Raw genomic sequence first — 57,671 nt, 5'->3', positions numbered from 1 at the left:
AACCTCGCTTTGAGAACGCCCCTTTAAGTATGTGAATCGTGCGCCAGGCCGTCATGCTATTGCACAACGCCGTAGGCGGTCGCCATTAACGTTCCTCATCTTTGTTGAAAGGGCAGGAAGGTTTTAGTGTTGTTGCTGCGACCGAGTTTTCGCAGCAGATGGCGAACGCTACTTGCGAGGATAAGAGGGACCCTTGGCATGCCGAGACTCGGCTTAATGGATTGGCGAAGGAGCAACGACTTCGCTCCTTCCTTCGCACTTTCATGTCTTCATCGCAAGGGTTCGCTCGGTGCTGCCGAAAGATGCCTAGAGGCATCGCGACGTATCGTCTCTAAACTGTGCGGCAACCTTCTACCGTATTCGACCAGCATGGAACGCCGGCCGGAAGGTCGGCGTAAAGAAGCCCTTGAAGCAGCGCCAGATTTGGGCAATTCGTTTCTTCTTCGATAGGGAGAGGCGCATGAGAGACCGGGCGTTGTTCGATCTCGCAATCGACAGCAAGCTACGAAGGCTTGACTAAGTCCCGCAATTAAAGGGCCGATTGACAGCCCTGAACCAAAAGTGCGACCGATCTTGTAGCCGGTCTTGCGCGAGATGCCGAATTCCCGGCAAACATCGCTCATACCCTCGCCCTCAAGCAGCCGGGCGACAAATCGAAGACGTTCCTCCATGACCGAAGTCTGTCTCCACGGCATCAACACCTCCCGCTCCAAACGGAAAGTGTTACCCATGTCTCCGGTACAAAACGTCACCTACCTCTCAGGTCGGGCATGGTGTCCAGCTCTCGAGGACGCTTGCCTGTCAACGAGAGTCGCACTTGCTCAACCCAGAAGGGGAAGATCAGCTGCGAGGCTGCAGCAGCGCCAAGGCGACCGTCGATGCGGCTAGGACAGCGGTAACGGTCAAAGGACCGACAGCGCCGTAGTGATCGACGACATAGCCGCCGAAAACCGCGCCGATACTGATGGCGACCTGAAAAGAGACGACCATCAGGCTCCCCGCTGCCTCCAGAGCGTCGGGTGCTCCGCGGGACAGATTGGTCGGCAGCACCACCGGCGCCATGCCGAACGCTAGACCCCAAAGCGAAACAAAGGCGAACGCAACGCCGATATAAGCACCCCAAAGCACCAAGGCGAGCGCCGCAATCGCCATCAGTGCGGCGGTAACACCAAGCGCCAGGCGGATACTTGCGTCGGCCATTCGGCCACCGGCGACGTTGCCGATCACGGAGGCGATGCCAAACCCAAGCAGCGCTAAGGCGATCCATTCGGTTTTAAGGAGCGTCACTTGTTCGAGGAAGGGTCGCACATAAACCGAGCCAGCAAAATGCCCCGTCATTAGCAAAAGGATGGCAAGCATTCCCAGTTGAACGCCACGCCGGCCTGTGAGCCGGAACACGTCGGCGAGCCTGTTGCTTGTGCTTGCGGGCAGCGTTGGCAAGCTGAGCGCCTGCAGCACCATGGCAAGTGCGGCAAGCCCGGCGGTCATCGCCATGGCGATGCGCCATCCCAGCCAATCGCTGATCAAAGCGCCCATCGATGGCGCAGCTATGGTGGCGAGCGAGACGCCGAGGGTGACAACAGCCATGCCCCGACCTGTTGCATTGGCGCCAACCAACCGAGCGACGACCGCGACTGAAAGCGCCCAGAAGCCGCTAAGGGCGATGCCTAGCCCAGCCCGTCCCAACAACAATAGCCAAAAATCGGTCGCTAGTGCTGCGAGAATATTGGATGCGATCGCCAACGCGCTAAGACCGACCAGCACCGCCTTGCGGTTCAGTGTGCCGATAAGAACATTGCTCAATAGGGCCGTCACGGCGCCGACGGAAGCGGTCGCGGTGACGACCTGTCCGGCTGTCCCCTCGGTAATCCTGAGATCGCGCGCCATTGGGGTCAACAGGCCCGCCGGCAGGAATTCAGCCGATACCAGCGCAAAGCTGGTTGCGGCCATCGAAAGAACGGCAAACCAAGTCGCGGCACTCCAGGCGGCTGGCTCGCCGGTATCAAACTCTATCGCCGCGTCGTCGAGTTCTGATGTCGTGTCCGTCATTGAATTATCTCCACGTCTGGAGATTTCATAGACGAACTTCTTAAGATGATATGTATCTTAAAATCCGAAATTCATGTCGATTCGTCCAGAACTTGTGCGACGCACAATGCCCGGCGACACGCTGGTGATGCGTTTGAAGGCGCGAGCGAAGGATGCCTCGGATTCATAACCTAAACGGGAAGCAACTTCGGCAACTGACATGCCGCTTTGGCCCAGCAACTCGCTGGCAAGTTGCATCCGCAGACGGCCAAGATAACGTGCCGCGCCTTCTCCTAAGATAGCGCTGAAGCGCTCGGCAAAGATCGAGCGCGACTGGCCTGCCACGGCCGCAAGGCTTTCGAGGGTCCAGTTATGGCCGGGGTCCCGGTGCATCGCTGCCAACACACGACCGATGTGGGGGTCGCGGATGGCGGCGAGCCAGCCGGTGGTCGAGGCTCCGCTGCAATTCACCCAGCAGCGGATAAGCCGCGCTGCAAGCAAGTCTGCCATACGCGATAGGACGGTCGCGCTGCCCATCTGGGGCTGTGAAGCCTCCGCCGTCATCGCGGCCAGCAGGGGACCAACGATCGGGTCATTGCCGGCCACATCGCAGCCCTTGATGATTGGCGGCATCAAAGCGATCAAAGGATTAAGCGCATACGCGCTCAAAGCCATAGAACCGCAGAAGAGGGTACTGGTCGCACCCGTTCCTTCCCGAACCACTTCGCAGACGTTGCTGCCCAGACTTGTTATCTGACAGCTTTTGAGGGAGTCGCCCTCAACATCGGGCGCGCTGGCCAATCGATGCGCGATACCTTGCGGCAGCAGAACGAGATCTCCGTCGTTCAACTCCTGCCACCCTTGAGCTTCGGTATGGATCCAGCACGGACCTTGGCTCACGAAGTGAAAACGAAGCAGCTGTTGTTTCGGAAAGGCGATGCTCCACGGATGTCTGAGTTCGCAGCGCCCATAGTTGACGCCACTCAAGCGAAAGTCTTGTAGTACTTCGCTTAGCGCATCCATGGGGATATTTGGCGGCGACAAAGGTCGAGACGAATGGTCAAGCATTCAGCCAATTTAGGTCTCGACCGTCTGGCATGCAAGTACGATCGTGTCGCAAGGCAATTGTCTTCTGGAAAACTGCACCGCTCCGGTGAAAGGCGCTAATGCCTTCTGGAGCCCGAAGTCGCCAGACGGTTCTCAAAGAGACGCTGCGAGGATTGGGCGGCGCATGATTCCATCACGATCAGGGCTGTTCCCACCTTGATTTTTCAAACCTGTTTCGCCATTTGATCGGCGCTAATTCGCTTTCCTGGAGAACCCGAGCACATGACAAAGACTGCAGAACAGACCGCCGAAAGCCACGTCTTTGAGGCCGACGTTGCCCGCCTTCTGCACATGATGGTCCACTCCGTCTATTCGGATAGGAATGTGTTTCTGCGTGAGCTGATTTCGAACGCAGCCGATGCCTGCGAGAAACTTCGATATGAGGCGATCGAGACACCGTCGCTCCTCGGTGCTGATGCCGAAAACCGGATCACGCTAACGCTGGACGAAGAGAACCGGCAGCTTATCGTCGAGGACAATGGCATCGGCATGGGCCGCGACGAAATGGTCGAGGCGCTGGGAACGATCGCGAGATCGGGGACCCGGGCGTTTATGGAGCGAATCGAAGCAAACAAAGCCGCTGAAGGTGCTCAACTGATCGGGCAGTTCGGCGTCGGCTTCTATTCCTGTTTCATGGTGGCGGAGCGTGTCGATGTGATCTCGCGTCGAGCCGGAACGCAGGAAGCCTGGACATGGACTTCGGACGGCAAGGGAAGTTACAGCGTGAGCTCGGCAACGAGCCTCACTGAAGCTCCATCCCGTGGAACGCGTATCGTCTTGCATCTGATGGAGGACGCTAAGCAATATACCTCCCGCTGGACCATCGAGCGTATCGTCAAGGAACAATCCGGCCACGTGCCAGTTTCGATCCGCCTTATTGAGAAACCGGGCAAAGAGCCAGTCCAAATAACGGACGGCACCGCACTATGGACGAAGTCGAAGAGCGATGTCAGCAAGGAAGAGTATACGGACTTTTATCGTGGCGTCTCCGGGCAGTACGATGAACCGGCGCTGACCGTACATTTCCGTGCTGAAGGCCGGCAGGAATATACGGCTTTGGCGTTCATACCCGGAACACAGCCTTTCGATATGTTCGATCCCGAACGCAAAGGAAGAATGAAGCTATACGTCAAGCGGGTGTTCATAACCGATGATGCGGATCTGCTGCCGAGATACCTGCGCTTCGTTCGTGGGTTGGTCGATACCGCCGATCTGCCGCTCAATGTTTCTCGTGAGATGATCCAGGAAAGCCCTATCCTGGCGGCGATCCGCAAGGGCATCACCAGCAGGATCATCACCGCGATAGAAAAAGTCGCTGAAAGTGACGCCGACGCCTTCCTCAAGTTCTGGGAGAACTTCGGCGCCGTCCTCAAGGAAGGCATTTACGAAGATTTCGAACGACGCGCTCAACTCTTGGCGCTTGCTCGGTTTCGGACGTCCTCATCGAACGAAGGCTATCGTTCACTTGCCGACTACGTCAAAGATGCCAAGGAAGGCCAGAACGCGGTCTATTATGTGGCGGGCGGCAGCCTTGATCAGCTTAAGGCATCACCACAGCTTGAAGGGTTCCGGGCGCGCGGCATCGAAGTGCTGCTTTTGTCGGACTCAATCGACAGCTTCTGGACGATGAATGCTCCAGACTATGAAGGCAAGGCGTTCAAGTCCATCACGCAGGGTGCTGCGGATCTCGCACAGTTTGCGAAGCTTGACGGTCAGACAACGCAGGAAGCGGAAGACAACAGCACGGCGACCTTCCTTGTATTCGCCAAGCAAAAACTTGCCGACCAAATTGCCGATGTCCGGGCTTCGGACCGTCTGACGGAGAGTGCCGTCTGCCTCGTAGCACCCGAAGACGGCTATGACAGGCAGATGGAAAAAATCCTGCGGAACGCCGGTCGCCTTCAAGATGCGTCCAAGCCGATCCTGGAGATCAATTTGCTGCACCCTTTGATCAAAGCGATTGCGAGCGTGGAGGGTGATGCTTCGTACCAGGAGGACGCCGCGTTCTTATTGCTCGACCAGGCCCGTATTCTAGATGGAGATCGGCCAGCGGATCCACGCCGATTTGCCGAGCGGCTTGCACGGGTCTTTCAGAGGTCGGTGCAGTCGTAGCAACAAGCAGAGGGTGGGGTTGGTCTGATCCAGCCTTTCGCGAATATGCGGCGGATGTCGCAAGCGGCGCTTACCCGGCCGAGAAGCATAAGGTTGCGTTAGAGCCACACCAACTGGAGCTTTTTCTGACTAGGCTTGGGGGCGCTGCGGGATAAAAAATGTGGCGTTGCAGGATAAATTTCGATGACATGAACATGGAGATTTGCTGCGGGAGGCGAACCAGCACCCAGACGCCGAGATTGTCGGAATAACCGATACATCCGCAGAACGGGTGCAGCCAGCGCTCGCGGCCTTCAAGAGCTTGCGATCCCTCTCGAAAGTTCTTAGGTCGAGGGTCTCTGCATTGTGCAAACCCGTGCTTAAGAGACCGAGATGATCCTCATCCTTTCAGGTGTTCAAAAAGCGTATTCCACGGCCGAGGGCCTCATCGAAATCCTGAAGGGCATCGACTTGGAAGTCGCTGCTGGCGAAAGCGTCGCGCTCACCGGAGAGTCCGGCAGTGGCAAAAGCACATTGCTGCATCTGGCAGGCGGGCTCGACCGCGCAGACAGCGGCTCGGTCGTGATGAACGGCAACGACCTGGCGCTATTTGGAGAGAACGAACGGGCTCGATACCGGAGAACAAGCGTTGGTCTTGTTTTCCAGCAGTTTAATCTCATCCCATCCCTGAGCGTCGCAGCCAACATTTCGTTCCACGCCAAGCTCGCGAACCGGTACGATCAGGCTTGGGAAGCGCAGTTGATCGAGAAACTGGGACTGCGCGAATACACCGCTCGGTATCCCGAGCAGCTTTCCGGAGGCCAACAGCAGCGCGTTGCAATCGGGCGAACCTTGGCTGCCCGACCACCTCTCATCCTTGCTGACGAGCCAACGGGCAACCTGGATGAGCAAACGGGCGATGCCGTCCTCGATCTGATGCTCAATCTGGCTCGGACGGCCGGATCGGCTCTGCTTCTCGTCACTCACTCCACGAGGCTTGCAGCGCGTTTGGACCGAAAGGTCATCCTTCGCGGTGGGAAGATTGCCGAATGACCTTCGTTGCATTCGCAGCCTTGCTGTCACACTGGTGTCGGAGACCTCTCCAGCTGCTGACGCTGGTCATGGGCATTGCGCTGGCGACAGCTCTCTGGTCCGGCGTTCAAGCTATCAACGCCGAGGCGAGAGCGAGCTATGCCCGGGCGGCATCGGTTCTGGAGCAAGGCAACCTCCGGCAGATCGTCGCCAAGGACGGTGATGGCATAGCGACTGAGGTCTATGGCGGCCTGCGTCGAGCGGGCCTCAATGTTTCGCCCGTAATTGAGGGCAGCTACCGCTTCGGAAGCATAAGGCTCCGTTTGGTCGGGATCGAGCCTCTGACGATGCCAAGGGACTCCCCGAATGCGACGATCGCCAGCGGTTCAGATCTATCCGCCTTCTTTTCAGCCAGCGGACAGTTGCTCGTGTCGAGCGCCACTGCCGAGCGGCTTCGTGGTGCCACAAACATGAGCATCAAAATCGATGGCAACGTTCCCGACGGCGCCGCCTTCGTCGATATAGCGGTCGCCGATCGATTGCTCGAGAAGCATGGAAAAATCGACCGCCTGGTGGTCGCAGGCAATCAAAAGATTTCCGCCGAAGCAATCGACCAGGCGGGATTGACGATCCGCGAACCGCCTGAACAACCAGACGTCGCTCGCCTCACAGACAGCTTCCACCTCAACTTGACTGCCTTCGGCTTCCTTTCGTTCATCGTCGGGCTCTTCATCGTGTATTCGGCCACGGGCCTGAGCTTCGAACAGCGTCGAGGGACTTTTCGGACACTCAGATCGCTTGGTGTCTCGCTTCAAGCATTGACCACGATGCTCCTGATCGAGCTTTCGCTGCTGGCGCTGATGTCGGGCTTGATCGGCGTCATACTCGGCTACGTCATAGCATGGCTCCTCATGCCGGGCGTCGCCGCGACCCTCAGGGGCCTCTACGGCGCGAATGTGTCAGGCTCACTTTCCATTCGGCCGGAATGGTGGTTGGCTGGACTGGCGATTGCTCTCGGAGGAACCGCTGTCTCGTCAGCTCAGAGCCTGTGGCGGGTTTGGAAACTGCCGATTTTGGCTGCCGCACAGCCGCGAGCGTGGGCAAGAGAGTCGGCCAGATCGCTTGCCTTTCAAGCGGGAATAGGTGGATTTCTGCTGATCTTGGCTGCTATCCTGGCGACTACTGTGTCCGGGCTGCTGGCGGGTTTTGCGACACTTGGCTGCCTGCTGCTTGGAACAGCTCTGATGCTACCTGGACTTATTGCGGTCATCTTGACCAGAGCGCAGCAATTGTCGCGAAGTGCCCTCATGGAATGGTTCTGGGCCGACACCCGCATACAGCTTCCCGGCTTGTCGCTGGCTTTGATGGCTCTGCTGCTGGCGTTGTCGGCAAACATCGGCGTCGGCACGATGGTATCGAGCTTCCGGCTGACTTTCACCGGATGGCTGGATCAACGCCTGGCCGCCGAGCTTTACCTGACTGCCAAGGATGAGGAGCAAGCTGTGCGGCTCCGGGCCTGGCTTACCAAACGCTCGAGCGCGGTCTTGCCCATCTGGAGCGTGGACGGCGAGGTGCTTGGCGAACAGATCCAGATCTTTGGCGTCGCGGACGATCCAACTTACCGAGAGCACTGGCCCTTGATTGCTTCCGACAATGACGTTTGGGATAAGGTCGCCGCCGGGCAGGGTGCTCTCATCAACGAGCAGATGTGGCGTCGAGGCGAAGCGAAGATCGGCCAGCCGTTGGCCATGCCCGGAGGTTGGAGCTTAACCGTGGTCGGCGTGTACTCGGACTATGGAAATCCGAATGGGCAAGTGATAATCGGGATCAAAACGCTGGTCGATCATTACCCCGATGTCCCGAAACTTCGCTACGGGGTCCGAGTGGCTCCCGAGCGAGCGCAGGATCTCAAGCGCCAGTTGGTCGAGGAGTTTGGTCTGTCGGATACCGCCATCGTTGATCAGGCTTCGCTCAAGCGACAATCGAGAGCGATTTTCGACCAGACGTTCAAGGTGACGGGCGCGTTGAATGTCCTCACCCTTGCTGTGGCAGGATTTGCCATGTTCTCAAGTCTCCTGACGCTGTCTGCTATTCGGCTTCCGCAGCTCGCGCCGGTGTGGGCAATGGGTGTCCGGCGACGGGATCTGGCGCTCTACGAAGTTGCCCGGACACTTGCTCTTTGGATGGCGACATTTATGGCTGCGATCCCGGTCGGGCTTGCCCTGGCGTGGGTTCTGCTTGCGATCGTGAACGTAGAGGCTTTTGGTTGGCGATTGCCAATGATGGTGTTTCCAATGGACTGGTTTTGGCTGGGAACAATCGCTCTTATTGCTGCATTGGCATCGGTGCTGGTGCCGGTACGGCGTCTGGCCTCGGTAAATCCTGCGGACCTGCTGAGGATTTTCGCCAATGAACGGTAGATTGTCGGCATCTGTCCTGATAGCTGCGGCTGTGATCTGGGCGAACGGTCAGACATTTGCGCAGGGCTTTGCCGGATTGGGATCGGATGCGCAAGGTTTTGCGATCCCCGAGCGGGGCTCTATTCTTTCTTTCCCCGCCGATCATGGTGCTCATCCTGATTATCGCATTGAGTGGTGGTATGTGACCGCCAATCTCGAAGATGAGAATGGCAGGCAATACGGAGCGCAGTGGACGCTGTTTCGCTCTGCGCTGGCTCCGGGAGACAGGGTAGGTTTCGCGGATCCGCAGGTCTGGATCGGGCACGCGGCGATCACCACACAAGGCCATCAGTATGTTGCGGAGCGCTTGGCGCGGGGAGGCGTCGGGCAGGCGGGTGTGGCCGCAACACCATTTCGGGCTTGGATAGACGAGTGGCGGATGGAGGGTAGCGAGCGAACCAGCTTGGACGTCCTTGGCAACGTTTCAGTCTCTGCGGGCGGGCCGGACTTCAGCTACACCCTAGACATCAAGGCCGACGGCCCGCTCGTTCTTCAGGGAGACAACGGCTTTTCCGTGAAGTCGGCGAACGGACAGGCGAGCTACTATTACTCACAGCCCTTCTATGAAGTGGCGGGGACGATCACGACGTCCGGATCGCTGGTTAAGGTCACCGGCAAAGCGTGGCTGGACCGGGAGTGGTCATCGCAACCACTCGCGTCCAATCAGACGGGCTGGGACTGGTTCTCACTGCATCTGAACTCCGGCGAGAAGTTGATGGCTTTTCGGCTTCGTGACGACAAGAACGGGTTCATCTCCGCGAACTGGATATCCGCGGATGGACGAACGACACCTCTGTCGAAAGACGACATCCAACTGGAGCCAATTCGGAACGCAACCGTCGATGGCCGCCAAATGCCGGTAGAGTGGCGTATACTGTTGCCGGGTAAGTCGCTCGATATCACGACCAAACCGTTGAACGACCGGTCTTGGATGGCGACCTCAACGCCCTATTGGGAGGGGCCGATTAACGTCACGGGCTCTACGTCAGGCGTCGGATATCTTGAGATGACCGGGTACTAGCTGTTACCTTTGACAACGGGCAACAGCTCCTTCGTTGAAGGGTGCAAGCTCGCCAGCCCTTCGGTAAATTCCTGCAGGATCGATCGGAGTCTCGCCTATTCAGGAAGCGTCCGGTGATGTGTTGATTAGTGTTTCAGGGGTCGATCCGCCCGAATGGATCGCGCGGCCGAGCGTTGACGAAGGTCCTGAAGCGGTAGCGCGGGCTCAAGCGAGGAGCGGTCAGTGTCCTCACGCCAGGCTCGGTCATACTCGAACATGATCGTCTCGGCACCACGCACGCGATTACTCCGCGCCAGCCCGATTGGACGTGTGCGGCCGTGTCAGTCGAGATGAACTTCGAAATCAGCCATCACGCGACGATCGCTTCGGGTGGGCGTGTTTACGGAACTGCGCGCCGGCGAGCGACTGACCAGCTGTGATTACTAATGTCGGCGACCTGGCTCAGTGCAAGCCGAGTGCCTGTAGAACGCCTGCGTAGATGCCGATGCTGACATTGGTGTCCCCGGCTTCGATCTTTTGTAAGCGGCAAGCCGAGGCCGTTCAGCCTGTGTAGTTCCACGGCATGAGTGCATCGATTTCGCTGCTGGGCCAGCTGTTGGCTATGCGCTCGAGGGTTTGGGTGAGCCAGGCCTGCGGATCGACGTTGTTCATCTTTGCTGTCTGAAGGAGCGTGGCGATTGTCGCCCAGGTCCTGCCCCCGCCGTCGCTGCCGGCGAAGAGGGAGTTCTTTCGCGTAATTGTCTGGGGCCTGATCGCGCGCTCAACGATGTTGGAGTCGAGCTCGATGCGACCGTCGGTGAGGAAGCGTTCGAAGATGGAGCGACGCGAGGTAGCATAGCGGATCGCCTCGGCAAGCTTCGATTTGCCGGAGATCCGCGGCAGGGTTCTTTGCCAAAGGTCGAAGAGCTCATTGACGACGGCAGCAGATGTCTGCTGACGCGCCGCGGCACGAGCGTCAGGGCTTTGCCCGCGGGCAGTTTCTTCGACCTGCCAGAGCTTTGCCATCAGCTCCACCGTTTCGGTGGCGATCTTTGAGCTTTCCGAGGCGTGGAGCTCGTAGAACTTGCGTCTGCTATGGGACCAGCAGCCGGCCAATATCACTCCGTCATTGCCGCCGTCAGATCGGGCAAGCTTGTTGTAGGCGCCATACCCGTCGACCTGAAGGATGCCACGATAGCCATTCAGATGCCGGGCGACACGATCGCCAGCGCGGCTATCTTCGAAGCGATAGGCGACCATCGGCGGGCCACTGCCGCCAAAGGGTCTGTCATCCCTGGCATAGGCCCACAGCCAGGCCGTCTTTGCCGATCCGGATCCCGGCGCGAGCGTTGGCAACGTCGTCTCATCAGCGAAGATACGCTCGGCCTTCTTGACCTCGGCGAGGATGTAATCGGCCAGAATGTCGAGCTCGAAGCCGAGCTTGCCCATCCATTGCGCCATCAGCTTGCGATCGAGATCGACCTTGTCGCGGGCATAGATTGCCTCCTGCCGATAGAGCGGAAGGCCATCGGCATACTTCGAGACCGCGATCTGGGCCAGAAGTGCTTCCGTCGGAATGCCACCCTCGATGATGTGCGCGGGCGCCGATGCCTGGACGACACCGTCTTCGTTTTTGAAGCCATACTTCGGCCGCCGGGTGACGATGACCCGGAACTTCGCCGGCACGACATCTAGCCGTTCAGAGATGTCTTCTCCGATCAGCACCTTCTGCTTGCCGGCATGCTCAGGCAGTTCATCCGGCTCGATCACCACTTCGACCCGCTCCAGATGAGGTGCGAAGCCCTTGCGCGGCCGCGGCTGACGTTTGCCATCCGGATGGGCTGCGCCCTTGGTGACCTGGGCCCGGATCGCGGCGATGCCGGTCTCAATCTCCTCAAAGACAAATGCCTGCTGTTCATCGTCGATGCCTGAAGGTCCAAGCTTTTCCGATCGTCGGCCAAAGCGAGCACGATCGAAGGCTTTCAGGATCTGGGTCAGTCGTTCGATGCGTTCATCAGCATGGGCGTTTCGCGCCTTCAGATCTGCGACCTCGCTCTCAAGAGCATCAGTCCGCGCCGCCTTGTCAGCCATGGCAAGGACCATGGCCTTCAGTGTCTCTACATCATCCGGGAGCTGCAGATCGGGCGGCGTCATGAGGCCTACCAGAGCATATTTTGCTCCGGATTTCCTGCCCTTTCAGGCGGTTGATTCACTTCGCCGCAGGCCTTTACCCAACAATCTCCGGTGGCTTCACCGCCACAGAGCGAACCCGTTTCCAGTCCATGCCGTCAACGAGCGCCGCATGAGCTGGGCATGATTGAGCTGCACCCGGTTGTGGCCGATCCGCGGCCAGCAGAACTGCGCCTTCTCTAGCCGCTTGGAATAGAGGCAGACCCCTGATCCATCCCACCAGACGATCTTGACCCGGTCTGCCCGTTTCGCCCGGAAGACATAAAGCGAGCCGTTGAACGGATCACTGCCGGCGTCGCGCACGAGCGACAGCAAACTGTCCGGCCCTTTGCGGAAGTCGATGGGATGACTGGCGAGGAATACCTTTACACCCGCGGGGATCATGCCGAACGAACCGCCCGGATGACGCGCTGCATATGCGCCTCGTCGACATGCCGGCCCACCCGCACGACGATATTGCCAATGATGATTTCCACGACGGGGTCGGATACAACGCTCTGTGGATCCACTGTCGCTGCAGCTTGCCCAAGCTCATCACTCCCCGACAGTTCTCTGCGCCAGCGATAGAGCTGAGACGGAAGGATCCCGATTTGCCGCGCAATTGCCGAGACGTTCACACCCGGCTGACAGGCTTGCTCGACCGCTGTGGCCTTGAACTCGTCAGACCAGAACCGCCGCAACTGTCGCGGCGAGCCGTCAAGACGATCGGGCACCGCCTCGATCATCCGCATCAATCCAAGGCTAGCCGCAGGCCTAGACATAGATCCTCACATTCAGAGAAGTCGTATGTCCGAAATACCCTGCCCAGCATCAGCAGCGCCAGATGGGGTCTCCTTGCCGCTTACGATCTTTTGAAGCCTTGAGCGCGAGGTAAAGGCACGCTCGGCCACCACAGCCATAGGCAAGCGGCGACACCGGCGAGCGTCGTGTACGTCTGCGCCCTGTTTGCGTAGCGCGCGAAGCACGGCGGCCGGAGGATTATGAGGTGTTGGCGTTTGCCACCTTTTACTCCAGAGGAAGTTTAGGGGCTACGATCAGATCCCTTCGTCGTGCCGAGCCGAAGTCCGAATGTGCGAGACTCCTGGCTCTCAGCAGGCCACTTCGATTTGGTCATCCAGACCTACCAGCGAACGAGGCGCAGGCCGCGGCACCAAGTGCCGCTCGCCGTCAACGGAGACGATGCAAGCTTTTGGAAGGCTATACGAATAGATAGCATGCCTGATTCCAACGCATCTCTTCATTAGCGGGTACAAAAATGCTCTACTATGAGCGCCTGCTTAAAGGCAACGAGCCGCCTAACTCTTTGTGGTGCAACGGTTCCTTTACCACCCGCTGAATGCGGGGCTTCTTCCTCTGCCGAGCTGCCGACTAGCGTCACGAGCCTCGCAGATGTCCAAGAGCAGCCGGGCAGTCATGTCTGATAGTCCGCTCACAATTGACGAAAGTCGTTACCACATGGAAGCCGTTCACAATGCCAGCTCAAAGATATAGCCGTTGCAAGAACCTCAATATTTACTGGACTGTGTTGGACAAAGTCATGGGACAGGCGGTTACCATCGATGGGTTTGTCATGGACATGCTCACCGCCGAGGAGGCCGATAACTTGGTCGATCTATTAAATCGTGGCAACCAAGAGAGCCTCTGGTGTCTTGCCGAACGGTGTTAGAAGCAACGGTCGATACCGGCGTGCTCGTGCGGCACTTTGACAGACTGAAAACCTTAATCTCGACGTCCTTTCGACCACGGCGTTCATTTGGATGCTGGAAAAATGATTCGGTGTGGAGAATGCAGCCGCCATTTGATTGATCATCAATATTGGCGCTGGCGTGAACGAGCACAGTAGACCTAGGATTCCCGGCCCATTTCCTGAGGACCCCATCCACGTCCGAAAGCCGTACTTTTCGCTTTCGGTTGCGGTAGCATCTATTATACAATTCCGGATAGTCCCTGGTCGGATTAGTTCCTTTAGAGATTTGCGAAGCCTGCCATTTTTTTCGGCCGTTGGACATGCATCGATGTGCTTGGACCTCAATTCCCTCGGCGAAGAACATTGAGGGCGTCTTGCAATCTAAGGGCAGCCAGCGCCTTCGTTGCCTCGTCGGCCGGCCATCCGGCTTCCATCGCCGCCGACAGCAGGGTGGCGTCGGTGTGAAGCTCAAGTCTCTCGTAGAGGGGCTCAAGCGCTTCTCGGGCGGTAACAACGTGCTCGTCCGCAGGCGTGATAGGAGTCGGAGATACCGTCGGCATTCTGCGCCCCTTCTTAACGGTTTTGGAACCTGAAAATTGGCCAAGGTTCCAATGTCTAGTCAATGGCTGCCGACGCCCGGTGCGAACATGACCAGCCTAGGGAAGCCTGCACTCATGAGAAAAATCTAAAACAAACCGCGTAGGTCCGCCATCATACTTGTGTATGCGCAACTTATACGGAGGCAGCACCAGGCGGGCTGCTAGAGAGTTATGCTCGGCTCGGCCGCGCGTTTCGAGCATGAAGCGTCTATACATTTCTCGACGAGAGCATCTCATCGGGAAGGAGCGGGTGGTAGTCTATCTGATTTCTGACCGTGGCCCCCGACGGGCGTCTCCTAAACCCCTGTATAAGGCATCCCTTCCCTCTTCGCTACCCGACCCTTCCTCAAGATCAATAGCAGGTCGAACTGCGCCCTGTTACGGTCGTCGTACTTCCTCCCGCGCGGCAATGTCATCAAGGTGCAAAGGAGTTCATCGCCTCGCGATGCCTGCATCAAGAACAGACTTGAGCACAGTTCGCCAGGGGTAGGTGTCCGGCGAGCCGACGGGTCGGACCGTTTGCCTCTTCGCTCCCTAGCGTTCTTTCGAAGGATTGACACCATGATACACGACCTCCACCGCATCCAAATCGAGCTGATTCCATTGACGCTTTTTCCTAGAGCATCGGGGGAAGCTTGGCCGTGGGCTCCAGGCTCTCCGCTCCACAGGCCGCCAGATATTGCATCACGGCCGTCCACGGACTTGGAGGCTCATTTGATGATGTTTTCCGTCATGCCACGCACCACGATGGAGTGTCCCTGGGGACAAGCTTTGCACGCCTGGAGATCTGCCTTCATCCTATACGTTACTGGAACCCAGTTCGATCTTTTTTGCTACTCCGCTGGGCTTGTCCGTCTTCTAGACGACTTCGGAAATCTCACTCCTTCAGCGATTTCCGTGAGCATGCATTAAGCCCGACCGCCTCTTGCGTGCAGAATTGAGGAGCAGCAAGCTTGGCGCCTGGCACCTTTAGCTGGTGCAGACATGTTGATGCTCTCCAACCCCGTCCAGTTTCCGGTTGCGCGATTTCGCACGGTGGTCGATGCGACCGTTGCTTTTCGCCAGTGCCATCGGCCCGATCGCGGCATCGTAGAGGTGAATCCAGCTCCGCTGCACCTCGTCGTCTGGTGATGGCGACGAGGGGCTCTGCCTAAGGCCTAAACACTTCGCAGAGACCTACTTTCTGCGAGAGCTTCAGCCAGTTGTTAGTCCTACGCAGTCTCCCACGCCGCCATTTGGGTCGGCTGGCTTTGCGCCGATGGTTTCGTCTCGTTCGAGAGGCAGGGTGAACAGAAACATTGCCCCACAAGTTCCATTGGCGGTTGCCCACATCCGGCCGCCGTGAGCCTCGATGATCGAGCGGCAGATCGCCAGGCCCATACCCATGCCGCTGGATTTGGTCGTGTAGAAAGCCTCAAATAGACGGTCCATGGTCTGCGGGTCGAGACCTGGACCCGAGTCGCGCACCCCGACGACCACGCCTCCTGAGGACTCTGACTCGGTGCTGATCAGCAGCTCCCGTTCTTCTGCGTCGATGCCGCTCATCGCCTCGATGGCATTCATGATCAGGTTTAGGACCACCTGTTGCACCTGGATGCGATCTCCTTTCACGGACGGAAGGCTGGTCGCGAATTCGGTTTGTAGCGTGACGCCTTGCCGATGCGCTTCACTGCTGGTCAACGCAATGACGTGACGAATGGCTTCATTGAGGTCGAACTGCCCATCGCGAGGCGGCTCTTTCTTGACCAAGGCACGGATCCGGCCAATGACGTCGCCGGCTCGATTGGCGTTCTCGGCGATTCGGCCGAGTGCCTGAGCCACTTCCTCCAGATTCGGCGGATGGGTACATAGCCACCGCAAGCCGGCCTGGGCGTTGGTGAGCGAGGCGGCGAGCGGTTGATTGACTTCATGGGCGATAGAGGCTGTGAGCTGACCCATTGTGGCGACGCGGTTTGCGTGGGCCAGTTGCCCCTGCGCCACGCGCAATGCTTCCTCGCTCTCCCGCAACGCCTCTTCGGCCTGCCTGCGCTCCGTCAAATCGAGGACGAAAGAGACGCCTTCGTCCCTGCTTTCTTCCAATAGAGCACTGCCGATCAGCACGGGCAGACGGCTGCCATCTTTCCGAAAGTATTCCTTTTCGAACGGTTGCACTGACCCGATCTTCTTCAGCTCCGCGACGGTCCGTGCGTCGCGGTCGCGCCATTCGGCCGGCGTCAGCTCCGTCCAGCATAGCCGACCCGAGGCAAGATCGTCTCGGTCGTATCCCACCATGTGGAGAAACGCGTCGTTGGCCTCGAGGATGCGACCTTCGATATCCCAGATGACGATCCCGATGATGTTGGCCTTGACGAGGCGACGGATCTTGGCTTCGCGTTCAGCGAGATCGCGGTACAACCGGGTATTCTCGAGTGAGATCGCTGCCTGAGAGGCGAGCAGCTTCAGCACCGCGATCCTGGCCGGCGCGAAGACCCGAGGGGCGAGGTTGTTTTCGAGATAGAGTACCCCGGCCAGTTGGCCCTGATTGAGCAACGGCACACAAAGAACAGAACGAGCACGGTGTTGACAAATGTAGGGGTCCGCGGAAAACCGATTCTGAGCAATGGCGTCGTCGAGAACGACGCTTTCGCTTGTGCGCAAGACATAATGAAGGAGCGATTGCGGCAGGGTGTCTCCTGTCACGATCTCGTCACGCATCTGCACCAAGACCGTTTCGCCGCCCGTCGTGGCTTCTGCCGTGATCCGTGACTCACCGCCACGCGGCAGGATCAATAAGCCGCGCTCGGCGCCCGCCTGCTCAACGGCGGTGCGCAACACGGTGTCGATCAGCTTTTGAAGCACAATCTCGCCCGACACCGCCTGCGAGATTTTGATAACGGTTGCGAGATCGAGCTGTTCGACCGGTGCACCGATGGTGCTTGTTGGAGAGGAGGCGCGCTCTTCGCCTCTCAGGTCGGGATAGAGTTGGTCAAGTTGCCGCACCTTACCGTCGGCGCCCCAGCGCAGATAGCAGCCACGCGCGTTGCGGAGATAGAGACGAGCGAAATCCTCGAAGCCTCCCAGTTCATAAAAGCGGGCGGCGAGTTCATATGCGAGGGCTTCATGATGAACGAAGCCGTTAGCGCGCGCCGAGCGGATCGCTTGTTCATAAAGACGCACGGCGTCGATTTCGCGGCCTTCGAGGCGTGCTATTTCGGCGCCGACCAGCGCGGCTCGGTTCTCGAAGTTCTCCGGGCAATTCTTCGCATAGATCTGAAGCTGTCGGTGGTGGGCGACGAGAGCCTCGGTATGCCACGCCCGCTGCTCAGAGACAGCATGGTCGCAGCATGCGGCGCGGGCCAACGCACCGTAGAAATGATGCTCCGGCGTTTCCTCGAAATGCGACACCGATGTCCATGGCAGCCTCTGCGCCCGCAATGACGCATCGACGGCCGCCTCGTAGTCGCCGGCAAAAAACCGCGCCTGCAGTTTTCTGACAAAGTAGCAGGTTTCCGCAAGATTCGGATTTTCGGAAAACCGACGTTCGATCTCAAATTCGTCGAATCGCTCGTCGTCGAAGGAGCCGAATTTGCGGGTCAACCCGCGCAGGGTCCGGACGAGTCCGAGCTGCGCACTGGCGAGATCTACAACGAACTGGAACCGCACCTCCTGCGCGAACGTGAGGCCAATCTCCGCTTGGCGCTGCATTTCCATAAGCGGATCTCCCGCCGCCAGCAGGTTCGAATTCAAACTGACATAGCTGTATCCGGCAAACGTGAGGTCGCCGCTCTGGTTGGCGATGTCAAGCGCTCGCCGCAAGATGTCGCGGCCGGTTCTGACATGCCTCGTCCACGGTATGACGTGAGCCCCGAAGTCTTTGTAAGTCCTGGCCTGAAAGCGCTTCAGGTCGTGCTTTTCGACGAGATGGCAGCCTAGCTGACCGAACCTGAATCCGGCCTCATAGTCGCCGAAGCGCGGTCCGGCAATATAGCCAAGCGACACATAATGGTAGCAGGAGCCGTCGCTGTTGCCTCGCTCGAGGCTCAGGTTCACAGCCAGGCAGATTGCCATGCAAGCCAGATTCGCATCCGTATGCCATACCGCCCCAACCAGACGGGTGAGAATATCCAGCGTCGAGGAGGATGCTGGGTCGCTCATCAACGGCAGATCAATGAGTTCCTCGATCGCGCGGCTCCCGAGCTGCGACCATATTCGGCCGTATTCTCGTTGCACCTCCTCGTCGGCCGGATGCGGCGCCCAGTCGATGCCGAGATGTTGCCTCACATGGTCGAGACCGACTGCGGCCGACCGGCCGGTCTGACCGAGCGCAGCATAGAGTTCGATGCGCAGGCAGGCGACAGCAGCCTGATCGTCGGAGCAGACAGCACGATTGGAAAGCTGTGCTAATCGCTCCTCCGCGTCCGGTAACGCGCCAAGGTGGAACTCGCATTCGGCTCGGTTCAGCTCAAGTGCGAAGGCCAGTTGGCGCTGGCGCTCCCAGGCGTCTTGCGGCAGCAGCGTCGTGCCTGCTACAAAATAGTTGAGCGCCGAGGCGTATGCCGTCGACGCCTTTGCGCGCTTGCCGGCCAGCAGATTGAACTCGGCCAATTGCTCGCGCTCCTTAGTTGAGGTGATCAGTGCGGCTCCTCGATTGAGTTGACTGACAATCTCGAAAACATAATCGTCAATCAGCTCCGGCGCGGTGTTCGCAGCAAGCAGCCTCCCAATGCGGAGGTGCAACTCTCCGCGTCGCTCCTTCGGGATCAGCGAATAGGCGGCTTCCTGAACGCGATCGTGGACGAACCGGTATGCGTCTGCCAACCGCTCGAGCAGTTCATGAGCGACGGCAGGCGATAAGGCGCCGGCGACTTGCTCCTCTGATATCCCGAGGACGAGTGAGAGCGTCGCAATATCTGCTATGTTTCCAAGGCAGGCGAACTGCTGCAACGCTTCCCGCGTTTCGGGCGGCTGGCGCTCAAGCTTGCCGACCATGAGGTGCACGACGTTATCGGTGTATCCCTTGGCGTGAATGCGCCCGAGATCCCAGGACCAGCATGCCGTGTCATGATCGAAGGCGAGCATTCCCTCTTCGGTGAGCGAAAATAGGAACTGACGGACGAAGAACGGATTGCCGCCGGTCTTTTCGTGCATCATTTGTGAGAGCGGGGCTGCACGATCGGTCTGACAGTGGAGCGCATCCGCAGTCAACTGCCGGAGATGGTCTTTAGTAAGCGGCGCAAGCGTGATCTCCGCGACCTTGCCACCGGCGGTTTTGATCGCGTCAAGTTTCCGCATGAGCGGGTGGGCGGCGGTGACTTCGTTGTCGCGATAGGCACCAACCAACATCAGGTGTTGCAGATCCGACCGCGTCAAGAGATCTTCCAGCAGATCGAGCGTCGCCGCATCAAGCCACTGCAAGTCATCCAGAAAAAGCGCCAGCGGATGTTCCGGCTGGGCGAAGACACCGATGAACCGCCGGAATACCAGCTCGAATCGCCGTTCCGCATCCTGTGGCGGAAGTTCAGCGACCGGCGGTTGGTCGCCGATGATGAGTTTTAGTTCGGGGACGAGGTCGACCATCAGTCGTCCGTTCGGCCCCAGCGCCTCTCTCAGCGTCTCGCGCCAGAGTGCCAAATCGGCGTCGCTCTTCGCGAGAAGCTCCCGGACAAGGCTCTGAAACGCCTGCGCCAGGGTCGCATATGGAATGTCGCGCTTGTACTGATCGAACTTGCCGGACGCAAAAAGGCCGCGCGGCGGCACCAGAGCTTTGTGGAGTTCATTGACCACCGCCGACTTGCCGATGCCGGAATAGCCAGAGACCAACACCAACTCCGGCGCCCCGCTCGACACCACGCGGTCGAAGGCAGTGAGCAACGTCTCGACCTCGTGCTCCCGCCCGTATAACTTCTCGGGAATCAGCAGGCGGTTCGGGATGTCGCGTTCGCCGAGCGGGAATGCGTCAATCCGGCGCTGCGTTGCCCACTCGCTGAGACAGCGGCTCAGATCGTGCTCGACGCCGCCTGCCGTCTGGTATCGTTCCTCGGCCGTCTTGGAGAGCAGCTTCATGACGATGGCCGAGACTGCCGGTGAAACATCCGCCACCCGCTCGTCGGGCGGTGTCGGCCGTCGTGCAATGTGGCAATGCACCCATTCCATCGGGTCGGAGGCGGAGAACGGCAGGCTGCCGGTCAGCATTTCGTAGAGCGTCACGCCGAGCGCATAAAGGTCGCTGCGGGAATCGACGGAGCGGTTCATGCGCCCGGTCTGCTCGGGGGCCATATAGGCGAGCGTTCCGGCGACCACTTGGGGCGGCTCGTGCGTCTGCCGCTCGCGGGAGAGACGCGAGGCGATCCCGAAGCCTGTTAGCCGCACCTCGGTGCCCGTGCCCGTTACCAGGATATTGGCCGGTTTGATGTCCTTGTGAAGGAGACCGCGCTGGTGGGCCCCACCGAGCGCGGCGGCGATGCCGATCCCAATGCGCAGGAAAAGCTCCGTTTCCATTGCCGTTCCGAGCCGCCCGGCGAGCGGCTCGCTCCCCGGATCTTCAAGCACCAGCATGGTACGCCCGCCTTCGCGTACCAACTCAAGCGGTCGCACCGCCCATGCGCTATCGAGCTCATCCTTCAATCCATATTCATGGTCGAGGCGGCCGAGGCTCGTAGGTGTCGGGTGTTCGAGCGCCGAAAGTACGACCAGTACCTGGTTCCACTTGCCGTCGGCACCCCGGCGCCGTTCACGGTGGAACACGCGATCACCATCCTCCCAAAGAACCTCCAAACTCCTATCTCCACCAACGCAGAAGAAAGAGGATGTGCTTCCGGCACTGCCACTTTCATTTCGGAGATCCGTCCAGTCAAATTGGCAAAAGCGAGCACATATGACGAACCTCGGCCACTTCCCCACCTCTTTAGCACATCTCGCCTGTTCGTCCCAACAACGAGCGGCCATCGCCCACCCGTTCGTGGTGCACCTATACGAAAGACCGCCCAGCGGCTGCTGGGCGGTCAGGCGGGTCATGGCCCCACAGAGCTTCGGAGGGAGGAGCGCCGAAGCTTAGTGGTAGCAACGGGGGGATTCGCTACCTGCCCGAGGCAACGAGTAGACACTAGCGACGGAAGGGACGACGGGAAATTATACTGTGGTTTGGTCTTGCGATACCTTGGGATACCGGCACGGATACCCATCAGCGAACTTCCGCTCGGCGATCGACATGTCGGCGACGTCGTCCGGGTCCGACGACGATCGGGGTGACGGTCTCTCTCCTTCTCTTACCCAGCAGCCGGGCAGGTGGTACGGCCGCGGAGTCGCCTAAGATACAAGGCCAGCACATGGTCAACATCGGCGTGCTTCGGCGTGTCGTGCCAACGGTTGCGATTCGTTGTCGCTGTTGAAGACGAAAGTGTCTTGCCCGCTCTGAGGCCTAAAGGGAGCCAGAGCCTCCCGCCGCGTGGGGAGGCTCAAGGTGGGCCGATCGGGAGCGATACGGCCTGGGAGGAGGAGGTGGAGGACGAAAGAACCGGCATCATAGAGGAGTCCCCGCCGGGGCTATCGGCCACCAGGAAGGATCGATTACCAATGGGAGGGGGTGAGCTATACGCGGAGCCAAGACTTTTACGAGTGCGTTTGTGGCTTTCCCGGCGCGAGCATCAGCTTGTCAGCCATACGCGCGAGTTCGGGCAGGGATCTGGTACCCATCTTTTGCATGACCTGGCTGCGGTGAACCTTCACGGTAATCTCGCTCACGCCTAGATCACTTGCAATTTGCTTGTTGAGTCGTCCGGTCACCACCAAAGCCATCACCTCGCGTTCCCGCGGCGTCAGGCTATCGAAACGCGCTCTGACCGTCGCCAAGGACTTTTCATTTTCAAGCCACGCGCGGTCGCGCGCCAGGCCGACGTGAACGGCATCGAGCAAATCCTGGTCTCGGAACGGTTTCGTTAGGAACTCGACCGCGCCCCCTTTCATCGCCTTGACTGACATGGGAATGTCGCCGTGCCCGGTAATGAAGACGATGGGCAACTGAATATTTTCTCGCGACAGCTCAAGCTGAAAATCAAGACCGCTCTGCCCCGGGAGCCGGACATCGAGCACGAGACAGGTCGGCCCGTTGGGTCGCCCAGATCTGAGGAAGTCGCCGACCGAAGCAAGGAGGTTGACGGCAAAGCCGACGGAACGCAGCAGACTGCCAAGCGCCTCGCGGATTTCCGGGTCATCATCTATGACAATGATGGTGGCTGGCGCCTCGGTCAATCGTCAGAACTCCCAAGGTGAATCGACGTTTTGGGAATATAACTATCTATCCCCATCGCAGCAGCAGCGGGCGAAGCCCAACAAGCATAGCGCCGGTCACGCGATGAGAACACTACTCCTCTCTCCTTCCTAGTGTCGAAACGGGTCTTCTTTCGCACACTAGAATGCGCGATAATTACCTTGGCCACAAGGCTGGATGCGGGCCGCCCCAAAAGCGCTTGCGCGTCCAGCAGTCTGCCGTGTCGTGCCGATGCGCCACATGGCCCGCGATGCCGCGCTGGTCGCGCAAGTCTTAGATCTCTATACGAATGTATAGCTTGCGACGCCTTTGTCGCCGTTCAATATTAATCCATCCAGTCAAGCGCGCCACAACGCTAATTCGGCCCGATGCCGGTCGGCGAAGTTGGGAGGCGGCAGTGCCAATCAAGAGACCTCTGATTGCGATCGTCGACGACGACGAGTCGATGCGGGACGCTATAAAGGGGCTCATGAGGTCGATGGGATTTGACGCCGAGTCTTTTTCATCCGCTGATGATTTCTTGATGTCGCCTCATATCCGCCGCACGGCCTGCCTCGTGACGGACATCAATATGCCCGGAACGAGCGGACTCGATCTGCACCGCCGGCTCGTCGCACTGGGCAAGAGCATTCCGACTATTCTGATCACCGCCTTCCCGGAAAAGAATATGGGCGCGTCAGCATTGGACGCGGATGTCGTCGGCTGCCTGACAAAACCGTTCAACGGACAGTTTTTGCTTGATTACATCCGTTCTGCGCTGGCTCCCAACGGCGAAGGCGAAAGCGGTTCTTGAGGTCGCAAAGATCTGTTGTGGGTTACACCACAAGGCCGACTTTCAGCATCTTGGAAAAAGAGGCGGTAAAGCCCATGGTTCGTATCTCATCAAGAGCCGCAGCAAATGACTTCCGCATCTCTATCGATGCTTCGTTCAAAACCGCTTTACGCGTGCGTGCGTACCGCAGGTGGCCTCGGAACACCAAAGCCGCCGTCCGCTCTTTGACGTATCGAGAAACAACCACCCGCAATTATCGCCTTTGCATTGCCGGATGAGGCGGCGCCCATTGCGCCCGGTGATCAACTCAACTGCCAAAACGGCGAACAGCGCAACGAGGTCGCTCGGGTCCTTAAGCGGCAGCAGCCACCGAAAACCGTCCTCGGCTTTGGATAGCACCTGCCGGGCGCGAGCCCTCGTGGCAATGTCGTGGACGATTTCGAATGCTTGATGCGGGTAAGGCTGGCAGGCGCCTTCCGATAGGAAGAGTGTATAGATTGCTTCACGAAGGATCACCGCTTCTTTCAATGAGGCCTCGGCTCTGCGGGGATGAGCTTTAGCAAACGCACTGAGTCCGGCCATTTGTTCTTCATCTATGAGGCCGGGACGTTGTGCGAGGACGACGACATCATCATACGAGTGCAGGAGATCGGGTCCCCGTCGATCCCCCCGATTGTCGATCGTATTGGCGAAATCCAGGGCGGATGCCCACCGCCGTTCCGGGAAAGGTCGCAAACTGCACCCCTGACGCGCCGAGCCGGGCTCAAGGCTGAACTCAGCTCGGCATCCACCTGTCGCATCAGGTGACGTCGAAATTCCGCAGTCTCGTCCGCGCATTCGACAGACGAAGGGACAAATTGCGGGTCGAATTTCGGCCTATTCAATCGCGGTGGATCTTGACGTTTGCTGTTGCTGCCGGCTCCTCAGCCGGCCCGGCCTCATGGGGCAGCCTCTTTGCCTCCGTCGGCACTGATCAAAAAAGCCGATCCGAGATCATAGAGCGGGCAACATCTGAAATCGCCAGCTTCATCGGAACTGTCCTAGGCCATTAGGAATTACCATGATGGCCGCCTGCCATCACTCAGGAGGTGATGGCGCAGTGCCATGAGGAGCGACATGACAGGGAATGACGCACTCCGCGAGGAAATCTATCGGCTTGCCGCGGTGGCCGAAACCGACCCAGCAACAACGTCGAATTTGAAGTCGCTGGCCGTCCAACTCTGGGCACACTTCGACGAGTTCACTGTCGAGGACCTGGAAGATATACTGAGGGACGAATGGAGGACTCGCGGCCTACCGTTCAACGACAACGCGGAAATATAGTGATCGCTCAACGTCGTTCCCGGCGGCGGTGCCCCACCAGCTCGGTTTATCGCCAGGCGCTCGGAACCATGTGACGCCTTTTGCGGTAGAACACACGGCATCGCCCGGCTATAAAGATATGCTGCGTTGGCTTTTTAGCGGTAACCGATGCCCAATTCTCCCGAATCCTCAGGTGAAAGCGTTAGCAACTCGAGCTCGGCTCGCAATCAGACAGTAAATTCGGCAGCGCAAGCGGCCGCCTCGGATTCGCCTGGAACCTCTCAATCCGACGACCCGCAACCGCCCCAAGAATCCTTCGGCCAAACCCGACGAGCCGTCAGGACGCTGTTCCGTGCGCTGCGCCAAGATTTGCAGGCGAGTTCAGCTTTGACAAAGATCAGCACGGCCGCATTGGCTTGGAAGACGAAGCTAAAGACATCGACGCCGTTCACGTCATCTCCCCAAAAAGGCATTACGACTGCTTTAGTCGAAGCCGGGCGCCGTTTTCGCAATCAGCATTCAAAGCCGCGTGAAAGTCGCCGCAGCGCATCGCTCGTTCCGGGCTGGCGGAAGTTCGCTGTTGGCTTGGCCGTTCTTGGCTGCCTCCTCGCAGGAAGCCTGCTGGTGTGGGCACTCAAAGACGTGCCTTGGAGCGAAATCCGGGATGGAACGTTAAAGCCGGTGGTAGTGCTGGAAACCGCTGACGGGGCGCCGTTGGTGAGACAGGGACCTTATCAAGGGCCATATGCTCGATACGACCAGTTTCCGCCCCATCTGATCGATGCCGTCCTTTCAATTGAAGATCGCCGGTTCATGAATCATTTCGGCATCGATCCGAGGGGCATCGGGAGGGCGCTTCTGCGGAACCTGGAGGCCGGTTCCGTGGTGGAGGGTGGCAGCACGATCACCCAGCAGCTCATCAAGCTGCAATACCTCGACAGCGACCGAACAATAAAACGAAAGGTTCAGGAGGTTGTCATCGCGGTCTGGCTGGAGTGGAAGCTCGGCAAGAGGGAAATCCTGACGCGCTATCTCAATAGCGTCTATCTCGGCGCCGGCGCCACCGGCATGCCTGCGGCCGCTCGGATCTATTTCAACAAGGATGTCGGTGACCTCAACCTGCCGGAGTCGGCGATGCTGGCGGGGTTGCTGCGGGCGCCGAGCCAATGGAATCCTATCGACAATCTCGAAGGCGCCCGGCAGCGCACCATGGTCGTTCTCGATGCGATGACGGCCAATGGCAAGATCACCGCACTACAAGCGGCTCAGGCCAAGACGAGCTTTGCCAGGCTGCAACCTACGACGCCCACGCCGCGCTCCGGAAGCTGGTTTGCCGACTGGATTTCGCCGCAAGCGAGCGAAATCGCCGGCTCCTCACCAGGTTCGACCACGGTGCGCACCACGCTGGTGCCGCAGTTGCAGCTGATCGCCGAAAGGGTCGTGAAAAGTGCTCTCGACAGTCAAGGAAAGACGGTCGGAGCATCGCAGGCCGCGTTAGTTGCGATGATGCCCGATGGCGCGGTCGTTGCCATGGTTGGCGGGCGTGACTACAAGGAAAGCCAGTTCAATCGTGCGGTCTCTGCGATGCGACAGCCCGGTTCTACCTTCAAGCTGTTCGTCTATTACGCAGCATTGAAGGCTGGGCTCACCTTGTCTGACCAGGTTTTGGACGCGCCAATCGACATCAATGGCTGGTCGCCTGAAAATTCCGGCGACAGCTATCGCGGTTGGGTGACGCTTGCTGAGGCGTTCGCGCGATCGCTCAATACCGCGTCAGTGGCGCTTGCCGAAGAGGTAGGTCTGGACAATGTGATTGCCGCGGCGCGCGAACTCGGCATCGATGCGCCGCTGGCCAACACGCCGTCTCTGGCGCTTGGCACATCCGAAGTTAATCTGCTCAACCTCACCAGCGCCTACGCGTCTGTCCAGCTCGGTAGGGCACCCGTGAAGCCCTGGGGCATCATCGACTTTCAAGCGGCAGGGCAGCCTAAGGCCTTTCGAATTGGCTTACAATCAAAGCCGAATGTCGATCTTTCGCCCTACCAATCCGATCTCCTCGGCCTCCTTCAGTTGGTGGTCGAGCGCGGGACTGGACGTGGGGCAGATCCCGGCACGTTTGCGGCCGGCAAGACCGGCACGAGCCAGAACAATCGTGATGCCTGGTTCATCGGCTTCACGGAAGCGCTCGTCGTCGGTGTCTGGGTTGGCAATGATGATGACGCGCCGATGAAGGGAGTGACGGGCGGCGCCCTGCCAGCACATATTTGGCGGGATTTCATGCGCGAGGCGGCGACCGAACCGATGCTGAACGGAGTGCGATCGACAGAAGCGGCGAACGATGGTCAAGGCGCACGGCAATCTTGCAATATAAACGCCTGCTCGCGCAGTTACCGCTCCTTTCGTCCATCCGATTGTACTTATCAGCCATATTCCGGAAGCCGACGGCTTTGCGAAAAGTGATGTGGCCCGGCAGAGATCGAGCACCGGTCGTCCTTGCCTCACGCCTTTAGGCTGAACGTCATTGTTTAATGCGACGACCTCTTGCTGCGAGCGGTCGCGCTGCCCAGTTGCTCTGCATCCATCTGTCAACAACCTACAGCTCACACTCACCATAGACCGCAAAGAGCGTGTCTCGGATCTAGCAGAATCCGTTCAGCTTGAGGATCTTATGGGCGTCGATTGCCGCCCGGAGTTCATCTTCGGAGTTTCGATCTCCTCGGTTAGCGTCCGGATGGTGCATCTTGAGCATCAGTTTGTAGCGTCGCCTAATTTCCACAGGCGTCGCGTCCTGCGAAAGGCCAAGCGTTTCGAAAGCTTTTGCTTCCAATACCTTGAGCTTACGCTGCTGGAGATCGGCTTTCGTGGCCTGATGTCGTGCAGCAATCTTGCGTGCGTTAAGAGTTTTTGCCGTACCGGAGCGAACGGTCGAAGGAAGCGGCGTCTCTGTCGCCGGCTCAACGCGGGTCCCCCACGTCTTTCGGCTGCCGTTTGCTGCTTCCCTCTGATAGCGGGCGGTCACCGGATCAGACAGATTGCTCGCGAAATTATAACCCTTATTGTATTCCCTCGCATGTTGAGGACAGAACATCAGGTACAAACCTTCTGCATCTCGCCCAACGGGCGCACGATTGGTGCCGCCGCTTTCGCAACCGTCCCACTGGCATTTCTGCTGGTAAAGCTCGCTGAGCGGAGCTGATTTTTTGCGCGTTGGCCTCAGGCCTACGAAAATCTTCGAATCAAACGTCATCGCGCGTTATATGGCGATCTGCAGAGAGGCGGCAAGCAACCATGCAGGAGGGGTTCCTGTTTCGGCATCTTGACTTCTTGCTCGTCACCGGCCCTCAGTACCTCGCGCACTATATCCTCGTCCTGGCCCGCCTCGGTGTCTGCAGCGACGGTCGTCTCGATTTCCCGTGTTCTGATGCCTGCGAAGTGTCTCCCAGGTGGCGCCTAGCAGGCTCGAGACACTGGCAGAGGTTCGGGGCGCGATGCACATCTTGACAGCTGCGCGTTCAGGACGGCAATCCAGGCGTTAACGTCCAAGGGGCGAAGTTCTCTTGAAACTTCATCGCGGACATTAAACGTATACACGTTGTGGGAGCGCCGAGCACGCCTCCACGGCGTGCTCGCTTATACTTTTCGCTGAACTCGTCGAGGCGCCGAAACCGGCAGCACAATCCGTCAACCGTTGAGGCTCCGAACAGCCGCGGCGCTAGCTCCGCCGGCAGCCCGGCGCGTAGGAAGCGCCTTGGCCGAAAGGAGTGCGTAAATGATCAGCGGAAGGCAGACCAGATAGGATATCCGGATTCCAGCATGCTCGGCAATAAAACCGAGCAGCGGCGGCGCCAGGAAGAAAACGACAAAGGTCATCTGGCCGAGGGCGGCGACGTTGAGATGCGCCGCTCGATCTATGCGCTGGGCCGCCGCCGAGACGGCGAGGGGATATACCGCACTGCAACCAGCGCCCATCAAGGCAAAGCCCGCCAGCGCGATATAGGGATGCGGCGCTCCCGATACCGCGCAGATGCCAATCGCCGAAAGAATAAGCAGCATCGTGGCAACGGCCCGCGCGCCAAACCGATCGACCAGCGGATCGACGAACAGGCGCGCCAGCGCCATGCAGAAAGTAAAGAGCGTCAATCCCAGTCCGCCAATGAAGGGCTCGACCGAAAAAACGTCGCGCATATAGATCGCCGACCAGTCGATCCCGGCACCTTCGACGAGAAAGGCCGCGATGCCGATCACGCAGAGCGGCATGAGGCCCCAGGTGGGAAGCGCTACCGGCGGTGCCTTGCCTTCATGCAACGCGATCCGCGCCGGCGCATTCCGCATGCCGGCAATCGTCCAGATACCGATGACAAGAACCGCGACAAAGGTCACGGCGAGATGGAGTTGCATCGAAATGCCGGCTTGGCGGACGATTGAGGAGACAAGTGCTGTGACGAAGAAGCCGAGGCTCCAGAAACCATGCGCTCTGTTCATCACGCCGCGTCCTAGCTGCGCTTCGATGCGGTCGATCTCAACGTTGAGATTGATCTCCAGCGCTCCGGCGAGCAGCCCCTCGACGAAAAGCACACAGAATACGACTGGCGCCGCACCGATCCAAGGCACCAGCGACAGCAGCGCAGACGTGCCGAGAACAGTAATGAATGCGGTCGTACGCGCGCCGAGCCGGGCGATCAAGGGCGAAGATAAGGTCAACGAAATTAAGGCGCCGATGGCAGCCCCTATCAGCGTTAACCCAAGCTCGGATTTATTGACGCCAAGTGCAACCTGCAAATCCGGCATCCTCGACAGCAGCGCCCCCAGCGACACAGCGAAGAGAAAGAAGCAGACATAGATCCGCTGCTGCGGCGCGATTATCATGATGCAACTCCGGGGATTGGCGCGTCCAAGCAGAACACGCGCTTATGGCGCCTGTGATGTCTATCTCACGGGGCCGGAGATCGAAACTTGTTTCTCAGTGGAGTATGGTCGAGGAATGATCTCACAACAGGGCGCAATTATTGCAGAGCGGGTTTGAAATGTCTCGAGAAAATAGCCTGAATTCTGCATTGCTTGCCTCGAACCAGAAGCGGTAATGGATCAAATGTTCCGCCTCAACCAGAAACGGTCGGCGGCCGTTCGTGACCGAAGAGCGTCACAATGGGTCTTCATCCCCACTCATTGCCGCGGCCGTTCCAATATCAGCGATGTCGCGAGTGGCGTTCGTACTCAGCGGTCGAGACAATCAGTCAGTGAAGGCCCTGCAACCTATTCCGGCGCTCGCTCAATAACTCCCGTTGAACCAAGGCCTTAGCGTGCTCGCGAAGACCGTTCGGTCCGGACAGGCCGAGTTCAACAAACCTCGTTTCTATTTCTTTGGGCATACTATTCGCTTCGTGCTGGCAAAGCCGCACCAGCCACTTCCATTCATCGTTGGTTAGCTGCGTTCGCGTGATCGTCATCTGTTTCCCCCCGGAAGACGATTATCGCAGGTTCAGAGAGAGCTGCAAGACCGATATGCTTGGAAATGCGGCGAATCCAGATCCGGCGGCACCGCGTTTTCCGTTTCGCCATTGATGAGCCGTGGGTTGGCCGTGTACACGCCTCAGCCGCCAGCCGCTCGACGACGCTAATCTGGGGTGCGTGCCTAAGTATTTCCTACCGGATGCGCGGCATGCCACCCCGACCATCGGAATGTCGGCATGCCTTCGGGACACGCCAGTTCCATAAATCTACTTATGCCTCAGAGACATCCTCGAATCTCGACCAATTTTACAAGTCTCTGTGCGATCAGGCCCCCGCAACCAAATCCCAAATACACTCCTGAGCAATATCGCTGGCGCGAAGACTTCATCTTCGCTGGCGATGGTAGCTCCTCGTCCTGCGGACCATAACCTGAAGACCGCAGGTTCAAATCCTGCCACCGCAACCAAATCCCAAATACACATACGCAAAAGCCCGCCTCCTGCGGGCCTTTTGCGTTTCTGCTTACCGGTGGGTCGAGACCTTGCCCCCAAGTTTTATCCAGTTTTGAGTTCGCTCCAGCGGTTTTTGGTTGCTGTTGTTGGTTCGGTAGCGGCGGGTTGCGGTGCGGAGCCATGGTCGCCATCATCGCGATCTGGATTGGTGTCGGTCTGATCACATGGACAATGATGCTGAAGGTTATCTCAGTTCGAGCCTGAGTGCCAGGCATGCCTAAAGAGGCATGAAACCACCGAGCCACAACCAGAGGCCAGCGAAGACCATGGATAGGAGTGTGATCGGTACGCCAGCTTTCGCGTGATCCCGAAAAGTCAGCCGTACCCCTTGGGCTGAGGCACGCTCGGCCACGATCAGATTTGCAAGGCTTCCGACCAGAAACAGGTTTCCGGCCAGCGTCGAAAGAATGGCGAGGCCGACCAGGACCCCCTCCGGGATCTCTTGCCAGACCTTCAGGATCATCACCACGGCGGGAACATTGCCGATCGTGTTGCTCAGAAAAAGCGAGATCGGCACAAGGAACGAAACTCGATCGGGAAGGAGGCCATGGGCGGCGAGCATCCGCACGGCCTCCTCCGGAATTCCGGTCCGCGCGAAGGCGTCGTTGACGACGAACAAGGCCGCAAACAGGATCAGCAATGGCAGATCGATTTCGCCGAAGAGTTGTCGGGTCGGAAGGGTGCGGCTTACGATCAGGCAGGCGGCGACCAAAAGAGCCGAGATCTCGCGTGGCAGCGGCGTGGCAAACAAGACAAGCAGCGCAAGAAGGGCGACGGTACAGATTCCAACCTGAGCGCGGTCGAAGGCTACAGGCTCGAGGGGTGCGCCGTCGTCTGCCGCTGCGAGACTTGATCGCCAGATGAACGCGATACATCCGAAACTGAGAACAAGACCTGCGATCGCCGGGATGACGGCCTGCGCGAAATAGGGCCAGAACCCCAGCGCGCCGGCCTGACCGATGAGGATGTTTTGTGGATTGCCGATCAAGGTGGCGGCCGAACCCGCATTGCTGGCCGCGGCGAGACCAAGCAGGAATGGCCGTGGGTCGAGTTTCCGCACTTTGAGGCCGGTGCACAGCAGCGGCGTCATGGCGAAAACAACGATATCGTTGACAAGGAAGGCGGAGAGGATGCCGCCGACCGTGATCGTCAAGGCGAGCAGGCGCAGCGGCCTGCCTGCCTGGCCCGCTATCCAAACCGACGCCGCATCGTAGAAGCCGCTTGCACCAACACGCGCGGAAAGGATCATCAAGCCGCCAAGCAAAAGCAAGGTCGGAAAATGGATCGCTTCGCTCATCCCGTCGACGGGAACTGCCCCGAGAGCGACTAGCGCGACTGCGACGATCATTGCGATGCCGGCGCGGTCGATCCTAAGTCCTGGGACGCGTCCCAATGCCATCCCGAGATAGGTGAGCCCGAAGAGAATAACGACGAGATTTGTCATTGTGTGAGGTCGTCCATCGCGTCCGTTTACGATCGCACCATTGTGTCGACAAAGGCCGGCAGCCGGTCAAGCGGCTCCTGACCTGCCCACTTCTTGTTTCGCTAATTTCCAACGCGAGTAGAGACGCTCTCCACTGCAGTTTCTCCGGCCTCGCATCGTCGCCTGTCATCTGATTGTGGTGAAGATCTCCGCTTATGATCTTGTAGAGCGCCGCCGATTTCAGGCGCGTTGCCCATCCCGCCCCAAACCATGCACCGAACAGGCTTCCACCGAGCAGGTTGGAAACGATAAGCCAGTTCTCAGCGAGAGCGGCGAAAGGCACTGTTCCGGCGCGGAACGGCAGGGCGGTTGCGACCCCAACGAGGCTCATGGCCTTGTTAAGGATGGCCACTTCCAGGCCGCGAAACTGAAAAGGCCGATCAGAAGAGGCAAGCGGAACTCCGCGCCGCCAAGGCCAACCAGCCTGCCGAGGGTGCCGATAATTGCACCTCCGCCGAATGCAATGGGTAAGCTTCGAGACTGAGGTGCTGTCGTTGCGTTCATCGGTATTGCGGTCGATAGCGCCTGATGGAAATATCGACTCTGTAGCGGCTTTCGTTGGCCCATGCCAGTCACATACCCGCCAAGTGTAGCTAATGCTTCATCATTATCGGAAGCGTTCTATGTGACAACAGATAGCGAGTGACGCGGCCGAGCAGCAACTCCAAGAAATATCCGTGCTTGTAGGCGCCGATCAGCAGGCAGGTGGCCTTCTCGGTTTTTGCGAAATCGAGGATCGTTTCGCCGACGGAGCGGCCGCCTGAGTTGATCGCGATAACGTCGCCGTCGAGTCCGAGTTGCTTGAGCAGTTCCCGCGCCGTGAACTGATAACTTCCGTCGGGTCTGTCGTTGACGCAGAGAACGGTAATGCGATCGGCCGTCGCCAGCCAGTGTCTCGCCGCGACGACGGCGCGCTGCGCATGATCCTGCGGCTTCCAGCCAATCACGACATGGCCGAGCAGGTTGCCGGCATATTGGCCGGGTGGCGGCACCAGCACCAACTTGCGTTCGTTGAACAGGATGTCGTGGAACGTGTCACGGGCATCCATGTTGCCATGGCACGGGGCAACGACGAGCGCCGTCTCATGGCATTCGGTCGTCACGCAACGATCGAGATCGCCGCGGCAATCGTCGAGAAGGAGCCGGTCTCGACCAGGCTTACCTTGCTTCCAATCCTCGAAAGCGCGTGCGACACGCTCGAACCGCTGCGACGGCGAGCCTTCATCGTGTTCTCTCAGTAGCTGCAGGTCGATCTCCTCGGCCGCAGCGATCATCCTTTCCGGATCCGCACCGACGTGGGCGGCGGCCATGGTGCCATTGATGGCACCTGCGGCATCCTCGGCGATATCAAGGCAAGAGCGCGCTGTTGCCGGATCGGGCAGCAATGCGAGAATATCGGCATGGACGGTGATCTCATGCACATGGTCGGCGAAGATGACACCAGCCGGTTGTGACGGCGGTCTCGACGGGCCGTCACTTGAGAGCACATGGTTCATGTCGGACCTCCTTCCACGATGCTTGCATCGCTCCCAGTCCACAGAACTTCATTTTACGCCCGCGTCGCCTGGCTCGCAACGCCGCCGGCGGTGCAGGATTGTTCAAGGTCACCCGTTCGATTGATGGGCGCCTCCGGCCGACGCTGCGAAAATGTCCCAATATAGAGATCCCCGCCAAAACTCGTGCGCAAAGGCGCCGCCTCGGTAAGCTTGAAACTGCGGGTCCCGGCGTTCGGCGCGCAGGGACGCCACGTCGGACCAGCCTTCCTCCGCGAAGCCGCTGGCGAACTCGAACATGTGGGTGACGAAGAACATGCGCGCACGATCGTCGAGCGAGGTGGCGACGATCTGCCGGGCGATCTCCGTGCCTTCGCGTTCGTTGGTCGCAGCGAAGGACTCGTTGAACGACGAATCCCTCAAACTTTTGCCAGAGCTTCAGGTCCTTGGCGGCGCAGCGTGCTGACGAGCAATTGAACCAGAATATCGTATCACTGTAGCGGCCCGCGCGCGCTTCTTCCCCCAAAAGAGTGAGCAAGAGATCGGCCCACCTTTGGCCCGATATCAAAGACATGGACCTTCCGCTGCCCGCGGCTGCCAATACGTCGATATCTTCTGCGATGGCGGTCGGAACCTTCAATGTCTTCGATCGGTTCGTACGCGTGAAGTGGAGGAACTGATCATGCCCGCAAAAAACGCTGCCCCATCCGAGAAGGGCATTCCTAAAGACCAGCGCGTCAATCGCCCCGACCACAAGGAAGCGCCACCGGACCCTGACGATCGCAAAGATCCGCCCCGAGATACGAGGGAGGCGCCCGTGCCCAACCCAAACAGCGAGCCTGTCGACAAATCTTAGCGCCGCCAGATCGTCGCCAATTGACTTGAGGATTAGCGGAGCATTTGCCGAGGATCAGCAAAAGCAACGGCAATGGAGAGCGTTTGTTGAAGACGTTGCCCATAATCCGGGTGAATCGATGGATGTCATCACAGATATCGCCGCATTTCTGATGCCTCATGCCTCGACAGATGAGGCGTGCATAATCCTCGGATCAACCCATTTATCGGTTCTTAAGCAAAGAATGACAGTTTGGCTCCGACCGGTGGTGGGGGTGCATTCGTGGTAAATGGTTTGATGTCGCAGGTTCGCATTCAGACGAAGGTGCTGGTACTTTTGGCGCCATTCGTCATTAGCCTATGCGCAGTGGGGCTGACGGGCTATTACGCGGCCAGCCTTCTCGAAGGTCGGATGGAGATCTCCAACCATGTTTTGCAGTCCCTGAACGGATTCAAACATGTTTCTTCCAGCATGACCGGCTTTCTGATGAAGCCGTCGCAGGAAGCCCGTGATACCGCGCTTGCGGATGCCCGAGAGCAACTGGGCAACCTGAAGCAGACGATCGAGAGCCTAAGGCCGACGACCGATGTGGGGCTTCTTGACCGGGCACTCGATCAATCGCAAATCATCCCGCAGAAGATCGAAGCGATCTGGCAAATCGAAACGGGGCAGCAGAAAATTCTCAGTGATGTTGACGCTGCTTCCGCGGCACTTCTTGATCTGCAAGGGCAGGTTGGCAAGCGCTCGTTCATGCTGATGGCTAGCGCGAAGAAGACGGAAAATGCCAACAAGGGCGGACTGAACAATTCCGTCTCCGTCAGCGCCGCCGCCAGTGTCGCGACAAAACTGCGTAATGACTATACGAATGCGATGACGCCGGCTGACAAAGTTAGCCTGTTAGCCAAATACGCGCCCGATTTGCAAAAGGCAAAGGAGCAGCTTTCGCCTGCGGTCGCGACCGACAAACAAGCGTTCGCCGCGCAGTATGCCGCTGCTGTGGACGTCATTGCCAACGCTTCGAAGGTGTCGCCTGACACTTTGGATGTCCCAGCAACGGATGCCACCGTTGCCAATCTTGCTGTAACTGGCGACAGTCTCAAGGCGGTTGGCGACGATCTGATGCGAACCTCCGTGGTCGCGCTTGCCGCGTCGGACAAGGATATTTCGCAGGCGACGAATGTCGGCAACGAACTGCGCGCCATCGTTAACAGCAATAACGAGATCCGCGTCGGCTTCGCCGAACTCGCCGGCAATCCAGACGACGCGCGAGTGAAGAAAGTCCAGCAGTCGATCTACATGTATCAGACCGAGCTCGGCCGTCTTGCCGGCGTGGTGAACGACGATCCTGTCTTTGCCGAAATTCCGAAGAAGGCTCAACCCGTCCTCGATCTGCTTGCAGCAAACGCTGCGGCGCTCTCCGAAGGTGCGGCGCGCAAGCTGGCGGAATTCGACAGCGCTGCTGCGCAGATCGACAACACCTGGAACCTGCTTGCTCAATTCGCCGAGACGCAAAGGCAAAATGCTGGGCAGGATCGTCAACAGGCCAATAGGATATCCGGTGGCGCCATTGTGTTCGGCATCCTGATCGCTATGACCGCGGGTGCCGCGCTGGTCGTCACCCTGAAGGGACCGATCACCCAGATTACCGCAGCGATGCGCAAGATCGCAGAGGGAAGGCTCGATACCGCAATCACCGGCGAGGCACGGGGCGACGAAATCGGGGAAATGGCCCGAGCGCTTTCCGTCTTCAAACAAAATGCGCTGTCGAATGTCGATATGGAACATCGGGCCGAGATCGCGCGGAGCGATGCGGAATCCGAGCGCGCCCGTAACGAACTCGAGCGACGTAGCGCCAAGGTCCAGGTTGACGCCGCAATCGAGGCGCTTGCAGAAGGGCTCACGCGGCTGTCGCGGGGAGAGTTGAATTTTTCGATCGATACGCCCTTTGCCGCCGACCTCGACCGGATCCGTACCGATTTCAACATGTCCGTCGCGGGTCTCAGGGAGACGCTTTGCGATATCCGCGAGACGTCTTCCCTCATCAGCGACAATGGCCGACAGATGGCGGAAGCCGTTGATGACCTGGCCAGCCGAACGGAAAAGCAGGCCGCCGCACTTGAGGAAACCGCAGCGGCAGTGGAGGAGATTTCTTCCGCCGTCAACACCTCTTCAGGACGGGCAGCAGCAGCGCTTGCGCTTGTCCAACGCGCCAAACAGGGCGCCGACGCCTCGGCTTCAGTGGTCCAAAACGCGGTTTCGGCCATGGGACGAATTGAGGACGCGTCGGGCAAGATCGTTCAGATTGTCAGCGCCATCGACTCCATCGCTTTCCAGACCAATCTCTTGGCCCTAAATGCAGGAGTCGAAGCGGCAAGAGCGGGTGAGGCCGGCAAGGGCTTTGCAGTCGTGGCGCAGGAAGTGCGAGAGCTGGCGCAGCGGTCGGCTCGCGCAGCCAAGGAAATCGGTGAGCTCATCAACAATTCCGTCCGAGAGGTTGCATCCGGCTCCGAATTCGTCGGTCGCACCGGCGATGCGCTGATGGAGATTTCCAGCGAGATCGTCCATATTGTCGGTCATATCGAGCTCATTGCCTCGTCAAGCCGCGACCAAGCGACGACACTCCATTCGATCAACGCATCGGTGAACGATATTGATCGTATGACGCAGCAAAATGCGGCGATGGTGGAAGAGACGAATGCTGCCACCAGACAGCTATCGTCCGAGGCGCTTGCACTTACCGACATGATTGCGCGCTTTCGGCTTGAAGGCCACGAGCGCGCGGCTTCAAGAGGGTACCAGACTGCGGCGGCATGACGGCAGCATGTATTCGCAGTACCTGTTAACTTGCTTTGAGATGGATGATTTCCGATCATCAGGCTGATGAGTGATACGTTTCCCTTGATCAGTTTTCAGGCGCACGATAGTTGCTAAAATAGCAATCTTCTAATATACGTGGAGCCGCCGTTTTAATATTTCCGCAGCGGCAAGCAACGTCCCTCCAACTGACGGGCGTTTATTATCCTATTCAGCAGGACGTTCGATTTCATGAAGTAGATTAGAGATTTATGGGAGGAGGAATAATGCGAAAATGGGCATCTTCTCTACTGACGGCCCCGCATGGAAGGCGTCTTCTTCTCTTTGCTATCTCGGGATTGCCAACGTTCTGCGCAGTGGTGCTCTTAGCTGGCGCCTCGTCCGCGCAGGCGCCGACCGAAGAGCAGCGCAATGCGATCAAGGCGGAATGTCGCTCCGATTTCATCGCGCAATGTTCAGGGGTGACGCCGGGCGGCATCGAGGCGCTCACTTGTCTGCAACAGCATAATGCCACACTGTCGGCGGGCTGCCGGAAGGCGGTGTCGGCGGTGAGCAAACCCAAGTCGACATCCGCGGAACCGGCCCCGGCTGCGCCCGCAACCACCGGGGCGACCACACCGGCGCCGGCGACGGCCGCACCGACGCAGGCGCAGCGCAATGCCGTCAAATCGGCTTGCCAACGCGATTTTATGGCGCAATGCTCTGGTGTCAAACCGGGCGGTACCGAGGCGCTCAGCTGCTTGCAACAGCACAGTGCCGCTCTATCGGCGCCGTGTCAGCAGGCCGTTGCGGCCTTGGGAGGATCAGCCTTGGGAGGATCAGCCGGATCAACCCCAGCCAGCGGTGCTGCCGCGACGGTTGCGACCACGCCTGTTCCTCGGACCATGATGCCGGCCTTCTCGCCGCGCGAGGAACTGATGATCCTGCGCGAAACCTGCGGATCGGATTTTCAGGCTCTGTGCCGCACGGTGCCTTTGGGCGGAGGACGGGCTATCGCTTGTCTGCGGGACAATTTGCAACGCGTGTCGCCTGCATGCCACCGGGTCCTGACCTCGGGATTATAGTGTCTGTTCGAAACTTGCGCAGTGAAGAGACTCAACAGCAACCTGCCTCCGCGTGAAACCGCTGGTGATTGCGCGACAGGCTGTTGCAACAGCCTTACTGAACCTTCGGCATCTCCGCCCCCGCGACGGCTGCTGTCTTTATGCGCCCTTTCCAATATTCCTCGAGGCGCTGCAGCAGGACGTAGAAGGACGGTACGAAGAGCACGGCGAGGCAGGTCGAGGCGATCATCCCGCTGAAGACCGATATGCCGATCGACTTGCGGGCGGATGCGCCGGCGCCCGTCGCCAGCACCAGCGGCAGGACACCGAGAATGAAGGCGAAGGACGTCATCAGAATCGGCCGGAAACGCAGGCGGGCGGCCTCGACTGCGGCATCCAGAATTTCCATGCCTTCCGCCCGCTTTTCCCGCGCATATTCGACGATGAGAATGGCATTCTTCGATGCCAGCGCAATCAGCAGGATGAGACCGATCTGCGTATAGAGATTGTTGGCAACGCCCGCCGCCGTCAGGGCCGCCACCGTGCCGAGGAGGGCGAGCGGCACGGCCAGAATGACCGCCAGCGGCAAGATCCAGCTTTCATATTGACCGGCGAGCACGAAATAGACGAGGAGGATGACGAGCGCGAAGACGAAATAGATCTGCCCGCCCACGGCCTTCTCCTGGTAGGATAGCGCCGTCCATTCGAAACTGGCGCCCGGCGGCAGCGTTCGATCGGCAATCTGCTCCATGACGTCGAGTGACTGGCCGGAGCTGAAGCCGGCGGCCGGCCCGCCAACGATCGTTGCTGAGGGGTAGAGATTGTAGAGGCTGATCAGGGAGGGGCCTTGAGTCGTCGTGACATCGACGACCGTGCCGAGCGGCACCATTGTCCCGTCACCGGCCTTGACCCTCAGCTTGCGGATATCATCCGCGCTGACCCGGAAATCGGAAGCGGCCTGCGCATAGACCTGGAAGGTGCGGCCGAATTTGTTGAACTGGGTCACATAGCTCGAGCCGACGTAGCCGGAGAGCGCCGAGAAAACCTGACCGACGGTAACCCCCAATGTCTCCGCCTTGATGCGGTCGACGGCGACTGCGAGTTGCGGCACGTTCGAGCGGAAGGGCGTGCTCAGCCTTTGCAGCGACGATTGGGCACTGCCGTTCTTGACGATCGTATCGGCAAGCGATTGCAGCAGCGGGTAGTCGGAAATGCCGTTCTTGATCTCGACCTGCATGGTGAAGCCGCTGGCATTGCCGACGCCCTGGATCGGAGGCGGCACGACCACCAGCGTCTTGGCGGCGAGCACGCTTTGCAGCGCGCCGTTCAGATGCTGGTAGATCGACAGCAGATCCTGCCCCTTCTGCTTGCCGCGCTCGTCCCAATCCTTCAGCACGACATATGCGACGCCGGCATTCTGCAGGCTGGCATTGTTGTCGAGAACGGAAATGCCGCTGATCGTCAGCACCTGATCGACGCCAGGTGTGGCTTCGGCGATCTTGCCGACCTCGTTCATTACGGCATCGGTGCGCTCCTTCGAGGCACCGTCAGGCAGTTGTGCACTGATCAGCACGTAACCTTGATCCTCGATCGGCAGGAACGCGGTCGGCAGGCGGGTGAGACCCCAGACGGCGACCCCGATCAGCACAATTGCCGCTATGGCCATGACACCGGCGTGGCGGGTCATCGATCCGATCAGCCCGGCATAGCCGCGTTCGCCTTTGTCGTAGACCCTGTTGAAGCCGCGATAGAGGGCGTTGCGTTTCTCGGGCGGGACCGGCGGCCGCAGCCAAAGGGCGCATTGCGTCGGTTTCAGCGTGGCGGCATTGATGGCGCTGATCAGCGCCGTGGCGGCGATGACGAGGGCGAATTGCCGATAAAGCTGTCCGGTCAGGCCGGGCAGGAAGGCGGCCGGAATGAAAACGGCCATCAGCACCAGCGTAATGCCGATGACCGGACCGAGGAGTTCCTCCATGGCCTTCTCGGCCGCCTGTCGGCCGGACATGCCCGCCTCGATGTGGCGGGCGACACCCTCGACGATGACGATGGCATCATCGACGACGATGCCGATGGCGAGAACGATGGCAAACAGCGTCGACAGGTTGACCGTGAAGCCCAATGCCGCCATGGCCGCGAAGGCGCCGATAATGGTGACCGGAACGGTGGTCGCCGGAACGAGCATTGCCCGCCAATCCTGCAGGAAAACGAGAATGACGATGAGAACGAGGACGCCCGCCTCGATCAAAGTGACGTAAACCTCGTCGATGGACGCCTTGACGAATTTCGTCGTGTCGAACGGCACATGATATTCGAGGCCCTGCGGGAAGCTCTTCGAGAGCTCCTGCATTTTTGCGCCCACCTCCTGCGCCACCGCAATGGCGTTGGCCTCCGGAAGCTGAAAAATGCCGATGCCGGCCGCCGGTCGGCCGTTCTGCATGAAGGACTGGCTGTAAGTCTGGGCGCCGAGTTCGACGCGACCGATATCGCGGATGCGCGTGACGCGGCCGCCTTCGCCGCTTTCGACCTTGACGACAATATTCTCGTAATCGGCAGCCTCGTTCAGCCGGCCGTTGACATTCAGCGTGTATTGGAAGACCTGCCCGTTCGGGACCGGCGGAATGCCGATCTGGCCGGCGGCGACCTCCTGGCTCTGCTGCTGCACCACGTTGACGATATCCTGCGGCGTCAGACCGCGTGCCTGCAGCAGGTTCGGGTCCATCCAGATACGCATGGCATACTGGCCGGCGCCGAAGACGGTGACGTTGCCGACGCCCGGCAGGCGGGCGAGTTCATTCTGCAGGTTGATGACGGCATAGTTCGACAGGAACAGGCTGTCATAGCGGCTGTCCGGCGAGGTCAGGCTGACGAAGCCGAGGATCGCCGTCGATTTTTTCTGTGTCGTGACGCCTTGAACCTGCACCGCTTCGGGAAGCGATGACATCGCTATGGCGACGCGGTTTTGCACCAGAACCTGCGCTTGATCGGGATCCGTTCCGATGGCGAAGGTCACCGTCAGCGAATAGGTGCCGTCGCTGGCGCTCGTCGACTGCATGTAGAGCATGTCCTGCACGCCGTTGACCTGCTGCTCGATCGGCAGAGCGACGGTGTCGATGAGGGTCTGGGCGCTGGCGCCTGGGAAGCGCGTCGTCACCTGCACCGTCGGCGGGACGACATTCGGATATTGCGCCACGGGCAGTTGGAACAGAGCCACCGCGCCGATGAGCACGAAGACCAACGCCAGAACGTTGGCGAGTACCGGTCGCTCGATGAAGAAGCGCGAGATCATGCTGTTGTCCTTAGACTAGACGGTCAGGTGAAGCATGGTGGCGAATTCATTGCGTGGTGGTGGTCTTTGCCTTGGTATCGCCAGCGGCAGCTGCCGGCGGGTTCATTCCGATCTTCTCGGGCGTGACCTTGCTGCCGGGGATGGCCTGCTGGATCCCTTGGGTTACGACCCAGTCTTCCGGATCGAGGCCGGAGTCGATGACACGAAGTGCACCTTCGCGCTGGCCGGTCTTGACCTGCTTCTGCTCGACGACGTCGTCCTTGCCGAGAACGAGCAGGTAGCTGCCCAGCTGGTTCGTTCCGATGGCATCGTCGCGCACCAGCAGAGCCTTGTCGTTATGGCCGACCGGCACCCGGACGCGCACGAAGAGACCGGGCAGCATGGCGCGGTCCTTGTTGTCGAACAGGGCGCGTACCTGAAGCGTGCCTGTGGAGGCATCGAGCTGCGGCGAGACGTAATCGAGATGTCCCTTGTGTGGGTAACCTTCTTCCGTCTGCAGGCCGAGCTCTGCCGGGATACTCGGAAGATCCGTCTGCTTGAAGGTATGTCCCTGCTTTGCCAGCGTTTCCTTGATCATCAGCACCTGTGTTTCGCTGACGTTGAAATAGGCATAAAGCGGATCCGTCTGGACGATGCTGGCAAGCTTGGTGGGGCCTGATACGCCGACAAGTGCGCCGATATCGACGAGGTGATCGGTGACGGTACCGTCGAAGGGGGCAAGCACTTCGGTATATCCGAGGTTGATCGTCGCGAGATCGAGATTGGCCTGTGCATTGAGGATGGACGCATTCGCCTCGTCGAGTGTCGCCTTGGCGCTGTCGACCGCGGTCTGCGTGGTGACCTGTTGCTTCGATAGATTGAGCTGCCGGTCGTATTCCTGCTTCGCGCCGACCTGAGATGCCTGTTGCGAGGCAAGCGATGCTTTGGCCTGATCCAGTTGGGCCTGGTAGGTGTTACGCTCAATTCCGAAGAGCTTGGTGCCCTTCATCACCATCATGCCGTCCTGGTAGTCGATCGATTGGATGTAGCCTTGGACGCGCGCCTCGATATCGACGGAGTTGAGCGGTGCGGTGTTGCCGGTGAGTTCAAAATAGAGCGTTACCGGTTGCTGGACCGGCTGGGCGACACGAACCGGAGGTGGCGGCGGTGGAACGTAAGCGTTGCCGCTTTCCTGGCATCCACCGAGAATTGCCATGCCGAGCAGCGCCACGGAAAGTTGTAGACTCTGATACAATCTCACACGCATTGCCGCCGCCCCGACATCATGAGCCTACTTAAGAAATGTGCAGTAATTTCAAAGATCCACAGCGTCCTTTTGCGCGTCTGAAAAAGACGCGCGACGCTGTAGTCTCCATGCGTGCTTCGGCGGAGACCACCCTTCTCCGAAAGTTCCGGGCATGCGATATTATGTCGCGGCATTGCTAAAAATTGCAATAGCTGCTGGTGCACAATTAAACTGTGAGCTTGTCCTCGACGGACGCCGTGCTGCGGCTACGGTTTCCCGAGGGCCACGTAGGTCCTGCAGCCACCGCGATTGCGTGCAAGCTGTGCAGTAGATCCCGTCATCATAGCGGAAGACTGACCGAGCGCGGAACTCTTTACTTTCCGGATCTTGTGCGGCGGCAATCGGGCGGGTTTCATTGCTGGAAAATCAGCAGCACGTAAGCCAGGAAAAGCACCAGATGGACAGCGCCTTGCATGAGATGCGTGCGGCCGCTGGCAAAGGTGATGATGCTGACAGCAAGAGTAAGCAGGAGCATCACCAGATCTCCATGCTCCAGGCCGAGTGTCACGGGGTGTCCGTAGAGCTGACTGACAACGAGCATCGCCGGCACCGTCAGCCCGATCGTCGACAGCACCGAACCAAGGAAGATGTTGACGGAGCGCTGGAGATTATTGGCGATGGATGCACGCACGGCGCTGACTGCTTCAGGCGTCGCGACGAGGATGGCCATGACAACACCGCCAAATGCGGTTGGAGCATGCAGGGTTTCGATAATGTAATCGATCGGCCGGGCAAGCTGTTCGACGAGAAAGACGACAGGACCCATATGGGCGAAAAGCAGAATGGCATGAAGCCAGACCCGTCCATGACGAGGGACACGTTCGCTGATGCGCTCGTGACGGTTGCTGTCGTCGGTGAAATAGTCGCGATGGCGGCCGGCCTGAAGGAACAGAAACGTAGCGTAAAGGCCGACCGATATTATACCCAGTATCAGTTGTCTCGGTGCAGATGGATGCTGACCCTCCGGCCCCGCAAGAAATGTCGGCATCACCAGGCTCAGGGTCGCCAGCGGTACGATGACCCCGAGATAGGCGTTGGCGCCCTGCAGGTTATGCTGCTGTTCCGGTCGCCGCCATGCGCCCAGCAGCAAGGACAGGCCAACCATGCCGTTCAGGATGATCATGACGACTGCGAAAAGGGTGTCGCGCGCAAGTGTGGGATTGTTCTCGCCGTGAAGCATGACGGCTGATATTGCCATCACCTCGATTGAGGTGATGGCAAGCGTCAGAATGAGCGTGCCGTAAGGCTCCTTCAGCCGCTCTGCCAAATGATCCGCGTGCCGGACAACCGACAGAGCGGAGCCAAGGACGGCAGCGAACAGCCACGCGAAAACGACAGTGAACCAAAGCGGATCGGAAAGCTGCCCGAAGAGTTGCTCCTGGAAAACAAGAAACGCCAAGCTCGTCGCGACGCTGACACCCAGGAACCATTCCTCGCGTATCAGGCTGCTTGCGCCGACAGCGCGCAATGCCGGACCGTCGGTCATCGAAACCACCCGCCTTCTGGCAAATGCCGCCGCAATGCGATCATCAAAACCATTGTGTCCGCCCACTGTCTCCTGCCCGCCCCATGAGCAGGCGCAGACGAGGCTGCCTCAAGGTGAACCGAAGCTCAAGCCAGATCGTGTGTCACTGACTAAAACTTGCAGGTTCTCTATCTCATCATCCATTGTTCCCGACAAAGGGACTGCCGAAACAGAGGGCAAGCCGAGGCGCCCGGCCAACGCGCGGCGCGGGCGGTTGTAGTGCGTTGCGGCTGCTGCTCGCGCCGCGTCTTCCATTATTCGCGACCGGTCGCCGGGATTGCCGCGCCGGTCACGACAGCTGCGGCCGGCGAAATCAGGAAGGCGATGAGGCGGGCGATCGATTGCGGCGATACCCAGCCGTCCGTCTTCGCATCGGGCATGGCCGCGCGGTTCTCAGGCGTGTCGATCGTCCCAGGCAGGATGCAGTTGGCGGTGATGCGGTCGTCGCGGCATTCGGCAGCGATCGCCTCGGTCAGCCGGATGACGGCGGCTTTCGAGGCGGCGTAAGCGGCCTGCTTGGCGCCGGCCTTCAGGCCGGGTGCGGCGGCGATATGAACGATGCGGCCGTAGCCCGCGGCCTTCATGGTCGGGAGAACCGCGGCGCTGATCGTCAGGGCAGTGCGGGCGTTTGCAGTCATCATCGTCTCCCACTGCGCGGGGGCCTCCGGCCCGATCGGTCCCATCTGGAAACCGCCGACGGTGTTGACCAATGCACTGACGCCGCCGAAGCGCTTGACGGCCCGGGCGACAGCGGCGGCGCAGGAAGCATAATCGGTGAGATCTGTTCCCGCGATCGACAGAAAATCGGTGGAAGCTGGAAGATCGCCGGCCAAGGCTTCCAACTCGTGGCTCGAACGGTTCATGCAGACGAGTTTTGCGCCGGCGCTGGCAAGCTCGCGGACAACGGCGCTGCCGAGGTTGCCGCCGGCTCCCGTCACGATCACGGCTTTCTGTTCGTTCATGGCAATCGATCTCCTGACGTGCCCGCGCTGGACGCTGCCGCACATTGTTGATCCAGGCTGCGCGGCAGCGCAAGCCCGCCGCCCAAGACAAGGTCAGATGTTTGCGGAACGGCCCGCGGAGTTATCCGCGGGCCGTTCGTCTTTGATCGTCTGTCGGACCTGATTTCAGTGATATTTCGCCCGTTCTCGGCCGAGGATGACAGGCGCGTCGAGGCCGGCGATCGGACGGGTGACATCGGCCGGAATGTCGCCGGTGAGCTGCAGGTCGAGATAGCGAGCGCAGCAGACCCGCAGGAAGGACGTGAAGTTGCCGAGATCGTGGCCGGCATCGATCGATTCATGATGCAGCCGGGTGATCAGCTGGACGACATTCATGCCGTCGCGCCGCGCGATTTCCTCCAGCTTCGCCCAGAAGAAGTTCTCCAGCCTGACGCTGGTGACCATGCCGTCGATGCGCAGCGACCGGGTGGTGCTTTCCCAGAGCCGAGCATCCGCCTTGATGAACAGTTCACACATATCATCCTCCCCAGTGCAGCCCTCCTCAGGCGGCGTTGGTTTCGAGCAGTGCTGCGGCATCGAGCACGGCCATGAACTGGCGCAGCCACGACGGATGCGCCGGCCAGGCCGGCGCCGTGACCAGATTGCCGTCCGAGACTGCATCGGTGATTGCGATGTCGGCATAGATGCCGCCGGCAAGTTCGACTTCCGGCCGGCAGGCGGGATAGGCCGAGCAGGTTCGGCCCTTCAGCACACCGGCAGCGGCAAGCAGCTGTGCGCCGTGGCAGATGGCGGCAACCGGTTTTCCGGCATCGAAGAAGTGCCGGACGGATTTGATGACGTCGGCGTTGAGGCGTAGATATTCGGGCGCACGGCCGCCGGGAATGACGAGGGCATCGTAATCTTCGGCGCGCACGCTATCGAAGGTGGCATTCAGCGCGAAATTATGGCCGCGTTTTTCGGAATAAGTCTGGTCGCCTTCGAAATCATGAATGGCGGTCGCGACGGTGTCGCCGGCCTTCTTGCCGGGGCAGACGGCATCGACGGTATAGCCGCAGGCGAGCAGCGTCTGGAACGGCACCATCGTTTCGTAATCTTCGGTGAAGTCACCCGTGATCATCAGGATCTTTGAGGCTGGCATCGTTTCCTCCCTTTGAAACCAACTGGCGGAGATTAGCAAAGAGCTTCTGCGAGCAGGTACTATAGGAATACTACAGGCGAAATTCCCACCCGACGGGCGACGGCATCAGACCGCCCTGACCTTCACATCAGGCACTGCGCAAGCCTCGCCGCCGCCGAAGAGACGGGAACGAGTGAGGAAGCGTTTCTCGCGGCCATTGTCGAGCGAGAACATGCCGCCGCGTCCCGGCACGACGTCGATGATCAGCTGCGTATGTTTCCACGCCTCGAACTGGCCAGCGCCGATATAGACCGGCACGCCGCCGATCTCGCCGAGCTTGACGTCGCTGTCGCCGATCATGAATTCGTTAGCCGGATAACACATCGGCGAGGAGCCGTCGCAGCAGCCGCCGGACTGGTGGAAGAGAATATCGGGATGATCCCGCTTGATTTCCAAGATCAAATCGAGGGCGGCGTCGGTTGCGAGAACACGGGGTTCGCCGTTGACGGTGGGTTCCATGGCTGCTCCTTCAGCGCATAACCCCGAAAATCGGATCGATTTTCGGAAGGATCATACGCAAATTCAAAGCGTTAGAGCGTCATGCGGGATGCGTGGCGCTCTAAAGACAAGGCCTTCTCCCCCGTGTCGGGGAGAAGGCTTTTCATCATAACACCATTGGCTGCCCTCAGAAGAAGCCGAGTGCCTTCGGGCTGTAGCTCACCAGCATGTTCTTGGTCTGCTGGTAGTGGTCGAGCATCATCTTGTGGGTTTCACGGCCGATGCCCGACTGCTTGTAGCCGCCGAAGGCGGCATGGGCTGGGTAGGCGTGATAGCAGTTGGTCCAGACCCGGCCGGCCTGAATCTCCCGGCCGAAGCGGTAGCAGCGATTGGCATCGCGGCTCCAGACACCGGCGCCGAGACCGTAGAGCGTGTCGTTGGCGATTTCGAGCGCTTCCTTCTCGTTCTTGAAGGTCGTGACCGAAACAACCGGTCCGAAGATTTCTTCCTGGAACACACGCATCTTGTTGTGACCCTTGAAGATCGTCGGCTTGACGTAATAGCCATTCGCCAACTCGCCGCCGAGATCGTTGCGCGAGCCGCCGGTCAGCACTTCCGCGCCTTCCTGCTTGCCGATATCGAGATAGGCGAGGATCTTTTCCAGCTGCTCCGTCGAGGCCTGGGCGCCGATCATTGTTGCGGTGTCGAGCGGGTTGCCCTGCTTGATCGCCTCGACGCGTTTGACGGCCTTTTCCATGAAGCGGTCGTAGATCGATTCCTGGACGAGGGCGCGGCTCGGGCAGGTGCAGACTTCGCCCTGGTTGAGGGCAAACATCGCAAAGCCTTCGAGCGCCTTGTCGAGGAAGTCGTCGTCTTCGGCCATCACATCGGCGAAGAAGATGTTCGGCGATTTGCCGCCGAGTTCCAGCGTCACCGGAATGAGGTTCTGGCTGGCATATTGCATGATCAACCGGCCTGTCGTCGTCTCGCCGGTGAAGGCGATCTTGGCGACGCGCTGGCTGGTCGCCAGCGGCTTGCCGGCTTCGAGGCCGAAACCGTTGACGATGTTGAGCACGCCGGGCGGCAGGAGATCGCCGACGAGTTCGGCCCAGAGCAGGATCGAGGCCGGTGTCTGTTCGGCGGGCTTCAGCACGACGCAGTTGCCGGCGGCAAGCGCAGGTGCCAGCTTCCAGGTGGCCATCAGGATCGGGAAGTTCCACGGAATGATCTGGCCGACGACGCCGAGCGGCTCATGGAAGTGATAGGCCACGGTATCGTGGTCGATCTCGCCGATCGAGCCTTCCTGGGCGCGAATGCAGGAGGCGAAGTAGCGGAAGTGGTCGATCGCCAGCGGAATGTCGGCCGCCATGGTTTCGCGGATCGGTTTGCCGTTGTCCCAGGTCTCGGCCTGGGCGAGCAATTCCAGCTTGTCTTCCATGCGCTGGGCGATCTTCATGAGGATATTGGAGCGCTCGGCAGCGGAGGTGCGGCCCCATTTTTCCTTAGCCGCATGGGCGGCGTCGAGCGCGAGATTAATGTCCTTTTCATTGGAGCGGGGAATGTCGCAGAGCTTGCCGCCGGTAACGGGCGTCAGGTTTTCGAAGTATTTCCCCTCGACCGGCTCGCGCCATTCGCCGCCGATATAGTTGCCGTATTTCAGTTTGAACGGCGACTCGACGATTTTCTGATGAAGCATGTCATCCTCCCTTGATGATCCAGGTTCCCAAGCGAACCAGTGGGAGGAAAATGTGCATATTTTGGCGGAGGGAATAGGGCGGGTCTTCCATACCGCACTGCACAGTGTCGCAGACCTGCGACAGCGTCGCGTCAAGATTGCTTCAGGAGCGGAACCTTTACCCTGATCAGTGGAGATCGAGCTTCTTCATCTTCCTGTGCAGCGTGGCGCGGCTGATGCCAAGCGCGATCGCCGCCTGCGAGACATTGCCGCCGGCGCGCGACAGTGCCCGTAGCAGTGCCGCCTTTTCCGCCTCGACGATCTCGTCCTGCTGGGAGACGCCAGCCTCGTGCAGGGCATCGGCGGCAGGAATGCCGGCGGCGATGCGCTTGTCGTCCAACTGCAGTGCGATGCGGGCAGCGCGCGTTGCGCCGAGCACCAGATCATGCCTGTCGACGGCAAGCAGAGCGGCGGCGGAATTGGCGCCTGCCGGGACCATCAGGAAACGCGCGCCGGCAAAGGCCGAGCGGAAAAGGTTGAGCTCGATGCGCATCGCCGCATCGCGCACGGTCTGCGTCAGGATTGCCAGCGTCATCTCGTTGACGTCGTCGCGGCATGTGGAGATGTCGAGGGCTGCTGCCACTCGGCCACGATGATCGCGGATTGGTGCCGTCGTGCAGCTGAGGCTGGTATTCGAGCAGAAAAAATGCTGATCGCGGAAGATGGCGACGGCACGCTCGTCGGCAAGTGCAGTGCCGATGCCGTTGGTGCCGATGCTGGCCTCGGTCCAGACCGAGCCGGTCCACAGGCCGAGTTCACGGAATTCCTTGTCGTCGCCGGCAGCCCCCCGGCGCTCCAGCGCGATGCCGTTCTTGTCGGTCAGAAGCAGGCAGCAGCCCGCCCTGCCAACGGTGGTAAAGAGACGATCGAGCTCTTCCGTCGCGCTGGCGATCAGCTGTTCGGACTGCTCGCGCGCACGGCGGAATTCCTGGTCGGTGAGGCGCAGTGGAGCCCGCTGGTCCTCGGGGGCGAGCTGGTGCATGGTCATGCACCGCCGCCATGAGGCGACTACAGGAGAACTGGCTGCCGCAGAATCGCGCTGGGCAGACGTGTAGACGTGCTCGGCGTGCGCAGAGTGTTCGTGCATCGGCTCCTCCCACCGAAGTTCAGCACATTCTGATGGAAAAGCGGCTGGTTTGCAATCGGCCGGTACTGGCGGTCGTCAGCATGCGGCTCTTCCTGACGAAAGTGGCGGAGATCACATTTCGGTGTTTGGGCGGCCATGGCGTAACAAATGACGCCTCTCTCTCGTAGTTCTGTACGGTAGAAGGTTTGCGAGATGAGGAGATCCGACCATGCTGAATAGACGATTGTTGCTGATGGGCGCCGCTTTTGGGGCGTTTGCGGTTCGCCTGGGCCCGGCCGGCAAGGCGATCGCCGCCGAGACGTTTGCGGTGACGCACACCGACGAGGAATGGCGCAAGCTGCTGACGCCGGATCAATATGTCATCCTGCGCCGGGCGGGGACGGAACAGCCCTTCACCAGTGCCTTGCTGCATGAGGAGCGAAAGGGCAATTTCGCCTGCGCCGGCTGCGACCAGGACCTCTTTTCCTCGACCACCAAATTCGACAGCGGCACCGGCTGGCCGAGCTTCTGGGCGCCGCTCGAAAAAGCCGTCGGCACCACGAGCGACACGACTTTCGGCATGGTGCGCAACGCCGTGCACTGCAGCCGCTGCGGCGGGCATCTCGGCCATGTCTTCGATGACGGCCCGAAGCCAACCGGGCTTCGCTACTGCATGAATGGGCTCGCCATGACATTCCGTCCCGCCTCGGCCTGACCGAGAGATGGCCTTGTCCGATGCAGACGACTGCCTGCGGCTAGAACAGGATGATTTTAGGCCGGGTCGGCCTAAAATCTGAATCCTGTTCTAAATTAAGAGCTGGAGCATGATGTCGTCCGAAAACCGATCACACTTCTCGGCATCATGCTCTGCGCTGCAACCAGGCCTCTATGCCGCGCGCTGCCGCCCGGCCGGTCGCCAGGCAGGCGGTGAGGAGATAGCCGCCGGTCGGCGCTTCCCAGTCGAGCATCTCACCGGCGACGAAGGTGCCCGGCAGCGCCTTCAACATGTAGCTGTCGTCGATGCTGCTCCAGCGGATGCCACCGGCCGAGGAGATCGCCTCGCCGATTGGCCGGGTCTCGATCACCGGCACCGGCAGCGCCTTGATCATGCCGGCGAGACGCTCCGGATCGGCTCGGTCGCGCTCGGGAGCGAGTTCGCGCAGCAGCGCCGCCTTGACGCCGTCGAGGCCGGCACCCTTGCGCAGGCGGTTTGAAAAGCTCGATTTGGCATCCTGCCGCGCAAGGTCGCGGCTCAGCCTCTCGGTGGTGCGGCCGGGTGCGAGGTCGAGGGTCAGGGCAGCGCTGCCGTGGTTCAGCAGCCGGTCGCGGAGGCTGGCGGTGTGGGCATAGATCAGGCTGCCCTCGATGCCGCTCCCGGTGATGACGAATTCGCCGGGAAATGTGCCGGCCTCGGATGTTGCGGTGACCGACTTTACCGGCTCGCCGGCGAAACGCTCGCTGAAGCTACCGCTCCAGCCAACGGCGAAGCCGCAATTGGCGGGTTTAAAGGGTTCGATCTCGACGCCTCTCTCCGATAGCCGAGTCAGCCAGCTTGCATCGGAGCCGAGACGCGGCCAGCTTGCGCCGCCGAGCGCCAACAGGGCTGCGTCGCAATGGACGATGCTGCGCCCTTCGAGCGTTTCGAAAGCATAACCATCTTCGGCAAAACCGGTCCAGCGGTGGCGGGTGCGCAGCGTAGTGCCCTGCGCCTCCAGTCGCCTGAGCCAGGCGCGCAGCAAAGGCGAGGCCTTCATCACCTTCGGGAACACCCGGCCGGACGAGCCGACGAAGGTCTCGGTCCCGAGCCCTGCTGCCCAATCCCTGATATCATCAGGGGTAAAGGCATCAAGAGCGGGGCGCAGATGGGCGGAAGCCGCGCCGAAGCGCGTGGTGAAACGGGCGTAATCCTCGGAATGGGTGATGTTGAGACCCGACTTGCCGGCCAAGAGGAACTTGCGGGCGAAGGTCGGCATGGCGTCGTAGACCGTTACCGCGTGACCGGAACGGGACAACAGTTCGGCAGCCGCGAGACCCGCCGGGCCGCCGCCGATGATCGCAATCCGTTTCTGGTTCATGGATGTCTTCGCCCGATTCTGTCTGCATTCAGTTTTGGCGCGGGCGCGGACCGCCTGCAAGGGCAGCGGTCAGTGGTGCGGATGTGTGCACTGGCCGTGGTCGGCGAGCACCTCGATGACTCGGCATTGGTCGACGCGGCCGTGGCCGCAGCCTTCCACCATGGTTTCCAGCTCGGCCTTCAGCGCCATCAGGCTGCGGATGCGCTGCTCGACTTCGATGAGACGCGCCTTGGCGATGGCGTCGGCCGAGGCGCAGGACTGGTACGGATCATCCTGCAGGGTGAGCAGCGTGCGGATCGCCTCGATCTCGAAGCCGAGTTCGCGGGCGTGGCGGATGAAGGCGAGGCGGCTGATATCGGCGGGCTCGAAGGAGCGCTGGTTGCCCTCGCTGCGGCTCGGCGCCGCGAGCAGGCCGATGCTCTCATAATAACGGACCGTCGGCACCTTGACGCCGCTTTGGCGAGCAGCTTCACCAATGGTGATCTTTTTCATGATTTTCCTCTTGCACCTCTAGTCGCTAGAGGATGTAGGAGGGATGCTTCTGTTTGACAAGGAAGCGGATGATGGCTGAGAGCGAGACACGATACCGGGTTGGCGGCATGGATTGCGCCGGCTGCGCAACCAAGATCGATACGGCGGTCAGACGCGTGGCGGGTGTCGCCGATGTTTCCGTCTCGGTGATGGCGGGCACGATGACCGTCCGGCACGATGGCAGCAGCGATCTCAAGGTGATCGAGAGGAAGGTGACGGGGCTCGGCTATTCCGTCGCGCCGCTTGCTGGAAGCGCTGCGCCTGCGCGCACCCAGGGCTCGCAGCATCGTCACGACCATGGACATGACTGCGGCGATCACGCGGGCCATGACCATGATCATGCAAGTCATGACCACGACCACCCTCACGATCATGGCGAGAAGGAAATCGAGGGGCTGCACGGGAATGACCACGCGCCGATGGCGGGACTCTGGTGGCAGAGCCGGAAGGGCCGGCTGACCATCCTTTCCGGTGCCGCACTCGTTGCCGCCTACACCGTCGGCCATCTTGTGCCGGCGATTGCGTCCTATGCCTTCATCGTCGCCATGCTGGTCGGGCTGGTGCCGATCGCGCGGCGCGCTATCATTGCCGCCCTATCAGGTACACCGTTCTCGATCGAGATGCTGATGACGATTGCCGCCGTCGGCGCCGTCATCATCAATGCCGGCGAAGAGGCGGCAACCGTCGTATTCCTGTTCCTCGTCGGCGAGATGCTGGAAGGGGTGGCGGCCGGCAAGGCGCGCGAAAGCATCCAGTCGTTGGCGGGTCTGGTGCCGAAGAATGCGCTGCTCGAAGACAATGGGCAGACGCGGGAAGTGCCGGCAGAAAGCCTTTCGGTCGGCGCGACTATCATGGTTCGTCCTGGCGACCGTATCTCTGCGGACGGCATCATCATCTCAGGCGAGAGTGCAATCGACGAGGCGCCGGTGACGGGCGAGAGCACGCCGGTGCGCAAGGGCGTCGATGCCGTCGTTTTTGCCGGCACGGTCAATGGCGATGCGGTGCTGAGGGTTCGCGTCACGGCGGCGGCCGCCGACAACACCATCGCCCGTGTCGTCAAGCTGGTGGAGGAAGCGCAGGAATCGAAGGCGCCGACCGAACGCTTCATCGATCGGTTTTCGCGCTATTACACGCCCGGCGTGGTCGTGGTTGCAGCACTGGTCGCGGTCGTTCCGCCGCTGCTGTTTGCCGGCCCGTGGGGCGAATGGGTCTATAAGGGCCTTGCGATCCTCTTGATCGGCTGCCCCTGCGCACTCGTCATTTCGACGCCGGCGGCAATCGCCGCCTCGCTTTCATCAGGTGCGCGGCGCGGGCTGTTGATGAAGGGCGGCGCGGTGCTGGAAACGCTCGGCAAGGTGACGATGGTCGCCTTCGATAAGACAGGCACGCTGACGGATGGCAGGCCTCAGGTCACCGATATCATCTCCTTCGGATTGAGCGAGGCGCAGGTGCTGTCGCGCGCGGCGGTGCTGGAGCAAGGCTCCAGCCATCCGCTGGCGCTGGCGATCCTCAACCGCGCCAAGTCAGTCGGCGTTCCCGTGCCGCCGGCCTTCGAGCTGGAAGCGCTGCCGGGCAAGGGCGTCAGCGGCAAAGTCGGCGGCGAGACGCTGGACCTGCTGTCGCCGCCCGCCGCCCGTGAGCGCGGGGCGCTCAGTGCTGAACAGGATGCACGCATCGCGGCGCTGAACGACGAGGGCAAGAGCCTGTCGGTGCTGCTCGTCAACGGTGTTGCGGCGGGTTTGATCGCCATGCGCGACGAGCCGCGCGAGGATGCCGAGGCCGGGCTCGCTGCCCTCAAATCAGCAGGCGTCAAGGCGATGATGTTGACGGGCGACAACAAGCGGACGGCGGCAGCCGTTGCCGGCATGCTCGGCACAGACTGGCGCGGCGAGATGATGCCTGAGGACAAGCAGCGGGTCGTCGGCGAATTGAAGCACCAGGGCTTCATCGTCGCCAAGGTCGGCGACGGCATCAACGATGCTCCGGCGCTGGCTGCTGCCGATATCGGCATTGCTATGGGCGGCGGCACCGATGTGGCGCTCGAGACGGCGGATGCCGCCGTGCTGCACGGACGCGTCGGCGACGTGGCGCGGATGATCGAACTTTCCAAACGCACGATGCGCAACATCCTGCAGAATATCACCATCGCACTCGCGCTGAAGGCGGTGTTCCTGGTGACGACGATCGCCGGTATCACCGGGCTCTGGCCGGCGATCCTCGCCGATACCGGCGCCACCGTGCTGGTGACGATCAACGCGTTGCGGCTGCTTCGGATAAAGATGTGAACCTTCGGGGAGCCGGCTTCTGCCGGCTCTTTTCTGACGGGTTCTAAACAGCGCTTTTCCGTTAACGCTTCGTTATCCACATCATACACAGGCGCGGCGATTCATTGCCGCCATTGCTGCGTCGCCACAACAACTTGTTGACGTCATCAGCGATTCGAGTACCATATCTAGTGTTCGAGGTTCCGTCGATTCGTGAGGATCGGCGGCTAAGACGGGAATACGGTGCGCTTCGCCATCATGGCGCGGCAATGCCGGAGCTGCCCCCGCAACTGTAAGCGGCGAGCAACTGTCCGATTTCAGGTCACTGGAGCATGATGCTCCGGGAAGGCTGGGGCAGGCGCTTTGACCCGTGAGCCAGGAGACCTGCCTCGAACGAAACGTCCACGGGCGGGGTGTCCGGAAGGTCGCGTTGCGTTGCTGCGGGGAATCTCCGCATCGCGTTTCGCAGGCCCGAGCCTCCGCCCCCGAAACCTTCGTATTGAGCCACTTCGGGGTGAAGTCATGTCAGTATCTCAGTTCAGACCGCCACCCGCTAGAGGTAGAGGGCGGAGTATGCCCAGCGGCTAAACAGCCGCATAGCTCAAATCACCAGAGATTTTTCGACGGATATCGGCAGATTTCCGATCAATGTCCTGCGTCCCAATCGCGTCTTCACGAGGAATATCATGACCATCACCGTCTACAGCAGGCCTGCCTGCGTCCAGTGCACCGCCACCTACCGTGCCCTCGACCGCCTGGGCGTCGATTATGACATCGTCGATATCTCGCGGGATGCCGAAGCGCTCGATCGGGTCCGCAGCCTTGGCTACATGCAGGCGCCTGTCGTCATCGCCGGTGAGCAGCATTGGGCCGGCTTCCGCCCCGACATGATCAGCGCGCTCTCCTGATCGAGAAAAGCGATGGGCCTGATCGTTTATTATTCCAGCCGATCCGAGAACACCCATCGGTTCGTCGCCAAGCTCGGACTACGCGCGGCGCGCATTCCGTCAGGTGGCGCTGAGGCGTTCCATATCCGCGAACCTTTCGTGCTTGTCGTGCCGACCTATAGCGGCGGCGGCAAGGGTGCCGTTCCCAAGCAGGTGATCCGTTTCCTCAACGATGCGGAAAACCGAGGACACATCCGCGGTGTGATTGCCGCGGGCAACAGCAATTTCGGCGAGACATACGGGCTCGCCGGCGACGTGGTCTCGCATAAATGCCAGGTGCCGTATCTCTACAGGTTCGAGCTCATGGGCACCGAAGACGACGTCGCCAAGGTCAAACACGGAATGGAACGATTTTGGATACGGGAACAACCCTGACGCGGGATGCGGGCGCAAAACCGCATCACACTGTTGCTCATCCTGCCGGGGAAAGGCCGATGAAGGCAGCCGAAACGCTCGACTATCACGCGCTGAATGCGATGCTGAACCTCTATGACGATGAGGGGCGGATCCAGCTCGACAAGGATCGAATGGCGGCCAAGCAGTATTTCCTGCAGCATGTGAACCAGAACACGGTGTTCTTTCACAATTTCCGGGAAAAGCTCGATTACCTCGTGACCGAGGACTATTACGAGCAGGAGGTTCTCGACCAGTATTCCTTCAATTTCGTGCGGGATCTGTTCGATCAGGCCTATGCCAAGAAGTTCCGTTTCCCGACCTTCCTCGGCGCCTTCAAATACTACACCAGCTATACGCTGAAGACCTTCGACGGAAAGCGCTATCTCGAGCGCTACGAGGATCGCATCTGCATGGTGGCGCTGGCCTTGGCGCGCGGCGACGAGGGGCTTGCCCGCGACATGGTCGAGGAGATCATCTCCGGCCGTTTCCAGCCGGCGACGCCGACCTTCCTCAATGCCGGCAAGAAGCAGCGCGGCGAACTGGTTTCCTGCTTCCTGCTGCGCGTCGAGGACAATATGGAATCGATCGGCCGGTCGATCAATTCGGCGCTGCAGCTGTCGAAGCGCGGCGGCGGCGTGGCGCTGTCGCTGACGAATATCCGTGAGGCGGGCGCGCCGATCAAGCATATCGAGAACCAGTCGTCGGGCATCATCCCGGTGATGAAGCTGCTCGAAGACAGTTTCTCCTATGCCAACCAGCTCGGCGCGCGGCAGGGGGCGGGGGCCGTCTATCTCAATGCCCACCACCCCGATATCATGCGCTTCCTCGATACCAAGCGCGAAAATGCCGACGAGAAGATCCGCATCAAGACGCTGTCGCTCGGCGTCGTCGTGCCCGACATCACCTTCGAACTGGCGAGGAACAACGAGGACATGTACCTGTTCTCGCCCTATGACGTAGAGCGCGTCTATGGTGTGCCCTTCACCGAGATTTCGGTAACGGAAAAGTACCGCGAGATGGCGGACGACGTCCGCATCTCCAAGAAGAAGATCAAGGCGCGCGAATTCTTCCAGGTGCTTGCCGAAATCCAGTTCGAGAGCGGCTATCCCTACCTCATGTTCGAGGACACAGTGAACCGGACGAACCCGATCGCCGGGCGCATCTCGATGAGCAATCTCTGCTCGGAGATCCTGCAGGTGAGCGAGGCTAGCGAATATCATGACGACCTCTCCTACAAACATCTCGGCAAGGATATTTCCTGCAATCTCGGCTCGCTGAATATTGCCGCGGCAATGGATTCGGCCGATTTCGGCAAGACGATCGAAACCTCGATCCGGGCGCTGACGGCCGTTTCCGACATGAGCCACATCTCTTCGGTTCCTTCGATCGAGAAGGGCAATGACGAGAGCCATGCGATCGGCCTCGGTCAGATGAACCTGCACGGTTACCTCGCCCGCGAACGCATCTTCTACGGCTCCGAGGAAGGCATCGATTTCACCAATATCTATTTCTATACGGTGACCTATCACGCAGTCCGCGCCTCGAACCTTTTGGCGGTCGAACGCGGCACGAGCTTCAAGGGCTTCGAAAACTCGAAATATGCCTCCGGCGAATATTTCGACAAATATACCGACCGGCTCTGGGAGCCGGCGACGGAGACGGTGAGGGCGCTGTTCGAGACCTCAGGTATTCACATTCCGACGCAGGAAGACTGGGCCGCATTGAAGACGGCGGTGATGGCCTCCGGCCTCTATAACCAGAACCTGCAGGCGGTGCCGCCGACGGGCTCGATCTCCTATATCAACCACTCGACCTCCTCGATCCATCCGATCGTCTCGAAG

40 protein-coding genes, 4 pseudogenes and 1 riboswitch (1 of these 45 only partly in view) are annotated in these 57,671 nt (G+C 59.9%); of the genes and pseudogenes, 16 read left to right on the top strand and 28 right to left on the bottom strand.

The window, feature by feature from the left end; translation table 11 throughout:
- Positions 1 to 358 precede the first annotated feature (358 nt).
- Positions 359 to 517, top strand: a pseudogene (locus tag N2600_RS19960) (integrase); the annotation flags it as partial.
- Positions 518 to 569: 52 nt separating this feature from the next.
- Here N2600_RS19960 and N2600_RS19955 read toward each other — a convergent pair.
- From N2600_RS19955 to N2600_RS19945, 3 genes and pseudogenes are all read right to left on the bottom strand, one after another.
- Positions 570 to 695: pseudogene (locus N2600_RS19955) on the bottom strand (helix-turn-helix domain-containing protein); the annotation flags it as partial.
- 145 nt (positions 696 to 840) lie between these two features.
- On the bottom strand, positions 841 to 2,049 hold the full coding sequence (locus tag N2600_RS19950) for an MFS transporter (RefSeq protein ID WP_260297212.1): 1,209 nt from the start codon (positions 2,047 to 2,049) through the stop codon (positions 841 to 843).
- 57 nt (positions 2,050 to 2,106) lie between these two features.
- Positions 2,107 to 3,096, bottom strand: a complete 990-nt coding sequence (locus N2600_RS19945; protein ID WP_170262965.1) for an AraC family transcriptional regulator — start codon at positions 3,094 to 3,096, stop codon at positions 2,107 to 2,109.
- 261 nt (positions 3,097 to 3,357) lie between these two features.
- On the opposite strand from N2600_RS19945, the gene htpG reads away from it, so the two are divergent.
- The 4 genes from htpG to N2600_RS19925 all read left to right on the top strand — a co-directional run bounded on the left by htpG (position 3,358) and on the right by N2600_RS19925 (position 9,738).
- Positions 3,358 to 5,247, top strand: coding sequence for a molecular chaperone HtpG (gene htpG / locus N2600_RS19940; protein WP_260297210.1), 1,890 nt, complete (start codon positions 3,358 to 3,360; stop codon positions 5,245 to 5,247).
- 372 nt (positions 5,248 to 5,619) lie between these two features.
- Positions 5,620 to 6,279 (top strand): ABC transporter ATP-binding protein, encoded by a 660-nt coding sequence (locus N2600_RS19935; RefSeq protein WP_260297208.1) that lies wholly within the window; start codon positions 5,620 to 5,622, stop codon positions 6,277 to 6,279.
- Positions 6,276 to 8,678, top strand: coding sequence for an ABC transporter permease (locus N2600_RS19930; RefSeq protein ID WP_260297206.1), 2,403 nt, complete (start codon positions 6,276 to 6,278; stop codon positions 8,676 to 8,678). Before N2600_RS19935 ends, N2600_RS19930 begins: the two co-directional genes overlap by 4 nt.
- Positions 8,668 to 9,738: a lipocalin-like domain-containing protein gene (locus N2600_RS19925; RefSeq protein ID WP_260297205.1), complete on the top strand. Its 1,071-nt coding sequence runs from the start codon at positions 8,668 to 8,670 to the stop codon at positions 9,736 to 9,738. The genes N2600_RS19930 and N2600_RS19925 overlap by 11 nt, the downstream gene beginning before the upstream one ends.
- Before the next feature lie 342 nt (positions 9,739 to 10,080).
- Here the strand turns inward: N2600_RS19925 and N2600_RS19920 are convergent.
- The 4 genes and pseudogenes from N2600_RS19920 to N2600_RS19905 all read right to left on the bottom strand — a co-directional run bounded on the left by N2600_RS19920 (position 10,081) and on the right by N2600_RS19905 (position 12,632).
- Positions 10,081 to 10,251: pseudogene (locus tag N2600_RS19920) on the bottom strand (XRE family transcriptional regulator).
- 27 nt (positions 10,252 to 10,278) lie between these two features.
- A complete protein-coding gene (gene tnpC / locus N2600_RS19915; protein ID WP_260297203.1) occupies positions 10,279 to 11,871 on the bottom strand; it encodes an IS66 family transposase in 1,593 nt (530 codons plus the stop codon).
- 96 nt (positions 11,872 to 11,967) lie between these two features.
- Entirely contained in the window at positions 11,968 to 12,291 is a 324-nt protein-coding gene (gene tnpB, locus N2600_RS19910) for an IS66 family insertion sequence element accessory protein TnpB (protein ID WP_260297202.1), read from the bottom strand.
- Entirely contained in the window at positions 12,288 to 12,632 is a 345-nt protein-coding gene (locus N2600_RS19905) for a transposase (protein ID WP_163856647.1), read from the bottom strand. The genes tnpB and N2600_RS19905 overlap by 4 nt, the downstream gene beginning before the upstream one ends.
- A gap of 746 nt (positions 12,633 to 13,378) precedes the next feature.
- Between N2600_RS19905 and N2600_RS19900 the strand changes: the two genes are divergently transcribed.
- Positions 13,379 to 13,573 carry a hypothetical protein gene (locus N2600_RS19900; protein ID WP_017967288.1) on the top strand — a complete coding sequence of 65 codons (195 nt, stop codon included), beginning with the start codon at positions 13,379 to 13,381 and terminating at the stop codon, positions 13,571 to 13,573.
- A gap of 362 nt (positions 13,574 to 13,935) precedes the next feature.
- Here N2600_RS19900 and N2600_RS19895 read toward each other — a convergent pair whose 3' ends face one another.
- From N2600_RS19895 to N2600_RS19885, 3 genes are all read right to left on the bottom strand, one after another.
- Positions 13,936 to 14,154 carry a hypothetical protein gene (locus N2600_RS19895; RefSeq protein ID WP_017967289.1) on the bottom strand — a complete coding sequence of 73 codons (219 nt, stop codon included), beginning with the start codon at positions 14,152 to 14,154 and terminating at the stop codon, positions 13,936 to 13,938.
- A gap of 1,233 nt (positions 14,155 to 15,387) precedes the next feature.
- The gene (locus N2600_RS19890; protein WP_260297200.1) at positions 15,388 to 20,946 is read right to left on the bottom strand and encodes a trifunctional serine/threonine-protein kinase/ATP-binding protein/sensor histidine kinase; all 5,559 of its coding nucleotides are present in this window, start codon (positions 20,944 to 20,946) and stop codon (positions 15,388 to 15,390) included.
- 834 nt (positions 20,947 to 21,780) lie between these two features.
- A complete protein-coding gene (locus tag N2600_RS19885; RefSeq protein ID WP_162115682.1) occupies positions 21,781 to 22,419 on the bottom strand; it encodes a response regulator transcription factor in 639 nt (212 codons plus the stop codon).
- A 416-nt stretch (positions 22,420 to 22,835) separates the two neighbouring features.
- Between N2600_RS19885 and N2600_RS19880 the strand changes: the two genes are divergently transcribed.
- On the top strand, positions 22,836 to 23,231 hold the full coding sequence (locus N2600_RS19880; RefSeq protein WP_170276268.1) for a response regulator transcription factor: 396 nt from the start codon (positions 22,836 to 22,838) through the stop codon (positions 23,229 to 23,231).
- Positions 23,232 to 23,366: 135 nt separating this feature from the next.
- Here N2600_RS19880 and N2600_RS19875 read toward each other — a convergent pair whose 3' ends face one another.
- Entirely contained in the window at positions 23,367 to 24,047 is a 681-nt protein-coding gene (locus tag N2600_RS19875) for a CGNR zinc finger domain-containing protein (protein WP_260297199.1), read from the bottom strand.
- A 279-nt stretch (positions 24,048 to 24,326) separates the two neighbouring features.
- Between N2600_RS19875 and N2600_RS19870 the strand changes: the two genes are divergently transcribed.
- Positions 24,327 to 24,533 (top strand): hypothetical protein, encoded by a 207-nt coding sequence (locus tag N2600_RS19870; RefSeq protein ID WP_026154474.1) that lies wholly within the window; start codon positions 24,327 to 24,329, stop codon positions 24,531 to 24,533.
- A 147-nt stretch (positions 24,534 to 24,680) separates the two neighbouring features.
- On the top strand, positions 24,681 to 26,972 hold the full coding sequence (locus N2600_RS19865; RefSeq protein WP_260297198.1) for a PBP1A family penicillin-binding protein: 2,292 nt from the start codon (positions 24,681 to 24,683) through the stop codon (positions 26,970 to 26,972).
- Between the two features lie 178 nt (positions 26,973 to 27,150).
- Here N2600_RS19865 and N2600_RS19860 read toward each other — a convergent pair whose 3' ends face one another.
- The 6 genes and pseudogenes from N2600_RS19860 to N2600_RS19835 all read right to left on the bottom strand — a co-directional run bounded on the left by N2600_RS19860 (position 27,151) and on the right by N2600_RS19835 (position 33,874).
- Entirely contained in the window at positions 27,151 to 27,759 is a 609-nt protein-coding gene (locus N2600_RS19860) for a J domain-containing protein (RefSeq protein WP_222386950.1), read from the bottom strand.
- A 434-nt stretch (positions 27,760 to 28,193) separates the two neighbouring features.
- Positions 28,194 to 29,378 carry an MFS transporter gene (locus N2600_RS19855; RefSeq protein WP_170259929.1) on the bottom strand — a complete coding sequence of 395 codons (1,185 nt, stop codon included), beginning with the start codon at positions 29,376 to 29,378 and terminating at the stop codon, positions 28,194 to 28,196.
- Between the two features lie 1,314 nt (positions 29,379 to 30,692).
- On the bottom strand, positions 30,693 to 31,919 hold the full coding sequence (locus N2600_RS19850) for an SLC13 family permease (RefSeq protein ID WP_260109500.1): 1,227 nt from the start codon (positions 31,917 to 31,919) through the stop codon (positions 30,693 to 30,695).
- A gap of 190 nt (positions 31,920 to 32,109) precedes the next feature.
- A pseudogene (locus N2600_RS19845) lies at positions 32,110 to 32,462 on the bottom strand (TSUP family transporter); the annotation flags it as partial.
- An 89-nt stretch (positions 32,463 to 32,551) separates the two neighbouring features.
- The gene (locus N2600_RS19840) at positions 32,552 to 33,454 is read right to left on the bottom strand and encodes a universal stress protein (RefSeq protein ID WP_260297196.1); all 903 of its coding nucleotides are present in this window, start codon (positions 33,452 to 33,454) and stop codon (positions 32,552 to 32,554) included.
- Positions 33,455 to 33,562: 108 nt separating this feature from the next.
- Entirely contained in the window at positions 33,563 to 33,874 is a 312-nt protein-coding gene (locus N2600_RS19835) for a hypothetical protein (protein ID WP_222386946.1), read from the bottom strand.
- Positions 33,875 to 34,568: 694 nt separating this feature from the next.
- Here N2600_RS19835 and N2600_RS19830 point away from each other — a divergent pair.
- Both N2600_RS19830 and N2600_RS19825 read left to right on the top strand, forming a co-directional pair.
- Positions 34,569 to 37,100, top strand: coding sequence for a methyl-accepting chemotaxis protein (locus N2600_RS19830; RefSeq protein ID WP_170259926.1), 2,532 nt, complete (start codon positions 34,569 to 34,571; stop codon positions 37,098 to 37,100).
- 266 nt (positions 37,101 to 37,366) lie between these two features.
- On the top strand, positions 37,367 to 38,164 hold the full coding sequence (locus N2600_RS19825) for a hypothetical protein (RefSeq protein WP_260109496.1): 798 nt from the start codon (positions 37,367 to 37,369) through the stop codon (positions 38,162 to 38,164).
- A 94-nt stretch (positions 38,165 to 38,258) separates the two neighbouring features.
- Here the strand turns inward: N2600_RS19825 and N2600_RS19820 are convergent, their stop codons facing one another.
- The 9 genes from N2600_RS19820 to N2600_RS19780 all read right to left on the bottom strand — a co-directional run bounded on the left by N2600_RS19820 (position 38,259) and on the right by N2600_RS19780 (position 49,638).
- The gene (locus N2600_RS19820; protein ID WP_260109495.1) at positions 38,259 to 41,429 is read right to left on the bottom strand and encodes an efflux RND transporter permease subunit; all 3,171 of its coding nucleotides are present in this window, start codon (positions 41,427 to 41,429) and stop codon (positions 38,259 to 38,261) included.
- 46 nt (positions 41,430 to 41,475) lie between these two features.
- Positions 41,476 to 42,675 (bottom strand): efflux RND transporter periplasmic adaptor subunit, encoded by a 1,200-nt coding sequence (locus N2600_RS19815; protein WP_260297194.1) that lies wholly within the window; start codon positions 42,673 to 42,675, stop codon positions 41,476 to 41,478.
- Between the two features lie 391 nt (positions 42,676 to 43,066).
- Entirely contained in the window at positions 43,067 to 44,200 is a 1,134-nt protein-coding gene (locus N2600_RS19810) for a calcium:proton antiporter (RefSeq protein WP_260297193.1), read from the bottom strand.
- Between the two features lie 293 nt (positions 44,201 to 44,493).
- Positions 44,494 to 45,201, bottom strand: coding sequence for an SDR family NAD(P)-dependent oxidoreductase (locus tag N2600_RS19805; RefSeq protein WP_017968035.1), 708 nt, complete (start codon positions 45,199 to 45,201; stop codon positions 44,494 to 44,496).
- Positions 45,202 to 45,366: 165 nt separating this feature from the next.
- A complete protein-coding gene (locus N2600_RS19800) occupies positions 45,367 to 45,717 on the bottom strand; it encodes a ribbon-helix-helix domain-containing protein (RefSeq protein WP_017968034.1) in 351 nt (116 codons plus the stop codon).
- A 25-nt stretch (positions 45,718 to 45,742) separates the two neighbouring features.
- The gene (locus N2600_RS19795) at positions 45,743 to 46,339 is read right to left on the bottom strand and encodes a DJ-1/PfpI family protein (protein WP_064250232.1); all 597 of its coding nucleotides are present in this window, start codon (positions 46,337 to 46,339) and stop codon (positions 45,743 to 45,745) included.
- 105 nt (positions 46,340 to 46,444) lie between these two features.
- Entirely contained in the window at positions 46,445 to 46,837 is a 393-nt protein-coding gene (locus tag N2600_RS19790) for a DUF779 domain-containing protein (RefSeq protein WP_260297191.1), read from the bottom strand.
- A gap of 166 nt (positions 46,838 to 47,003) precedes the next feature.
- Positions 47,004 to 48,512 carry an aldehyde dehydrogenase gene (adh, locus tag N2600_RS19785; protein ID WP_017968031.1) on the bottom strand — a complete coding sequence of 503 codons (1,509 nt, stop codon included), beginning with the start codon at positions 48,510 to 48,512 and terminating at the stop codon, positions 47,004 to 47,006.
- A gap of 166 nt (positions 48,513 to 48,678) precedes the next feature.
- Positions 48,679 to 49,638 (bottom strand): helix-turn-helix domain-containing protein, encoded by a 960-nt coding sequence (locus N2600_RS19780; RefSeq protein ID WP_222310860.1) that lies wholly within the window; start codon positions 49,636 to 49,638, stop codon positions 48,679 to 48,681.
- A 208-nt stretch (positions 49,639 to 49,846) separates the two neighbouring features.
- Here N2600_RS19780 and msrB point away from each other — a divergent pair, with 208 nt between their 5' ends.
- On the top strand, positions 49,847 to 50,332 hold the full coding sequence (gene msrB / locus N2600_RS19775; RefSeq protein WP_260109492.1) for a peptide-methionine (R)-S-oxide reductase MsrB: 486 nt from the start codon (positions 49,847 to 49,849) through the stop codon (positions 50,330 to 50,332).
- 145 nt (positions 50,333 to 50,477) lie between these two features.
- Here msrB and N2600_RS19770 read toward each other — a convergent pair whose 3' ends face one another.
- Entirely contained in the window at positions 50,478 to 51,692 is a 1,215-nt protein-coding gene (locus N2600_RS19770) for a TIGR03862 family flavoprotein (RefSeq protein WP_260297189.1), read from the bottom strand.
- Positions 51,693 to 51,761: 69 nt separating this feature from the next.
- A complete protein-coding gene (locus tag N2600_RS19765) occupies positions 51,762 to 52,184 on the bottom strand; it encodes a MerR family transcriptional regulator (protein ID WP_138334972.1) in 423 nt (140 codons plus the stop codon).
- A gap of 71 nt (positions 52,185 to 52,255) precedes the next feature.
- On the opposite strand from N2600_RS19765, the gene N2600_RS19760 reads away from it, so the two are divergent.
- The 4 genes from N2600_RS19760 to nrdE form a co-directional block, all read left to right on the top strand.
- Positions 52,256 to 54,508 (top strand): heavy metal translocating P-type ATPase, encoded by a 2,253-nt coding sequence (locus tag N2600_RS19760; protein WP_260297185.1) that lies wholly within the window; start codon positions 52,256 to 52,258, stop codon positions 54,506 to 54,508.
- A gap of 160 nt (positions 54,509 to 54,668) precedes the next feature.
- A riboswitch (cobalamin riboswitch) is annotated at positions 54,669 to 54,893 on the top strand.
- A 280-nt stretch (positions 54,894 to 55,173) separates the two neighbouring features.
- The gene (gene nrdH / locus N2600_RS19755) at positions 55,174 to 55,395 is read left to right on the top strand and encodes a glutaredoxin-like protein NrdH (RefSeq protein WP_260297184.1); all 222 of its coding nucleotides are present in this window, start codon (positions 55,174 to 55,176) and stop codon (positions 55,393 to 55,395) included.
- Positions 55,396 to 55,407: 12 nt separating this feature from the next.
- On the top strand, positions 55,408 to 55,809 hold the full coding sequence (gene nrdI / locus N2600_RS19750) for a class Ib ribonucleoside-diphosphate reductase assembly flavoprotein NrdI (RefSeq protein WP_260297183.1): 402 nt from the start codon (positions 55,408 to 55,410) through the stop codon (positions 55,807 to 55,809).
- Positions 55,788 to 57,671, top strand: partial view of a class 1b ribonucleoside-diphosphate reductase subunit alpha gene (nrdE, locus tag N2600_RS19745; protein WP_260297182.1) — the 5' portion only. It continues 321 nt past the right edge of the window; 1,884 of the gene's 2,205 nt are visible here — the first part of the coding sequence; its start codon is at positions 55,788 to 55,790; the stop codon falls past the right edge of the window. Before nrdI ends, nrdE begins: the two co-directional genes overlap by 22 nt.

Origin of the sequence: Rhizobium sp. WSM1274 (genome assembly GCF_025200775.1) — a bacterium.
Lineage (GTDB): Bacteria > Pseudomonadota > Alphaproteobacteria > Rhizobiales > Rhizobiaceae > Rhizobium > Rhizobium leguminosarum_I.
This window is presented reverse-complemented; position numbering and strand designations above follow the sequence as displayed.

Coding starts and splice junctions, on each gene's coding strand:
- N2600_RS19950 (WP_260297212.1), bottom strand. CDS start 2,049: ATGACGGACACGACATCAGAACTCGACGACGCGGCGATAGAGTTTGAT.
- N2600_RS19945 (WP_170262965.1), bottom strand. CDS start 3,096: ATGCTTGACCATTCGTCTCGACCTTTGTCGCCGCCAAATATCCCCATG.
- htpG (WP_260297210.1), top strand. CDS start 3,358: ATGACAAAGACTGCAGAACAGACCGCCGAAAGCCACGTCTTTGAGGCC.
- N2600_RS19935 (WP_260297208.1), top strand. CDS start 5,620: ATGATCCTCATCCTTTCAGGTGTTCAAAAAGCGTATTCCACGGCCGAG.
- N2600_RS19930 (WP_260297206.1), top strand. CDS start 6,276: ATGACCTTCGTTGCATTCGCAGCCTTGCTGTCACACTGGTGTCGGAGA.
- N2600_RS19925 (WP_260297205.1), top strand. CDS start 8,668: ATGAACGGTAGATTGTCGGCATCTGTCCTGATAGCTGCGGCTGTGATC.
- tnpC (WP_260297203.1), bottom strand. CDS start 11,871: ATGACGCCGCCCGATCTGCAGCTCCCGGATGATGTAGAGACACTGAAG.
- tnpB (WP_260297202.1), bottom strand. CDS start 12,291: ATGATCCCCGCGGGTGTAAAGGTATTCCTCGCCAGTCATCCCATCGAC.
- N2600_RS19905 (WP_163856647.1), bottom strand. CDS start 12,632: ATGATCGAGGCGGTGCCCGATCGTCTTGACGGCTCGCCGCGACAGTTG.
- N2600_RS19900 (WP_017967288.1), top strand. CDS start 13,379: ATGCCAGCTCAAAGATATAGCCGTTGCAAGAACCTCAATATTTACTGG.
- N2600_RS19895 (WP_017967289.1), bottom strand. CDS start 14,154: ATGCCGACGGTATCTCCGACTCCTATCACGCCTGCGGACGAGCACGTT.
- N2600_RS19875 (WP_260297199.1), bottom strand. CDS start 24,047: ATGCGCGGACGAGACTGCGGAATTTCGACGTCACCTGATGCGACAGGT.
- N2600_RS19870 (WP_026154474.1), top strand. CDS start 24,327: ATGACAGGGAATGACGCACTCCGCGAGGAAATCTATCGGCTTGCCGCG.
- N2600_RS19865 (WP_260297198.1), top strand. CDS start 24,681: ATGCCCAATTCTCCCGAATCCTCAGGTGAAAGCGTTAGCAACTCGAGC.
- N2600_RS19860 (WP_222386950.1), bottom strand. CDS start 27,759: ATGACGTTTGATTCGAAGATTTTCGTAGGCCTGAGGCCAACGCGCAAA.
- N2600_RS19855 (WP_170259929.1), bottom strand. CDS start 29,378: ATGATAATCGCGCCGCAGCAGCGGATCTATGTCTGCTTCTTTCTCTTC.
- N2600_RS19850 (WP_260109500.1), bottom strand. CDS start 31,919: ATGACAAATCTCGTCGTTATTCTCTTCGGGCTCACCTATCTCGGGATG.
- N2600_RS19840 (WP_260297196.1), bottom strand. CDS start 33,454: ATGAACCATGTGCTCTCAAGTGACGGCCCGTCGAGACCGCCGTCACAA.
- N2600_RS19825 (WP_260109496.1), top strand. CDS start 37,367: ATGCGAAAATGGGCATCTTCTCTACTGACGGCCCCGCATGGAAGGCGT.
- N2600_RS19820 (WP_260109495.1), bottom strand. CDS start 41,429: ATGATCTCGCGCTTCTTCATCGAGCGACCGGTACTCGCCAACGTTCTG.
- N2600_RS19815 (WP_260297194.1), bottom strand. CDS start 42,675: ATGCGTGTGAGATTGTATCAGAGTCTACAACTTTCCGTGGCGCTGCTC.
- N2600_RS19810 (WP_260297193.1), bottom strand. CDS start 44,200: ATGACCGACGGTCCGGCATTGCGCGCTGTCGGCGCAAGCAGCCTGATA.
- N2600_RS19805 (WP_017968035.1), bottom strand. CDS start 45,201: ATGAACGAACAGAAAGCCGTGATCGTGACGGGAGCCGGCGGCAACCTC.
- N2600_RS19800 (WP_017968034.1), bottom strand. CDS start 45,717: ATGTGTGAACTGTTCATCAAGGCGGATGCTCGGCTCTGGGAAAGCACC.
- N2600_RS19795 (WP_064250232.1), bottom strand. CDS start 46,339: ATGCCAGCCTCAAAGATCCTGATGATCACGGGTGACTTCACCGAAGAT.
- N2600_RS19790 (WP_260297191.1), bottom strand. CDS start 46,837: ATGGAACCCACCGTCAACGGCGAACCCCGTGTTCTCGCAACCGACGCC.
- adh (WP_017968031.1), bottom strand. CDS start 48,512: ATGCTTCATCAGAAAATCGTCGAGTCGCCGTTCAAACTGAAATACGGC.
- N2600_RS19780 (WP_222310860.1), bottom strand. CDS start 49,638: ATGCACGAACACTCTGCGCACGCCGAGCACGTCTACACGTCTGCCCAG.
- msrB (WP_260109492.1), top strand. CDS start 49,847: ATGCTGAATAGACGATTGTTGCTGATGGGCGCCGCTTTTGGGGCGTTT.
- N2600_RS19770 (WP_260297189.1), bottom strand. CDS start 51,692: ATGAACCAGAAACGGATTGCGATCATCGGCGGCGGCCCGGCGGGTCTC.
- N2600_RS19765 (WP_138334972.1), bottom strand. CDS start 52,184: ATGAAAAAGATCACCATTGGTGAAGCTGCTCGCCAAAGCGGCGTCAAG.
- N2600_RS19760 (WP_260297185.1), top strand. CDS start 52,256: ATGGCTGAGAGCGAGACACGATACCGGGTTGGCGGCATGGATTGCGCC.
- nrdH (WP_260297184.1), top strand. CDS start 55,174: ATGACCATCACCGTCTACAGCAGGCCTGCCTGCGTCCAGTGCACCGCC.
- nrdI (WP_260297183.1), top strand. CDS start 55,408: ATGGGCCTGATCGTTTATTATTCCAGCCGATCCGAGAACACCCATCGG.